Consider the following 57,671-nt stretch of genomic DNA (forward strand, 5'->3'; position numbering starts at 1 on the left):
GTATTTTTTTAAACTACATCAAGTTGTATGTGTAACATATCATATCGCTTAAAAAAGTGCAAAATACCTCCTGAAGCAACCCGTCCTAGATTAGAACGGGTTAGTTTTACGGAGATTATAAAATTAAATAGCTATATTGTCACTTTATATTACTTCATCTGGTGGTTGTGTCTTTCTCCAGCCATAAAACTGCATGATGTCTTTTGATCATATAAATCATTTCATTTCCCACCTTTCATGTTTTTTAATTAAGAAAATTAATATTGACGAATACGAATATAATTATCTACTTTTCTTCGGTTCTCTTCAAAGATTTTTTTCGCATTTTCATTATGAAGTGCTTTCTCAAGAGAGATCTCACGTTTTGTAATAGTTATCGTGAGAGCAAAAAAGTTTAATATCATTTATGATCACCTCCTTAAATTACCATAAAAAATAAAAAAAACCGTAGAGAGACTCCTCTACGGTGAAAAAAGGCACAAAAATACCGCAGGGGCACACTTCTCCCTGCGGTATGGGTATGCTAAATTACAAAAAACTTAAGCGATCCATTCCGATCTGGTCGAATGTGTGATTTTCATTTTTACTTTAGTTGTGGCTAACAATGACATCAATTTAACGATAACGATCATCTCATTCGACCTCCTTAAGAATTTTATGTTTACTTTGTAAGTATATCTATATTTAAGTTGTTTGTAAACATCTTTTACTAAGATTTCCTGATTATTGAAGCGAGAGCCGTTATTTCTCATCAGGGTCAACGTATTACTGTTTAACGAGCTATCGTAGGGCTTCCTGTTAACTAGCGTATTTGCTATAGAATACACCTTAGAGGAAATTTGCGAAAAAGGTAAGTCAGAGGATGTCGGTATTGCTATGAACGATAGCTATGATTGTGAGATTGTCGTAGTCAATTAGTATGAAGAGAGTACAACTATTCAAATAAAATTAAATGAGTTGTATAAATTACCGCAAAATAGAGTGGACTTCATAAAATATAGACGCCAAAGTAAAATCTTTAGTGTCTTTAAATTTTTGAAATTGTGAGTTTGTCTGGACTTTCTTGTCCATATACACATATACAACAGATATTATGGGCGTTGACGTATCCAAGCCCTCCTCCACGTCAAATAATTTTAGTTTACATAATATAAATACCTTGGTCACAACTTTCTAGTTATCGGAAGTTTCCTATAATTTATCGTTCAAAAGGGGATTATTCGTTTAAATAATGCTAATTATCGTTCAATGTAGATTTGTCCAATATTCATAAAAATTATTCAAAGAGTGATGAACATAGCTAGGTGTTTCAGAATCACAATATATGTTCTTTGAGGATCAAAATAATTAAAACCTATCATTCTACAAAAAACCAATTTAAAAAATTCAAAGTAAAAATTCGATGTTCAGGAATTTAATTAAAATCTAAGAATATGATAATGAGGTATTCAAAATAATGATGAAAATAGTACCCTCCAAGCTTTTACGGGAGTGTTAGGTAAAAATCAATGAACTGCAATGTATAATCTGAATTTTGTTAAGAGGAATAGAGAATCACTATTAAAGTAACTTGGATAATGTAGGTTTCTTAAATGCTAATGAAGGGAGTGATTATTTGGAAAACGACTGGGACAAAGCTATTGGCTCTCTTTCTAAAATTAAAGTATTTTCAAATCCAAATAACGATCCAGTAACCATAAGTGGTGAAGCTAATGATTTGAAGTGTATAGGTGTTGGGACAGATGCGGCTGTTTTTCAGTCTCTTTCTGCCCCAGCCTATGCATTTAAAATATATGCTAAGGACAAATTACACAAAGTAAAAGTTGAAGCAAATGTTTATCAATTATTAGAAGATTCACCTTTCTTTTCAACATGTTTTGCTTCATATGACGAATATCTTATTTTAGGCTATGAAGAAGGAACGACTCTCTTTGACTGCATTCTACAAGGTATTCACATTCCAGAACAGGTTGTAAATGAAGTGGAGGATGCAAGGGAATATGTTCGGAATAAGGGCCTCAACCCCCGTGATATCCATTTGAAAAATATTTTACTACAAAATGGAAGAGCAAAAATAATTGATGTCTCTGAATACACATTACAAGGTAATGATTTTCGATGGGAGCATTTAAAAAAAGGATATGAGCAATACTATCATTTAATAGATGGAAATTCTGTGCCGTTTTGGTTAGTAGAAACGATTCGAAAGTGGTATAACCAGCGGGGAAAGAATTCTTCATATGAGGAGTTTACAAAGAATATTTTAAAACTTCTGTTTAAAAATAATTGAACTAACCGGGGCTTTACTTCATCTATGGAGGAAAAACCTTTTCTACTTAAACAAACGAAGTGTAAAATGATAAGAACTTCGGGTCCAATTATTTTATATTCTTCTCCCTATCTATAATAAATTCTAATAACAATTTGATACTTTTAAAAAAATACATTATCAGGTAATTTTTATATAAAAAGTGTAAATCAAAAGTATTCCGCAATCGGGCGCTTTTCTGTAATGAGGAAAGCATCTTTCTTCATGAAAAGGGCCATATTGTTTAATTGTTAAACTGAATTCTATATATGGTAAAATTATATTATAGAGAAGGGTTTGCATGAATTTTTCTGGAGATACGGTAGATATGGTTGGATTGTTGTTTCAGTTAATACCTATATTGTTAGTAGCGTTACTATTAAGATGGGTTCAGATTATTTGGGTAAATATTGAAATCCAAATTGAACAAAACAAAGAAATCATCTCTTTACTCAAAAAATAGTAGAGAAAAGATAAGAGGAGATAAAAAGCAATGATTGAACAATGTAAATGTGATGAAACATATGATTTAAGAGTAGAAGCAGATATCGGGGCTGATGCTATATGGTGTAATAAATGCCTCTGTAACTTTGAAATATCATATGTTCCAATTTCCATCGAACTGCAATCGGAATTAACAAAATGGATATTAAAATATGGTGAGTGGATTGATTGGGCTAATGATGAAATAGTTCCTATTGGAATTGAACTTGAAGAAATACATAATCAACAAGGATTAAAGCTAACGGAAAAAGTAAGGAAGGAACTTGAAGGGAAATACAAAGTTTCATTTTCCCCTTCTACATTTGCAAAAAGGCATGCAAACAAAAAGAAGTAAACTGCTATTACATAAACAGGCGCATTACTTTTAAAAGGAATGCGTCTTTCTTCATCTAAAGGGCCAGATTGTTGAATTGCAAGCCATCCAAAACAGTTTTGGGGTTCAGTTCAACTTTGTTCAAAATGAGATTAATTATTAGCAGTAAAATCAATTAAAGTATAGCTTTTTTGATCAATTTTTATAAAACTAACAAAAATACTTGCAACACCTATTATAGGACTGTATAGTACTAATTATGACAAGGGTAAAATTAATGAATCAAAAACGTGTGATTGAAGTAGCTGCAACATTATTTTTAGAAAAAGGGTTTGCTTATACAAGCATGGATGAATTAGTTCGTGTAAGCAAAGTTTCAAAGTCTAATGTGTATTATCACTTCTCTAATAAGGAAGAATTGTTGGAAGGGGTCGTTGATTATTGGATAGAAATGTATCAATCTGCAATTGATGGCTTACTATCTCAAAACCAATTATTAGTTGAAGATCGTATCCAACTGTTTTTAAAGCAATTATCACAAGGAGTTCAGACGAGAGAATATAAGGGGAGCTGTCCATTTATTACGCTTTATATTCAAAGCCCTGCAAATGCCACAAAAGTAAAAGGAAAAATAGGTCTTTTTTTTGCAGGATTACAAACGAAAGTTTCTCTATTACTTAAACAAGGGATAGAGAATGGTGAATTTAGAAAGACAATTAATATTGACGAGGTTGCATCTCTTTTTATTACAAATCTTGAAGGAGCGCTATTTATTTCAGAAACACTGAAGGATGCAACTGTAATCATGAAAACAGCAGATCATTTTTTTAACTTGCTTCGATAAAAGAAGCATTTTTTTTACATCAAATTAGTACTGAATAGTACTAAAAGGGGGATTTATATGAGAACAGTATTTTTAACTGGTGGCACAGGTTTTATTGGAAAGCAATTAGTGAAGGAATTAGCCAAAGAGCATGTTACAATTCTTCTATTAGTGAGATCGAAAAGTAAAGCAACACGCATTTATCAAGAAAGAGGCATCTTAAAAGAGGCAGTTATGCACTTTATTGAAGGTGATTTGTCGAAAATAGACTTAGGTCTAAGTGCTGAAGATAAGGAGTTGGTATTGAAAACGGATGTGATTATTCACGCAGGTGGCCCCATGGATATTCAAGCGACAAGCAAAGAGGCAGCTTCCGTATTTTTGAATGGTGCCCAACATATTAGTGAATTCGCTAAAAATATTCATCGATTGAAGGGATTGCAACAATTTATTCATGTTGTAGGCTATATGAGTCCCTTTGATGATATAAATAGCAAGATTGCGATAGATGTGTTTAAAGAAGGAAACAATTTTTTGAAAATAAAAAATCCATATGAGAGAACAAAGTTTTTAGCAGATCTTTATATCCGTCAGCAGGCATCAACAGTAGGTTATCCGCTTTCAGTAATTAATCCACCAACTGTAGTTGGTAGTAGTAAAACAGGGAGTACGGAGCAAACAGGAGGCTTAGGCTTACTTGTGAAGAGTATGCGAAAGGGGCTCATGCCAGTGATCCCTGGAGGTAAGGAATATAGATTACCACTTATTGCAAACAATGAACTAGCAAAGTTTATTGTGCAGGTTTTCAGATTGGAGCAACCAACTATACAAACATATACACTTGTTGAAGATAAACAACATGATCAGAATATTTCAGAATTATTAGATGCTATGTCAGAAAGTATGAATATGACTGCACCTAAAATTTCTGCCCCATTGCCATTTATGAAAGCACTTATGAATAGTGGCGTAAGCAAAATAACCCAAATTCCTGCTGATGGGCTGAACTTTATTACAAATCGAACATTTTCAAATGGTTCAGCGAAAAAGATTATGGGAGAAGATTGGTTTAAGGAGACAAATGTAATGAAATTTTTCCCAGCCGTAATAGCTGATCTGGATTATCGCATGATGTATCAAAATGGCCAGCCCAGTCATTTATTTAAACGAACATTATGTAATAATACTACCATTTACCAATCACAAGGAGAGGGTAAACCGTTTATTTTATTACATGGTTTATTAAGTGATGGAGAGGATTTATTTCCTTTAGGGAAAGAGCTTCATGAAAAAACGGGTCGACCTGTATGGATCATGGACCTTCCAGGTTTGGGACGTTCTCCTTTTAAACGAGAGAAAAATCTTTTAAATATCTATTTGAATGTAGTGAAAAAGTTATTGGAGAAAGCTACTAACGGTGCCCATCTAATTGGCCATTCATTTGGTGCGTATATTCTTTTGGAAGCATTAGTACAAAAGTACATAGATAAGAAGTATACAATTACTTTACTTCAGCCACCTGTTGCTAAAAAAAATGCTAAATTGATAAATGTTCCTCAATTTTTGAACAAATGGACATTGAAATTGGCAACTACTAATTTGATAGAGCGTTATTTATTAAGTAATGGTTTATTTGAAAGTACGGAGAGCATCCCTGAACATTATATTGAAAAAATAAGTAACAGTTTTACTTCTCCTAGAATTTTAAATACCACGGTTCAGCTTAACAGTTTACTATTTAAAAACGTTCAAGGTGATTTCAATGAAGTAACAAAGTATAATCTTCGCATTATTTGGGGGGATTATGACAGAGGCTATTCTGCTCCTTCGCATCTTGGTAAGGTTGATTTTGTTCCATATGGTCATCATTTTCCTCTAAACCATCCGAGTGAAACGGCTAATTTGGTAATAAAAAATAGTAGTACTAGTAGATGAGAGTGTGGGATAAATAAAAAGTGGGTAGTAAGATCGTTATTGTAATTCTAATTTCTCTTCGTTTACTTTGAATAAAGTAGTATTGAATCTAATAATCAACAAAGATTAAAAAAACAGAACTAACAAGTATGGTTCTGTTTTTTTAATATGAATTTAATATCAAATTGAGAAAACACATAAGACACCAAAGTCTAAACAATTTTGTCATCAAAGTAAAGTATAAACTTTGATGTCCATGTACAGTAGTTAACCAAGCCCTCCTCCACGACAAATAATTTTAGTTTACATAATATAAATACCTGGGTCACAACAGAACTAATGGATTTAGAAACGATCTATGAACAACTACCAGTAGCATATGAAAACCTATTAAAAAATCCACACTATATTAATGAATTTAAGGATCAACTAATTCGTTTTACTTTTTAAAAAAAGGAGCACGCAATGTTATCGAATACAAGTCCTTATTCTAATAATGCTACACTTTTTTCTAATCCTTCAATTGAAGGTAAAAATGTAACATCACCGTTTCAAACAGCTGAAGTAAACCCTTATTCTTATCGTCAACAAGTCGGGTTTCAATCAGAAGGATTTACAATGCCGTCAACAAATATGAATTATCCTTATCAACCGCAATTAACAACTAATCATTTTCAGTCTAGCTATCCAAATCAATTGAACGGTTACGATTTTTCTAATAAATAATAACTACCCATTTACGGGTAGTTGCTTCCGTTTAAAAAATAAGGAATCAAAATATTCGAAAAGAATCAATTGCTTTCTTTTTCTGTTCAAACTTAACATGTGTATAGACTTGAGTTGATGTAATACTTTCATGGCCAAGTAATTCTTGCAGTGTTCGTAAATCAACGTTATCTTTACTTTGCTGTAACATCAATGTTGCAAAAGTATGCCGTAAGTGATGTAGCGAGAAGCGGGTAGGTGGAAGGCCTGCTTTTTTCAATACATCTTAAAAAATGACATGTAAACCCCGCGGATCTAATGCTTTACGATTTTTATTTAGAAAAACAGGTTCTGTTGGATAAATTTAATATGATCTTAAAGAAGCTTTATAGGATGCCAGAAGCGGCATTAAGTGTGGATGAAGGGGCAATATACGTTCTTTTTTCCCTTTTCCTTCTATTCGAATTGTTTCACTTACCAAATCAACTTGTTCCCAGGTCAATGAAACGAGCTCAGAACGCCTCAGACCTGTTGTTGCTAATAATTTAAACATTAGCTCATTCCGCATCGAAAAACGTGATTGGGAGCGCTCTAAATAGTCAAATAGCTGTTATAGATCCGTTAGTGTCATATAGACAGGAAGTTTATCATCGGTCTTTGGCGATTCAATCCCGTGCGTAAAATCATTAGCTGTGAATGATTTTAAGGAAGAAATTTTTCGGTTCACCGAACGAGGTTTTTGTTTTAATGATCCTAATAAATATTGGATAAAGCGACGTACTTGGGTCTATTCCATTGCTGCATGGAACACCCAGTTTGAAAAGTTCTTATCATTCGTAAGCAGGCCATATCGTTCCCAACGGTAAAGAGGCAAGTATTGGATGAACTTATCATAGATGAGTTTTGCTAGAACGGTAGGTCCCGCAATGCTTCTCTGAATGGCAGCTTGTGGGGCTTTCCCACGTTTCATTTGTGCTTTTTGTGTGGCATCCATTTTGCAGTGCTTGCACTCGTAGGTATGTTCAATATGCTGAATGCGCATCATTTTTGCCGGAATGAATTTTGCTTCTTCACGCGCAATAGTTGTACCGGCTTCGGTCATTGGGCCAAGGTAACAGTCGCATTGTGTATTGGTGGGATGATGGTGAATTTCTTCTATTTCAATCCCATCATGAAAAGAATCATTCCGTTTTTTTTGTAATTTACGCTTAACAGTTTAAGTAACCGTCGCTGAGCTATGTTCTTCTGTGTGCTCAGATTCGTTAAAAGACGGATCGTCATCGAATAAAGAGCCATGTCAGTCTGGCCCTTGATACTTTGATTTTTCCGATTTTGAACCATATAAAGCCTTGGTTAATTGGCGAACTTGTCCAGTCAATGCTTCGATTTGTCGATTTGACTGAGCTAATTGTTGCGCAAGTATTCGAATTAATCGTTAATTTTGATTTTCTCGATTAGGAACGTTCTTCAAATCATTCACCACATTTCCGTTCAGAATAAGTTATGGATGATTATACCAGGGAGTATAAAAGACACCTTTTGCAGATTTCGTTATCGCTTTTAGCTGCTGAAGCGGTAAACCTTCTAAAAGCCAGCGAAGTTCCTTTTGTGAAAGGTTACGTACTTCCTTTTCATCTTTTCTTTTGTTTTTTGATTGCTACCTCACTCTTAGGATTTTTGTTGCAATGTGTATTCTCTATCAATACCTTATTTTTCAGCCATATTTACAATAGAAAGACCTTATTTCTTTATTTCCAAACTATTGGGGTTGGCGAATTGACATAAATGATTTAGAAAATATTTGGAGAACTTTTTACGAATTGGAAAATCAAAAATAGAATCTCTCTACTAAGGATTTGGGCTTGCCTTTTATTTTGAATTAAAAAATAATATGTTAGATTTGTTTGTCACATTAGTGTAACAAACCGATATTACTCTAGGTATGGAGGTGTGTTACATGAAAAAAATTCTATCAATCATGTTAATTGCTGCAATATTAACAAGCGTTCTTACGGGATGTAAGAAAGAAAAAATTAATACAGGTATAGAGGGTAAACCACAAATAAATAATTTAGACTTTAACTTTAGTGTGGATCCTGAGACACTTGCGCTTGAGGTGGAATCCAATGGAATTACTGAGAAATTATCTGAACCATTGGGGAAAATGAAAGTTTCAAATTTAAAAGACAGTGGAGATAACATTAGCTGGAACTACGCAGAACAGGGAATTAAGGTTGATATCGAAAAAAAAGATAAGTATGTTGATGTAACCATAAAATCCAGCAAAGATGAAGACAACATGTTTGCATGGCCAAAAGTGAAAGGTGACGGATATATGCTCCCATTAAATCAAGGGAAGTATATTCCAAGCAATGATTCAATTTGGAAAAATTACTTAAGTGAAGAAAAAATGAAGGTAATTGAGGCTTTATCTATGCAATTTTTTGCAGTTGATAAAAGTGGGTATTCACTAGTATATATAATTAAAAACCCTTATAATAGTGAAATTGTTTATAATACAGAAAACGATATTGAGTTTACTTTTAATCATGAGTTTCCAACTATTAATAAAGAGAAGGAATATGGTTTCAGAATATATTTAACGGAAAAAAATCCAGTAGATGTTGCAAAGACCTATAAAAATTATTTGATTGAACAGGGGAACTTCAAAAGCTTGGCGGATAAGGCTAAAGAAAATAGTAATATTGAAAAGCTTTATGGAGCACCTCATGCTTATTTTTGGGACAGAACTGTGATTTCAGAAGAAAATATTAAATGGGCAAAGCTGAGAGACAGTTTTCCCGAAAAACTGAAATTATGGATTCAGAGGCTATTAACTACTAATGTTGAGGATGGATCAGAGCTTTCATCAGCTTTTGAAGATTTAAAAACCTTAGATTATGTAGATAAATACAATAAAAAAAGAATAATAAAAGCCTTAAGTGCCGTAATGCAACTAAAGGAATTCTATAATCCGGAAGTATTTACTGAAACAGATAAAGATACTCAGAGGCTGTTAAACAAAGGAATAGAAAAATTAAATCCCGTTGAATTAATTGACCTAAATAAGAGATTATTAAAAAGCATGCTTGGAGAAGTAGTTGACCCAATAAAGAAGTGGGCAGATGCTAATACTGTGGATGTGATAAAGGACATGAAGGATTCTGGGCTAGAAAATATGTGGATCGGCTTGGATGATTGGCAGGAAGGATTCATTAAACCAGAGTTAGTAAAAGAAGCAGAAGAATTCGGCTATCTATTTGGTACCTATGATTCATATCATTCAATCCATGAACCAGGTAAAGAGAAGTGGGAAACTGCTAAATTTAAGGACACTTCACTTTACGAGAATGCAACTGTAACAAATAAAAATGGAGAAAAGATTGAAGGATTCCAAGGTGCAGGTAGAAAGTTGAATCCGACGCTTGCAATGCCTAGTGTAAAAGAAAGAGTAACTTCGATTTTAAATACTGGCTTAGCATTTAACTCATGGTTTTTAGACACAGATGGTACTGGAGAAATCTTTGATGACTATTCGCCAGAACATATTACTACTGAAAAGGAAGATATCCAGGCTAGGATTAAGAGAATGGAGTATCTGCAAAAAGAATGGAATATGGTAGTAGGAACTGAGGGCGGAAATGATTTTGCTAGCAAATCTATTGCCTTTGCACATGGAATAGAAACGCCATCATTTTCTTGGATGGACGAGGATATGGCAAAAAACAAACAAAGTGAGTATTACGTAGGGAGATACTATTCGAGTAATGGTGGAGTTCCCGAAATGTTTTCTAAACAAATACCACTAAAGGATAAGTACAAGAAGTTATTTTTGGATTCAAACTACACGATCCCATTGTATAAGTTGGTTTACAACGATTCAGTGATCACAACTCATTGGTGGGGATGGGGAACCTTAAAATTTAAAGACGAAATAACAAATAGAATGTTGTATGAGATACTTTATAATGTTCCTCCTTTATATCATATAGATAAACACGAGTGGGAAAAACATAAAGAAACAATTGTAAGGCATTCAAAGGTATGGTCAAATTTTAGCAAAAAAGCAATAACGAAAGAAATGACAGATTTTAAAATAATTTCAGATGATAGACTCGTTCAAATGACTGAATATGGCGAAGCATTAAAAGTAGTCGCGAATTTTTCAGAAGATAAATTTAACTATCAAGGCAAGACAATACCAGGAAAATCAGTGTTAATTATTGATGGAAATAGCAATACTATCTATTCACCGGAAAAAAAAGCGTGAAATTCGCAATAGTGTAACTGCTAATAATTTTCCTTTAGATAATCTTCAGAGAGGCTAAATCTGAACGCTAAGGAATAGTTTACAAGAAGACATAGAAGTAGCTTATCCATTGTGGAGGTTCATTGAAAAAAGGATAAAAAAGTAATAATTACGTATGCTGCAGTTAGCGTAAAAATATTAGAAAAAAGGTGAAGTTTACGTATTAAAATGTACCCTATAAGATAGACACTTTCAAAAAGGTCATCTTATAGGGTATTTTTGTTTATGTTGTAGAAGAAACGAGGAATAAAGGGCTGTCGGGAACAAGGCTAGGCTTGTCGTATTACATGAACGTTCGCAGCAAAGTTGACGTATCCAAGCCCTCCTCCACGCCAAATAATTTTAGTTTACATAATATAAATTATAGGAAGTTATGTATCAATGAAAAGTATACTAATAATAGTGAGACAAAACAGCTAAAAAAGTTAATTTAACTAGTAATGTTGTTTTTTAAGTATAAAATATGGGAACGCCCGATTTGGATGTTCCCATTCTTAATATGAAATCTGCGTTTACCTGCCTAAGCTTTTTGCATTTTACTTAGGAATACTATTTGCCCAATATGGTATGCGTCATGTAATGCTAAACTCTTCATTTCAAGCACTAATGATCTTTCTCCAGGTATCTGTCGATACAAATCTTCTTGTTCTGCTTTTGCTAGTATTTTTTCTAGTTCATTATGAACATCATAATATTCTTGTTTTGTTTCCTTCCAATTTTCAAACGTCAAAATTGGTAATCGAAATGTAGATTCATTATTATCTGCCCGTGGTTCATTCGCTGGATCACCAAGAAATCGCGTCAGAAGTCTCTTTTTATAGAAAAGTAAATTACAAACTAATTCCCAAATGGAATTCATTGCTCCCTCAGTTGGTTTCCAAAATGCCTGTTCAAAAGTAATTTCCTCTAGCACTTTTTCAAGTGCTGGAAACCAATCTTCTTCATCTAAGCAGCTTGTCCATTGTTGTAACAAAAGTGTCTTTGCATCCATTGTTTGTTCCCTCCAGTTTAATCCCTTTAATACATAATCCACTTTGTCAAAATCATTTACGGCTAAATATTTAAACAACTTTCACCAACCATTTTCTTTTCTTATAATGCGTTCTTTCTTCTAAGCCCTTTAATGCGCGAAATGACCATAGTCTGCTATTTCAGCTGCAGTTAACCTTCAATTGGAGATTAAAGTTTAAGCCATTTTGACTTCTGATAAACCATATATATAAATACGTCCTCTTTTTTGCATATTTCAATTGATATATGAATTCATCACAATCTTGCCACGCTAATTTACTCACACACAGAACATACGTTCTATACCTAAAAAACAGCATTTATTCATTAATTATAGTGATAATTTTCTGTTGAGCATCTAGAGCTTCAGGGATTGGCATAACAACAAACACATGATTCATTTTCGGATAAACAAAGGTATTGTGTTCAATTTCCTGTTCTGTTAGCTCTTCATCAAGTCTTATTGCATCTGGATATAAACATTCGTGCGTTCCAATAAAATGAGTTATCTTTCCAAGTCCTTTAAAGTCAAGGTTTATTGGACTAATCAATGGATCTTTTAAATCTTTATCAGCTGCCCATAACTTAGTAATGACTACCATTCCTTCACTTGCTAACATCGGATCGATTTCTTCATATTCAGCTATAAGAGGATTTTCAAAAGTCAAATCAACACTTGCTGATAATAAAATAATGTCTTTCGGTTGAGGCAAATTGTTCATTTTTACAACATGGGCCAGGCCAAGTGCTATATTACCGCCTGCCGAATCTCCCATGATTGTTAATTGATTTGAATTTTCAGCAGTTGCAAGCATTTCTTTATACAGATTTAGAATTTTCGGGTACGTATCCTTATAGTTAAAATGAGGCACTTTAGGATAAATCGGAACAATTATTTTCGCATTCAAAGATTGCGCCATTTTATCCAAGAACAACCAATGGAAACTTAAAGGTTGCTCCGTCCAAGCACCACCGTGTAGATATAGAATAGCTTTTTGCTTCAAAGACTTTTCGTCATTTAATGTGAAAACCTGCATTCCCTCGAATACATGCTCCTTCACTTCACTTAAAAATGTAACATCCTCTCCAATAACATAAGGTTTAGTGTTTTCAGTACCTTTTTCCTTAACAAACTGTTCGGTGTTTGCAATACTAGAAAAACTCTCTTTATTACTTTCAGCAATTATCCATTTTTCGAATTGAATACTTTCTTCTGAACGTTCTCCGTTATAAATAGTTACACCCATCTTTTAGTTTTCTCCCCTTTAAATAAACATTTTTATTGGTTTCAAAACATAGAATAATGATTTGTAATAGCTGTGAATCTTAGAAGTTTTTCAACAGTTTTACAAATTATCAATCTTCATTATACATTATTATCCTTTTTTAACTAAATATAAAAAGTCCAAAACTATTTCTCCATTTTTAAGACAAATAGTTTTGGACTTTTAATTTTTACATATGCTTTCTACTTATTTGTTTAAAGGCTAGTAGAACCCTCTTAAGAGTGATTCAACAATTTCGAAGTAAGTTGAACGACAAGAAGTTTGCAACGTCTAGAGAACGCTATATGTCGCTTTAGGACGTTGCAAACAACTAATTCAGCTTATTTTGTTATACGTGTACCTGCTTTTCCGTCTAATGCAGTTACTGCTTGATCGATTGAACAAATGATAGACTCTTTCCCTAATTTCGCAAATTCTATAGCTGCTTGCATTTTTGGTAACATACTACCTGCTGGGAATTGTCCTTCTGCAACATACTGCTCAGCTTCTGCTACAGTAATATGGCTTAATTTTTGCTCATTTTCTTTCCCAAAATTAATATAGACATTTGGTACATCTGTTAGCATCATGAAAACATCCGCATTCACTTGTTGTGCAAGCTTTAATCCTGAACGATCTTTATCAATTACTGCTTCAATACCTTGTAATTGACCACTGTCTTCACGATAAACAGGTATTCCACCACCACCAGATGAAATAACAATTGTTTCATCAATTAAACGTTTAATTTCATCTATACCATGAATCACTTTAGGTTCTGGTGAAGGCACAACGCGTCTGTATCCCCGACCTGCATCTTCTGCCATCGTAAAGCCTTGTCTTTCTAGACGCTGCGCATCTTCTTCCGAGAAAAATACACCGATTGGTTTAGTCGGATTTTTAAACGCTTGATCGTCCTTGTCCACTTCTACCATCGTTAGCAATGTCACCACATTTGTAGCAATGTCTCGTTCTTTCATATGGTTTTTTAAAGCTGTCTCCATCATATAACCAATGAACCCCTGTGATTCTGCGTTACAAACATGGATTGGTAGTGGTTCAACAACATTTTTAGCAGCTTCGTTTTGAGCAATAATATTTCCCACTTGCGGACCATTGCCGTGTGTAATGACAATTTTATGCCCCGCTTCTCGAATTTCCACCATATGGCCTGTTGCCGACACTACGTTTTTGAATTGATTTTCATAAGTTGCTTCTTGTTTTGGCTGTAAAATGGCATTACCGCCCAAAGCAATAACTACACTTTTCCCCATTTCTTTCACTCCTTAGTTAATGACATGTAAATGCCATATAACGTATCCATCCCGGATGATGAACCTACATTTATAAGCCTTTTCATACTTTCTAAAGATGGATCATGCTGCAATGCTGTAATCTTCGAACTAAATAGACCATCTAAAGCACATGTTATAAAACGCTTACTAACAATGGTTGTTAACGGTTCCTTCATTAAAGCTTTTAACGTTTCTAGATGTTTATGTTCGATAAAATGATTGATAAAATGTCCGTACAAAATGCCGACCAGTATATCGTCACCAGTTGGTGTTAGGCCTTGTCCACGTCCAATGAAGTAACGAAGTGTCTCCTCAAGATTTTCAGATGGATCTTGTAATCGATTGATCAAGGACAACACACGTGCACGTTCAAAATCTGTTGAATCATAGGCTTTAAATGAAATGTCTTGAAAATTTTCTTTTAATTGAGTGATATTTGCATGTTCAAAATCCATATTTAAAGGGAGTGTTTTTGAATTCAACAACATGTCAAATCGGTTATGAGTAAGACGTTTATGACGAACTGTTAACGTATCTCCCACTTGAATATAAGTCTTTATCGTTTCTTTCGTTTGTGGATCAAGCAATATACCAAACGGAAATGTCCCATTTTCATCGGTACCAGCAAATATCAATTCACCATTTTGATCAACGATATTCAAACCTTTTTCAAATATACTGTGTACGGAAAAGGTATTACCTTCATTTAACAATGGAAGTGCGATTGACCCAACCGCACTTGCTTGTAAAATCATCCTTTAAAGCCTAGCTTTTCGGCATAAGCTGTAATAGCTTTTTCGAAACATTCGATTGGCGGATGGACTGTACCGGCACCAATTTGTCCGTAACCCGCAATTTTGTGGGCAATACCTGTGTTGATGACTGGAGTGATCCCTGTTTCAACAACTTTCCTAGCGTCGATGCCTAAACATGCGCCTTTGAAGTCCCAAGTTGGGATGACAAAGTTCGGATTTTCACTAATACAAATTTCAGTCATTTGATTACTCGTTTCAAGCGCATCATTAAATCCGCCCGTACCTACAAAGCGTGTAACTGCAGGAGCTGCAATCATTGCCATGCCGCCCACACCGATTGTTTCTGTAATCGCTGAATCGCCCATATCTGTGTTTGCATCTTCTGCTGAGTAACCAGTGAAATATAATCCTTGTGGCGTATTAACAGGAGCCGTAAACCATTCGTCTCCCATACCCGCAATACGTATACCAAAGTTTTCACCGTTTCGGCACATCGCAGTAACAACTGTACCGTGTTCGATCGTACGCGCTGCATCCATCATCGCCTTACCAGCCGCCATGGCAATGTTTAAGAAAAATTGGTCTGTGTCAGCTAAGAACTGGATTACTTCTGTACATTGTTCTTTTTCAACGTCTTCTAATGACGTAATGATTGGCGCTATTTCTTTTAAAAACGCAAGTGACGCAGCAATATTACGTTGGTGGAATTCATCACCCATGGCAATCGCTTTCGCAAACAATACGTTAACGTTCAAGCCTTCAGCCAATGTTCTTAATGCTTTACTTAACACTGGACCTAATACGTCTTTCATCCAGTGTAAACGGTTGATTACTTGCTCATTATAAGCGCCAAAGCGTAATACGGCTCCAATCCCTTCGTTCATTTGACAGTACGCCTCGTGACCACTCTCTTTGTTAACAACGACAAGGACTGGCATATTAGGTGATGTGATACCACCCATTGGCCCAACCGCATTCACATGGTGACATGGAATAAATGTTATCTGATCATTTTCAAGTAGATCACGTGCACCTTCCTCGTCTTTTGCCCATCCTTCAAAAAGGATTGCGCCAACGCAGGAACCTTGCATAGGATCTGTCATGTTTTCATATTTCATTGGAGGTCCAGCATGTAATAACACATACTCTTTTAATTCTGGAATAACAGACTTAGCAGGTACAACATCCGTTAAGAATGGTGCTGCTGCTATGATCTTTTGAATAACGGCTTCGTTTGCTTCATTGATTGTTCTGAAACCCATTAGATTGTACCTCCTTCATAATAGTTTAAGAATTGAAGTACTTTCATTAACTTCTCATCGCCACCAGCAATTGGACGCCAATTAAATTGAACACATTCCGAGCCACTGTTTTGAACAGCTTCCGTAAAGCTTTTTAGCCCAATATTGATCACACTTGGTTTCATATTGATGAACGACATCACTTTATCATCTACTGCTAAATTTTCTTTTGTATAGTCGAATTTTTGTACATCGACAATTGGTTGTTCCACTTTACCGCCTATAAGTTGGATAGCTGTGCGAACCATTTGGTCGTTTGTCTTACAAATAATTGCACCGCTCTCTTTTAAGATCTCCATTTGTTTCTCATAACCTTGGATGTCCTGTGCTGTACCAACAACTGTTGCAAGCACTGCAAGTTGACGACCATCTTGACGTGCACTGTCTAAAATACGTTTGATTGCTGGTGCTAGTTCACTGGCCATGTCTTCATGCCCACCGTTACCAATGACGTTATCAATCATAATGACCGCTGTTTCAGGATCGTTAACGGATTTTTCAAGCATTTCGATTCGTTTTTCAGGATCAATCATCGGGTGTGGTTTACCTTTTGTATAAACATCATCACCTAAATCGATAATTTCATGAGTGTTTGTTTTTAAAACATAGCTATCACTTTTCTCTTCAGTCATTGTATCTTTGAAAGCATCTCTCACTAGCATCGCTGCTTCAGATGCTAATGTACCGCCTGAATAATAACCTTTAATACCAACTTGTGATTCTTTTAATACAACGTTTACATCAGCTGTTGTCGGTTCGAAATTCGGTTTGTCCCCATTTGATAATTGGACAGCTACAACTGCTGCTTCTTCAAGTGTATAAGCATGATAGATGTTCTCTTCTTGATAGGAAGGTTTGTCACCTAAAAATAGCGTAACAACTGGTTTGTCAATATTTCTTAATAAGTTTAATACTTTGCGTTGTACTTCCTCTGCAGGTGGTTTGGAGATCACTGTAATTACTTTTACTTTCGGATCTTGATTTAACGCTTTGATGCTATCTAACATTGTAATCGCACCAACTTCCGTCGATAAATCACGTCCACCTGTACCAAGAGCGTTCGTAACACCTTTACCATAACGGTCAATAATTGTTGTCACTTCTTGGATCCCTGTACCTGATGCCCCGACAATACCGATGTCGCCTTCGTTTACGTTATTTGTAAAGGCAAGAGGTACGCCGTGAATAAGTGCAGTACCACAGTCTGGGCCCATCACTAATAATCCTTTTTCATGCGCTTTTTGTTTCAATTTCACTTCGTCTTCTTTCGAAACATTGTCGCTGAACATGAATACATGCAAGCCTTCGTTCAATGCGTTTTCCGCTTCCATCGCAGCATATTGACCAGGAATAGAAATTAACGCTAAGTTCGGATTGTTCGCAAGCTCCATTGCACGTTTCCAGTTATGTGCTTCTTGACCTTTAGATGTATTTTGTGAATCTGATTCACCTTTTAAAGCGATCTCTACTTCTTCTTTCACTTCGTCTACTTTTTGTTCTTGATCTGTATCTACAACGATGACAATATCATTTGGCTTAGCTTTTTCTAATTCATCCGTGCCTAAGCCAGAAGATTTAAAAATGTCTTTATTCGCTGGTGTTCCCATCATGATTGATACTTTGCTTACACCATCAATTGCAGATAACTTATTTGATAAAAGCATTAACACGATGGAGTCTTTATAAGTGTTTTCTTTTATAATTGTGTATAACATGATGATCCTCCAATTTATTATTCTGCAAATCTATTTTTTCCGTGATAACGATCGAAATGAACATCGTCTGACACAAGGTAGTTATAAATATCGTCTACGATTTCAATACCTTCTTTATCATATTTCGCACTTCTTAATTTACCGCGTTCACCTGGATAATAAATTTCTCCATATCCCTCTGCAGCTGGCTGCCCTTTTAATTCATCGAGCATCGTGGAAATTTGTCGTTTGAAAGCATCTAAATTTGTGAAATAGGCAGGATTAATAACAATATGAAGTTGACCTAAGTCACGCCCTTTTGTTAAGTCTTGATACATGGAAGACACATGCATACCATGAGGGACTCCTAGAAGACTACCGGATAATATATCTACCATCATCATCAAGCCATACCCTTTTGCACCCGAAATTGGCAGGAGTGCATGAACATCTCTAGCATTCGTAGTTGGTGCACCAGTTTCATCTACTGCCCATGTATCTGGAATAGATTCGTTTTTACTTCTTGCGTCTAAAATTTTGCCCCAAGCTTGGACAGTTGTCGCCATATCAAATGTAATGATGCGATCATCTGCAGATGGTGCACTAAATGCAATTGGGTTTGTACCAAAGTAAGGTTCAGTCCCCCCAAATGGCACGGCCATAGGATCTGATTGACACATACTAATAGCAACCATATCTTGTTCTGCTGCCATCTCAACAAAATAACCTAACGCACCACTATGTGAGATATTTTTCATACCAACAACGGCAACACCTGATTGTTTTGCCATGTCAATCGCTTTTTCCATTGCTTGTTTTGCCACTTGGTGACCTGGGCCATTATCTCCACCAAAAACAGCAGAGCATGGACCTGTTTGTTCAAATGTATAATTTGGATTTGCGGTAATACCGCCTTTTGCGATTCGTTCAGAATAGTATTCAACACGTACGGCACCATGTGAGTGAATACCTCTATGATCAGCGAATGTTAAAACATCTGAAACATCATGTGCCGCTCCTTCATTTAATCCCGCTTTTATAAACTTTTGTTTCATTAGATTAAATAGTTCTTCCTTCGATACACGCATCTTGTCAGCCCCTTTTCTTACATCACTAAAATATTTTGTCAGATTCTACATAAGTGAATTTCTTTTGTAACGGAGATACCTAATGAATCTTTCGATAGCTTCAAAGATTCATTAGGCCTCCTCTTTATAGGTCAATGTCTCGGTTTGCATCTTTAGAATAAATATATGAGAATGGTTCATCTAAACCAATTGCATAAGTTGCTTGTGGTACATAAGCGCCCATAAAGATATAATCCCCTTTATCAACTGGCCTCCATTCGTTATCTAAGTTATACATTCCTCGGCCACTTAAAACGTACGCACCGTGTTCTTGAACATGTGTTTCAATGTAACCGTGTGAAGCACCTGGTTTGAATGAAAGAATATGAATGTTCATGTCATATCCGATCTCTTTTGGTAATAAATCTTGGATTAATACTTCTTTCATACCTTCATAAGCTTCTTGTTTAATGTCGTTCACATTACCTGTCACTACATCAGGTGTATGTCCTTTAAGTGGATGCCCTTTAAGTGGTTGATAACGTTTTTTATATAAAAATAAGCGGCTATCCTCACCGTTATTATTATTTTCAAAAGTTAACTGTAGGTGTGGCGGTACATATAAGTATCCACCTGCCGTTAATTCGTATTTTTCACCAGCTGCATAAGCGTTGATTGTGCCATTAATAACGTATACAAATGATTGAATACCTTCACCAGCGAAACCAGTTTTATTTCCACCTTCGTTTTTAACAGTCACTAAGTAATCTACGAATCTTGCGCCTAAACGTGGTGATCCTAAAATTGTTACGTCACAATCTTGAAAGCCAGGTACAACATTATTCACTAAGCCATCTGGTGTGATTAAAGCGTAATTATCTTTTTTAATGACAGAACGTGTTTCTAATAAACCTTCTCTGTATCCTTGATTAAGATTTAAGTAACCCATCAGTAAATCCGCTCCTTTTCAATGTTTATTCTTTATACGCTAGTTCATAAAGTACATCTGCTAATACTTCGATGCCTTTAACTAGGTCTTCTATCTTCGTCTCTTCTGTGATATTGTGACTAATTCCACCAATAGAAGGTACAAACAACATCGCCGTTGGAACATATTGCGCGAAGATTTGTGAGTCATGTCCTGCACCAGATGGCATCACTTTATATTGATCACCTACATTGTTTTTTGCTGCTTGTTCAATAATTCGAACGATTTTTTCATCCATCAATGTTGGTGCCTCATCCATCCATAAATTAATGTCGTAAGTCATGCTATTTGCTTCAGCGACTAGTTTAATTTTGTCTTCGATTTCTGCAGCAAAATCATTTAATAGTTGCTGATCAATATGACGACAATCTATTGAGAACGTAATTTCACCAGGAACTACATTTACTGTGTTTGGTACAAGTGTGACATGACCGAACGTTAACACAAGTGGTTCCCCAATTTCTCTAGCACGTTTTGTTAAATCAGTGACAATTTCACTATAGGCAACAACTGTATCACGACGTAATGACATTGGCGTTGTGCCTGCATGATTTGCTTCACCTTTTAAGTTGATCGTGAAGCGTTTTTGACCGACGATTCCATTAACAACACCGATTGTTTTGTTTTCCGTCTCTAACACCTTACCTTGTTCAATATGAATTTCAACAAATGCTTTGATGTCTTTGCGTACGTCAGTCGTATTACGATAATCAAAACCTGATTGACGCATCGCATCTTCGAACTTAATACCTTCAGCATCTTCAATTGTGTCAACATCTGATTTTTTAGCTAAGTTAAAGAAGTTTTTGCTACCCCAAAATGTATAAGGGAAACGACTACCTTCTTCTTCTGCAAGCGATAATACTTCTAATGAGCGCAATGGTTGACCATGCTTTTCTTTTAAATATTTCACAGCCACGAGTGCAGATAAGATACCGAATTGTCCATCTAGATGACCACCTTTAACTACTGTGTCGATATGTGATCCTGTTAAAATTGTTTCTTCCGGATATTTACTGCCAACAAGACGCCCAGATAAGTTACCGATGTCGTCGAATCGTGCATAGAAGCCTTCTTCTTTGAATGTTGTTTCCAACTCACGAACGGCATCATTCCATTCTTGAGAATATAAAAGACGTGTAATACCACCTTGTTCTAAACCGCCAAAGCTTGTGAATTTCTTATCTAACAACTCAAAAGTCGATTGAATATCCATACTGCTTTCACTCCTTCCTTCTACACTTTTATTATAGGGCCTTCCTTATAACCATTCATTGACACAACGAACAATAATGGAGGGTCCTTTTATGCACTTTAAACAAAAAAATTAGTAAGGAGCAAGTAGCCGTGAGGTAAAAAAGAATGCTGTTCGCTATCGATTATGTAAAGGGACTAAAAAGGCGTTTGAGCAGAGCAAATAATCGAGTTTATCTTTACGTAAAAACAAAAACCACATAGTAAATCTATGTAAAAACTTAGATTTACTATGTGGTATATTCATTATTTACGTCATTAGAGGATAAATGATAACCCGAGTGTCATGATACATACGAGAAGGAGCAAGCCTAAACTATATCGTATTGTATATTGAAAAATTTTTGACTCATTCCCGGTTTGATTAACGGCTGCCGCTGCAATCGCGATAGATTGTGGTGAAATCAATTTCGCTACGCTTCCACCAGCCGTATTCGCAGCCATTAGCAATGATGGTGAGATGCCAATCTGCGTTCCGGTAACTACCTGCAAGCTGCCAAATAATGCGTTATTATTCACAACAGATCCCGTGAGAAAAACACCGATCCATCCTAATACTGGACTAACAAATGGGAAAAATTCACCCGTTTTGGCAAGCGCCAGTCCTAGAGAAGTGCTAAGCCCAGAAAAGTCCGAAAGATTAGCAAAAGCCATTACAAGTACGATTGTAACAATTGGTAACCATAGTTCTTTAATCGTGTCACCTAATAAATGAACGGATTGTTTGATATTTAATGCTGGAAACAGGACACTTGTTAAAATGATGGCCAATAAAATCGCCGTTCCCGTAGCCGAAACAAAGTTAATATTTAAAATAGCTGGTATAGCATTTGCTTCTGTTACGATCGGTGGTGTACGCATGATTTGCTCATGTAATCCTGGCATTTTCAAAGCGACAGTCGTAAAATCAAGTGCACCACCATCTACAAATAATTGTTTAAATGCAGGCAAGCTCCAAACGGCAATAACACCTGTAAGTATATAAAATGGTGACCATGCTACCAAAATCTCTTTCATCGAATAGTTTTTTAATTTCCCTGTTAATTCTACCCCTGGTTCATGGTAAATCGTTTTCGGTTGCCACTTCCTTAAGAATAACGCTAAAGCAACCATACTAACTAAAGAAGGAATAATATTCGCAAGCTCCGGCCCGATCATAGTAATTGTCAGTAAATGAAGCACTGAATAGACACTACTAACGACTAAAATAGCTGGGAATATTTCTTTTATTCCCTTGATTCCATCTAAAATAAAAATGAGGAGAAAGGGTACGACAAATGATATTAAAGGTAATAGATAGGCTGTCATTCTTGACAGTTCTAACGTTTCCAACCCACCTACTTCAGCACCAGTAATGACAGGAATTCCAACTGTACCAAATGCGCCCGTAGAGGCATTGGCGATTAGACAAAGTCCGGCAGCTTTAATCGGATGAAAACCAAGCGTCACAAGTAAGGCTGCACAAATAGCGATTGGAACACCTAATCCGGCCGCTCCTTCCAAGAAAGCATTAAAACAAAAGCCAATGAGCAATAATTGCAGTCTTTGATCCTCGGTAATATTCGCTATACTACCACGTACGATTTCAAATTTTCCGGCTTGCACAGAAATTTTGTACAACCAAACAGCCATAATGACGATATAACCTATAGGCCACAGCGCTTTACCTGTTCCTAGAAGAATGGCCGCGAAAGCTTTGGCAATCGGCATATCGAAAATTCCGACTGAAATGATCATAGTAACCCCTAAAGTTAAAGCCGCTGCATAAATACCTTTTAACTTAAAGATTGTTAAACTAAGTAGAAATAGGAGTATAGGAAGAAAGGCTATGATGCCACTCACTATTTCGTTTCCAAGTGGATTGTATTGTTGATCCCACATCGTTGTCACTTCTTTCTAACGTAGTTATTTCTAACATGGTTTAGTTGAGTAAAAGTGAATTTCTTTGTTCGAGCTACTTTAGCATGCTATCCTTGTTGTAACCCGCTTTTCAAAAACAAAGCATTACATAGAATATTTTGACCTAGTTCAAGCATATGAATCTCCTTTACTATTTCGAAATAAAGGATTATACGTATAATAACCTTCAAAAATAGTATACAATCAGAGAGATAGCTTATCCTTGTAGCATCCTACATATTTAAATAATATTTTGGCTTTTTCTAACAAAGGTAGAGGAGATGATTCTTGTGACAACATTAAAAGAAATTATGTCTGTCCAACAATTTTCTGATTTAATATTGTTAAATGATGAGGGCGATTTAGAAAGAGAAGTAGAAATGGTTGATATTACGGAAACGCCTGACATTAAAAATTTCACAGCACCACATTCATTTATCGTCACGACGGGTATGTGTTATCAAGACGACCAATCCGGATTAATAGATCTCATACGAGAATTAAATGATATACAAGTTGCCGGCATAGGCGTTAAGTTATCGCGCTTTTTAGAAAAGATCGACGAGGAAGTATTAGAATATGCGAATGAGTTAAAATTCCCCATTATCAGAATCCCTGATAGTTGGAATCTTGGATCCATTACACACCATATATCATCCTATATATTGGATGAAGAAACTGAAAAATTATATTTCGCATTAGATATCCAACAAGAATTAAATACAATGCTTATGAGAGGTTTGAGCTTGGAAATGATGATTGAACGTATGAGCAGACTCCTCAGAGTCCCGGTGATGCTCTTAAATCCTTTCCATCAAATTAAATCGATGAGCCATCACTTCCACGAACACTCAGAGCAAGTTCAAAAAAATCTTAGTTACTTCAAAAGATGTGTTAATTCCAATCAAATTTCACCTAATAATAAAGCATCTTTCCAAGAAGAACATATTATATTTGAGGTTCCAGCATTTAAATATTTTCCATATTATTTGATGGTCTCAAATGTCAATACGCTTACGTATCCATTTAGTTTGCTTGCCATAGAACAAGCTGTCAATACACTCAGTCTTGCCATCTATAAAAATAGTAAAATCAAAGAAGCGGAACAACAAGATGTAAATCGATTTTTCGAAACTTTAATGTCTGAACATCCTGATAATCTTATTTCAGTCAAGCAGCACCCTGAGTTTTTAAAAAAGCATCTTATCCAACCATCTAATTTCTATCAAGTGATCGTTTGTGCAATTGATCAAGAAAGAGATGTGGAAAATAATATTTATTTGAATGAACGCTATCAGATGACCTTTGAATGGCTCACACATAAGTTGACGGACATTGATCCTTCTATCAGTGTCTATATGTCTCCAGGGAATCATCGGTTTACGATACTCTTACAAACGAAACATCAACATTATTTAGATTACTGCAAATATATCCAAAAAGAGTATCAAAAACTTTTTAATAGTACCCTTTCTTTCGGTATTGGGAATGAAGTCACTGAATTCTCACAGTTACCACTCTCTTATTTCGAAGCGAATGAAGCTTTTGATCATAAGTCTGAAAGTGGGAAAATAGAATTTATAGAACTCTATAAATCTAAAAGTGTGGAAGAATTATTACAACTCATTCCAGCCAATAAATTAAAGCCGTTTATCACATATACGCTAGGTTCATTAGCCTATCCGAAAACGACGAAGGAAAAAGAACTAAAACATACATTGAAAATTTATTTGGCGAACCATTGTGATCTTACAAAAACTTCAGAGGATATATTTATTCATCGGAATACGGTTAAATATCGGATTAAAAAATGTGAAGAGATATTAGGTCAACCTATCGAAGCACCTGACATTTCACTGGATTTACGATTAGCATTATTTGCATCAGAAAAAGTAAATTTTTAACCTAAAAAATCCCGCTAAAAAGCTGTTATGGATGCTTTATAGCGGGATTTTTTTCCTATTTTACCGCTACACTTGCTTCCCCACCTCAATTATGAGCATGAAAATATAGGAGCTCCTCTTCACCGCCGTTAGTTTAAGTGTAATTCATCATAAACTATTAGCAGGTTTAAAAGTCTTTTTAAATAAATGAACTGAGCGAAAAATAACGTTCAGTTCTTTTGGAAATATCCAATTTCATAAGTGTGCGATTATATTATTTTCGTACAGCTTCAAATGTAATGAGTTGGCTATCTTTTGATGGTTGCTTTTTGTAAGTATAATCGGCAGAACAAGTAATATCAGAAAAACCAACGTTTTCTAATATAAGTTTGAATTCTTCGATTCCGTACCATCTCATTGCAAACTTCTGTAATTCTGTGCTTACCAGCTTACCTTTTCTCCATTTCTCGTATTTTAAATAAGATAAGGTATATTGGTCGACCCAGTTGATTTCAATTGATTTGCTTTCTAATGAAATGCCTTCTTCGTTAGAAAGAGGAAAGGTTTCAGTAGTAATTTCTCCTGTACGCCAATTGCTTGGTAATTCCAAATCAACTATTATACGTCCTCCTGGCATTAGATGATTATAAAAGCATTTCAGAGCATCTTTAGCATCCATTAAATTGTCAATCAAGCAAAAGGAGCCTGTAGGTATAACGACAGCTTCATATTTTGATTCCAAAGAAAAACTACGTAAGTTACCTTCATATAGTTTCGGAGTTAAGCCTCTTTCTTTGCATCGTTTTCGACAAGAATTTAACATTTCTGTTGAATAGTCAATGCCATCAACAATAAATCCATTTTCAATTAAAGGAATTAGGAATCGGCCTGATCCGACAGCAGCTTCAAGTATCTTCCCTTTAGTCCCTTTTAATCTTTCAAGATAATATTCAATATCACCGTCAATTGAATACCCCACTGGTTTGGTAAAATCATATACTTCCGTACTTAATGCACCATAATAACTAAACATTCCATTTCCTCCGATATTATTTGCGAAAAATTTTAATTGAATTTTTAAAACTTCCGCACCTCAATTTTTATTATTTCTTTTTAATTGGTACATAAATTTCCATTACTGCATTTTCTAAACCATGACAACGTTCATCGTAAAATTCAAAGTCTACTTTTGCTTCGTCAAAAACATATTCACTGTCTTGAAACCATTCTTCAAAAATGTATTTCCATGTTGCCTTTACAACTTCTGATAATGGGTCTGCATTGTATGTTGCTGCTGTTGCAACATTGTCAACAGGAGGAGTTGTGAAAACTGCATATTCCGCTTTTGGAACATCAATTGTCATCATATCTGATGTTATCTTTGAATAATCATCAACAATAACGCCGAACAAATATTTGACATTACTTTCATCAGATGAAGATACACAAATCCCAACTTCGCCATGCTTTGGTGGATTCAATTGTTCATACATTTTGCTCTCTAAATTTTCACCAGTATAAGTATCCCAATATGCAGCTATATCTTTCGTATATCCATTCGAAAGATTGGTTTTGATTCCATAACCTGCAACCTTAAAAGCAGATTTTTTAGTAAAGGTAGGATTCATGTTATAACTTTCGATTTTTAACATATTTTTGCTTTTGCTCAAGCTATTGTTTCTAGTAATATAAACCGTCGGACTGTAACCAAATTCTTTCCGAAACGCTTTGGAAAATCCGCTTGCTGTTTTAAAACCATAATCAAAAGCAATGTCAATGATTTTTCTGTTTAATAGAAGTTCTTCTCTAGCTTGAATTAATCTTTTTTTACGAACATAATCCATAAGAGGTGTTCCTTGATACAAACTGAAAACTCTGCAAAAGTGGAAAACAGAATAACCGATATGTTCTGCAATCTCATTTGCGGTAAGTTCTTCCCTAATGTGCTTTTCAATATATGTAATACTACGCTTAATGTCATCATTATAATTCAATGTACCAACCTACCTTCTTCTGTATGGCGAATTCATTATAACAATTTGTAAAATGAGATGCTGTTCCGTTTTTGCTAAAAAACTGTTTACATTTTTTATTTGCTCTTTAAAATTTCAAGATACTACTTTAACCTAATAAAAAAAAGAATCTTTAGATAATGAAGAATCGCTCTTGTTCGTTCTATTCATAATAATATCCACTTTCTTATCCAGCCACCTTGTAAATCACTTAAACATGAAAAATTGTCCTATTCACAGCCTTCATTGTCAAAATAACACCGACTTTTATATAAGTCCAAGTTCAATAATTGAAAAAAGTAACACTACAAAAAGTAATTAACTTCTCTCTTTCAGATAATATTTCTAGTTTCCATCGTATTCTTCATACGCAAAGACTTTCTTATAAACTGTGCATCTTTGTTTCAAACTAACACCTAGAGAATTATTCAAAAATTTATCCATGCTGCGGTTGGTGATCCAGCCGAAAAACAAAGTCAAACCAATGATGTATAAAATACTGTATACAAACTAACTAGTAATTCAAATGAGAAGACAGTAGTGACAAGGATATGTTCCTTGTTACTACTGCCTAATTCAGTGGTTATATCGAACTCGGATTGCAGGGGTTGTACAATTCATGTTTTATATAAATCTAGAGCATTAGCTTGTAAGACCTCGATAAATTCCGCTGCCTTTAGACAGCAATTACAAAACTACCTATCAGCGGGAGATGTATTAAACCTCCACTGATAGGTAGCTTTACTTTATTCATTAGTTAGGGGATGGATTGTTTTCTTCTCTTTCAACATCACGACAATGAAGAATAAAATCGTTGCTGCTACAAGAAGTATTGCTGCAATATAGAATGCTAATACTTTCGAACCGGTGATATCACCAATATAACCAGTAAGAGTTGGCGCGATAACTGATGAAGTCATCCCAAAGAAGTTAAAGATACCTAGTGCTTTAGCCATGCTGTTGGAAGGTACTGAATCAGTTACATATGTGATTAAAACTGGATCAATGGCAAGTTTACCTAATAAACCATATAAAATTAGTGCTCCATAAAGGACAGCAGGGTTAGGTGCAAATACGGTTAAACTAATTGTTACGGCTGCACCAATTAACAAGAAGATAATTAATTTCTGACGCATATGTGCATTTTTATCAATATACTTAGAAAATATCAATGCACCAGGTACTGCTGTGACTGCAACTAAAGCAGCTACATATCCTACTGAACCTTGTTCGAATCCTTTTTCTGAGACAAGGAATGATGGTAACCACGTCACAATCATGTAATAACCATAACATGTTGCAAAATATACGAAATAAATAACTAATTTTTTTGACGAGAATAATTCTACGCCTTGAGATACTGTGTTTTGTGTTGTTTTCTTATCTTCGGATGTTTCATTTGTAGCTGTTTTTTTGTCTTGTTTAACAAACAACATAAACACAAATGTTACAGCTACTATTAAGACTGCTATAATATACAGCATGAAATTCCATTTAATTTCAAGACCACCTACTAATACAGATGAGCCTACTAGACCAATGACCATCCCTAATGCCGAACCACTGTTGATGATCGCATTAGAAAAACTTTTCTTATCTTTTGGCATATATTTAGCTGATAAGGAGAACGCTGCACCATAATATGAACCAGTCGAAAGACCTGCCATTAAGGCGCCTATATAAACTTGAGTAATTGTCGTGCTTGATCCAATGACGAATGCTGCTAATGCAAAAATGATAAACGCAGGGATTAATACTCGTTTTTGTCCAAATTTATCGACGAGTATTCCTGATGGAATTTGCATACCTGTATAGGCAAAGAAATAAATAGAAGCAATAAGTCCTACTTGTGTATCGCTAATATTACCAAGCGATTCTTGAATTTGTGGATATATTGGCGTAAGTATTGTACGATAAATCCAAATAACTACCCAACCTAAACACAATGCAAAAATGATTTTTTTGTAATAATTCGGGTCATGTTTAACTGTTTGTTCCATGGTTGACACTCCCATTTTTTTGTATTTACTGCAGTTACTACTGTTATTACTTAACTTGATTGTAGGTTACGAGTAGGTAAAAAACATTGTCCACTTTGAACAAAAATAAAAATTACTTTGCATATTTTAGACAAAAGGCAATTCTTAAAATAATTAATATTTCGTCTAAACAAATGAATACTCACTATACATTTTTGTTTGATCTTTCAGAGAGGCTTTCAAAATCAGTTGTTCATTGCCACCATTACACTTGGCTGACCGCTACTTCTATCTTCTCGGCATGGGAGGTGCACCCTATAGAGCGGCCATACTGAGCAGAAAAAAGCTGATTTCTAACCAGAAATCAGCTTTGGAAAAATAAAAACTCTATCAAACTACTTTTTTCATATTTTTTACATATCTCATCAAATAATTTGTTTTTAATGTTTATTTGTTATATTTTTCAAGAAACATCTTGACCTTTTCGAAAGTAACTTGAGTATTCAAATTACCTGGTGTTCCATCATAAATATGATCAGCATGTGGAAGAAGATAAAGCTCATGAGGAACGTTATTCTTTGAAAGTGCTGTATCTAAAATTTTAGCTTGTTCTATTGGAACAATACGATCGTCCATTCCTAAAAACGTAATAGTAGGTGGTGTGTGTTCTCCGATATAATTGATAGGAGAAAGTTTTTTAAAACGATCAGGGAATTGTGAAGGTGTGCCCCCTATATATTCTTTCATAACATTTTGCACATAGTCCGGACTAGGGCTACCCTGATAAAACTTTGTCATATCTGTCGGTCCGTAAATATTAATTACAGAATTAATAGGTGTCGGTGCAACATTAGTTGAAGCTGATAACTCTTCATTCCCCATACTATAAGCAGCTAGCATAGCTAGATTCCCTCCTGCGGATTGGCCCATTAAATTTATTTTGGTCGGGTCAATTTTGTAAGTATCCGCATGTTCCACTACCCATCCTATTGCTGATTTCACATCGCCGACCTCATCTTTCCATTCTGCATGAGGAGGCATACGATATTGTACATCAAAAACAGTATATCCTAACTCACTAAGATATTGGTTCCAATGGGGGGCACTATTCTTATCACCTTCAACCCAGCCACCACCATGTACATTTATAACAGCAGGATTAAGTGCAGTTTTTGAACTTGCATGGGCAGGCCACACATCAAGCTTTAACTCTATGCCATCTGTAGTTTTTTCATATACAACATCCTGTGTAAATGTAGACGATATTTTTGCATTGTTAAAAAAATGAGTGTTAAGTGAAACTGAAACATTCTCACTTTTAGCATAGTTCTCCATTTTTATAATTGGTTCTACATTTAAAAATATGTTTAGTAACAATAGTGGAATCAAAATAAATTGAGCGATTCTAGCTTTTTTCCATGTAGCAAGTATTAATAGCGCTATGTTGAAAACTGTCAGAATGACTAAAAACCATGGAGTGTACAATGCAAGTGTTCCAACAAGACCCATCATGCTAATTATACTCATTGTATAAGTAATGGGAAATGGATATATTACCATGACAGTAATAAGTATCATTACTACTGAAAGGGCTGTTAATAGCCACTGAATTATACCTTTAGGGCGCCAAGATGTTAACTGTCGTTTTGTTATCATTTCTTTAAATTCCTCCATAATAAATCAACTATCTCTTTTTGTAAAAAGACTATTTGACTCTAATCTACTGATTTATCCAGCGTATAATAATTGTTTCGACGATGGATAAACCTCGAAAAAATGGCTTTTATACTTTACTTTAATCACTTACTTTTGTCATTATAAAGAACAACTGAAAATATTTTTTATTGCATTCCTCTCTCCTTTAAATATAACTGACACTAAAAACAAATTAAAATGTTCATTATCCCCCCGATATGATACTTTCAGTCTTAGATTTCCGTTAAGACATTTTTATTTTCACACGAATTTTGACTACAATTTAATAATTAAAATGCACTCAATAGTGAAAATTTTGGTTTCTTATGTGATCATATAAAAATATTAAGCCTACAATTCAATACCTCATAAATGGAATTTGTAAACCTTAAAACTTAGTATTTTTAAACAAATTTTAAATAAACCTTTCCTTTTTTATTAGGAAGTACGATGAATGTTAATGAGGAATGAACGTTAGGGGTAAATTTAGGAAGGAAAAGAACTCATATGTTTTCAGCATTAAGGACCTATATATGTTCTCCGACTTTGGGTATTTCTTTTTTATTGATGATAAATACTCCTTCAATCAACCGAAACATCATAAAATCAGTACTCGACGAGTCAATACATAAACGGAAGAAGGACTTTTGAGACAAGTCATATAAGACGTCCAAAAAAGCTATAAGTAAGAAATCAATGTAGTATCAATGGATTAAACCCTTTTAATACATGGTTTTCTGCTTTATCGTTGTATACCCCTATTTTTCTATACTTGCAAATATAGAAACATAATAAAAAAGCTGCCAAAAGATCAGATTCGATCTGTTTTCTGGGCAGCCGTTCAAAATTCCATTGCTTACTGTGAAATCAAGTTTTGAAAAAGTATATAAATCGTGTTAATCTCTCTATTTTATCGATGAAAACTAGTTAACCAACAGACGTGAAAGTTAACTCTACACTATTAATGCGGAATAAAACCAATTGGTGTAGGACCCGCAATTCCTAACATAACAAAATCTTTATCAGAATTATTAGTCATACCGTGCTTTTCACCCGGACGTGCAACAACAACATCACCAGCTTTAATTTGCACCATTTCACCACATTCTGGATAAAAATCTGCTGTTCCTTCAATAACAATCCAAATATCATCCGCCTTCTTGTGCGAGTGGATGGGCAAATCTTGTCCTGGACGCATACACCAGACAGCTCCAACAGTATTAGGTGTTTCATAGAAAATATGTTTTGTCGCTTCTTCATCTCTAAACTCTTGAATATCTGGCCAATGGAAAATACGGTTTTTCAAATCATCTCTTGCTATTTTTTTTAATGTCATTGTATTTTCTCCTTGTTTCAAATTTCCAAACCCAAATGATTTAGCGTGTAACAGATAAAAAACTTATCGAATTTGTAAGTTAAGTATCAAGGAATTATCCTTTTATAATATTTTGAGGTTTACCCTCTAAAAAGGCAATTGTGTTATCGAATGCAATTCTAGCACGCAATTCCATCGCTTCATCAGTTAAGAAACCTACGTGTGGTGTTAAAATTACATTTTTAGCTTGTAATAGCTTATAGTCTCCAGGTATAGGCGGTTCCATATCAAATACGTCGATACCAGCTCCGGCAATTCGACCTTCGTTTAATGCATCCGCTAATGCATCATTATCAACAATCGGACCTCGTGCGCAGTTGATTAAAATAGCAGATTCCTTCATTAATTCTAATTTTTCTTTAGAGATTAATCCCTTCGTACTTGGTAATAACGGAATATGTAAGGACACAATATCAGATTGAGTTAATACATGATCTAATTCCATATACTCAATTCCTAAAGCCTCAGCTTCCGGATTTCTTCGGGATTGGTCTGCAGCCACTATTTTTGCGCCAAATGCTTTAAACAAATGAGCCGTCATCATGCCAATTTTACCTGTACCAATCAAACCAACAGTTTTACCTTTAATTTCACGACCTTGGAATGCTCCTGGGAAATTAACGCCACGAATCTCTTTATCCCCCTGAGTAATATGACGATACACATCTAATACTAAACCAATTGTTAATTCCGCAACTGCTTGATTTGCATATCCAGCTGCATTACATATCAAAATATCTTGGTTTTTAGCTTGAGCGATCCCTACATGATCAACACCTGTAAAGGCAACATTGATTAGTTTTACATTGTCATTTTGATCAATGACTTCTGTAGGATATGGATTATTGGCAATCATAATCACATCTGCACCTTCACTACGTCTTGCTAATTCTGCCAAATCCGTTGTTTTCTCGTTGTAATAAACAAATTCATGACCGCCCTGTTTAATTGGTTCCGCTAATTTTTCAATGATCGAATCCGAAACATTTAATGGTTCTAATAATTTAACTAACATGTCATCAATTCCCTCCTATTATTTTACAATACGTCTGTTGATTAACTAGGTACCATAGTTTAAAAATAGAAAGATCCACGTTAAAATCACATAAGAAGAGGTGAATGAAATTTCAGTTTTCACTTTGTACGTTTTGCACAAAAAACAAGGTATTTTCATTTTTAACACTTCTACTTTCTCATATTTTCTTATGGTATTCCTTAATGCAATTGTAGGATAGGAGCAATTAAATAACATTGTTCACTTTCAACAAAAATAGAAACAACATTACATGTTTTTGACAAAAGTAAATATGAAAATAACTAGGGAATTATGCTTTATCGATCTTATAAGTACTTTCTCTTTCTGCTTTCCGAGCGGTATTTTTATCTCTACATACAATAAAAAGCCCGTCTACCTCCAAGGTAAACGGACTGTTATAGCTAGTTTAAAGGCTGCTGTTGTAAATATTCCTAATTAAAAGTTGATATAATAACATAAACTATAGCCCTTTAATCTTATTTAACATGCAGAACTATTTACTATATAGATTTCTAATCTCATCTAAATATTTCGTAAAATTATTAATATATGAAGTAGGCGATACAACTTCAACGAATTTACCATAACTAAGGAGAGTATTATATCCTAATACATTATCATTAAGAGGATAGATTACAGAATACCACGTATCATCTACATTCTTAATGCTTTCTCTTCCTAGTAATTCAAAAAATTTATCAATAACTAATTTATTTACTAATAGAGTAACTGGTACTTTCTCTTTCTCCATCCATTCACCACCATTATAAGATAGTGGTCGATACTCTCTTTTTGAGAAGGTACCTACAATACTAAGGTTTGATATTCTTGCAAGTTTATAGATTTTGAATTGTTCTGTGGAATAACAATAAGCATCCATGTACCAGCTTCTGTCTTTATATACAACTCTATATGGCTCAGTGGTCTTTATTGATTCTTCACCTTTTGAATTTATATAGTTAAAACTAATTAATTCATTTTTTCGTATTATTGAAAGTAAATCCAAAACCAGTTTTCTTAGTTCCGTATTTCCTTTCGAAAGAGAGAGGTCTATTTCAAAATCTGGAGTTTCTCCAATTTTATTTAACTTTAATATTGCATTAAACGTCGAGTTATCATCTAGTACTTGTAACCTACTTTTCAAACTTGTTTCAATAGACATCAACTCCGATTTCGACATCGGAGGTTTATTTAATTCAACTGAATCCATCAAATATATACCACCATTTTTACCTTTTACACAATACAGTGGTAATCCAGACAATGTAAGGTCATCTATATCTCGCATAATTGTTCGTATGTTTACATTGTATTTTTCAGCCAATTCTTTAGCTGTTGTTTTTTTATGATCAATTAGGTAAGAAATTATTCCTAAATGCCTATCTATTTTCATAAAATCTCCCTCATAAATCCCTTTATTAATATGACATACAGTTGTCATATTGTCTTTGATAAGATTATAGCATAAACCAAAGGAAGTTCATGATTATGAAAATCAAAAGCAGAGAAACATTTAAATTAATTGGTAGAAGTATTGAGATACAAGGTCAAGGAGTAAATGATGAAAATTACTCAAAAGAAAAAACAAAATTCTATAAGGAATTGTTTAATCAGGGCATGATGAAAGAACTTATGCCTATCTCAACTGATAAAAAAGGTTATGCAGTTATTATTCCCATAGAAAACGGAATAAAATACTTTGCAGGTGTAGTATCTGATGATTATAAAGACGGATATGAAAATTTAGAAATATCTTCACAATCTTATGTAGTACTTGCTACACATGATGGGGTTTCAAGGCTCTTGTTTGATAAACTTGAAAATGAGTTTTTTTCAAATAAAGACGATGTTTCAAAATTTAACGGCGAGAAAATTCTGGAAGTTCTTATAAATGGAAACCCAATGAATGCTGAAGTTGAACTTTGGGTGCCAATTAAAAGTTAGATTTCGAGACTATACTTTTTTTGAAAAAACTGGTTAGATTTATCTAACCAGTTTTTAGGTTTATTTATTATATTGAATTTCAGTAAAATGTCATGTTAATAAAGGTAAGTCTCCATTATTGAAAATCGATATTTTTCGGAAGGCATATCGATTAGCTTGGCTGGTCTTCTTCTATTTGATGCTAATGGTCCATCAATAATCAATTTAGACTTTGCTTAGTTTGCATTTTTATCATCATTGCAGAAACTAATCCGATACTAAGTGTTGTAGCAAGAAGAATGAAGACTACTGTAAAGCTACCAATTTTCATAAAGTAAACAGATATAATGGGCGCAACACTTGTTCCAGCAAATAAAATAACCGTATACATAGAGACTGCAATGCCACCCATTTTCCAGCCTAATTGACTAACAAGTGTCACTAATGAAGGGACAGCAAGAGAAATCCCACTAACAAATATGATACTAATGATGGTTAATCCAATTATGTTTGAAGTAACGCTCATCATGATTAGTGCGATAATCGAAAGAGTCAAGGCAACTTTAAGTACAAACAACACATTGAATCGTTTTGCTAGTTTTCCTGCAAAAGGTGACATTATCATTCCTAAAATACCAAAAGATCGAATGTAAATTAGTTTCTGACTACTCATTCCGAAAGAAGCGCTCGTAAGATACTCACCCAAAATAATATACATACTGACAAAAGACATTAATAAAACGAATGCAATCATATAGCTGAATATTAAATTTCCATTGGTGAAAATAGTACCAATCTTTTTCATGGGTTCCCATATATTTTTGGTTTGGTTATGAGCCACCCCTTTTGGTATAAACCACGATACTAGAAAGGCAGTAAAAATATATACTATAGAAAGAACATAAAATATTACATGCCAATGAGTATGTTCACTAACATATCCGCTAAATACCTGACCTACAATTCCAGCTACAAGAAATCCTGTGCTTATAAAACCAACTGCTCCTACTTTTTTATCATTTGGAAATACCTCAAGAGTATATGCAAGTGCTACTGGTGAAAATGTAGCCGCCGCAAGTCCCTGTAACCCTCTTAGTAGTAGAATTAAAGAAAAATCAGTAACCATTCCTAGTAGCAACGTTATAATACTTAATGAAAAAAGTCCCATAACGATCACATTTTTTCGTCCATATTTTTCTGATATAGCTCCATAGAAAAAACACCCTGTAGCAAATCCAATTGAAAAAATACTTGAAGTGATGCCTGCTTTGGACAATGAAATATGAAAATAATCACTGAAAAGACTAATAAGAGGTATTGTTAAATATAAACTAGACATAACTACCATCCCTGACCAAGATAAAATAATAGTCATCAGAGAATAATTTACTTGGTTTCCTGTAATTGCTTTGTTCATACAATAAATCACCCTTTTTAATTTGATTAACTTATAGTTAGATAATCTAATTAAATGATTAAAAAAATTAAACTGCATCAACAAAGCTACAGTTTAACGTTCCACCTCAAGTTTTCTTTGTATAGATGTTAATAATTTATTAACCAGCTTCTCAAAGACTTTTCGTTCATCGGGTTCCAAATCAATCATGTTAGAAGCACAAGACGACCAATAAGTTGGCAAAATCTCAGCAACAAAAGTACGACCTTCATCTGTTAAACTCACATAAATTTTCCTACGATCTTCTTTACTATGATTCCGTACGACAAGATTTCTCTTTTCTAACCAATCTATCATGGAAGTTGCCGACGCCCTCGTAATCCCTAATCGTTCAGCTATAGCAGAAGGAGTCGCTCGTCTTTCACCATGAAGTGTAAGTAATATTAGTAAGTCTAATTTACTTTCTGTAATTCCGAAAGGAGCCAGTTCAATATCCATTTCATCTAAAACGTAGTCACTTAACCACAATAACATTAATCCTAATTTTGCATCTTCTTTATCCGTATTACCTGAAGAAGTCGTTTGAATCAGCTCGATATACGGCTCTAGGCCTAATACTGGTAAATCATCTTCATTAGTGAACATTTTTTTAAATTTTGTCATTTAATCACCTTTTAATTAGATTATCTAACTATCTACCATTCTAACTAAAAATCTAAATTGATGCAAGAAGTATTATTACCATAAATTTCTTTAATCTAAAGCAACACAACAAGCATTAATCTAGAACGATGCTTTCCTATATTTCATAGTTCTTGCTTTTTTCTGATTGAGGAATTTTTGCATAGCATCCAACACATGATCAGTGACACAAGCCCCACCCAACCCATTAATGAATACACCAACTTACAAAACAAAAAAGTACACCACTTATAAATAAGTGAAGTACTAATTATCCTATAGTGTACGACAAGATAAGTTACTGTTTTTATAACAAAAACAGTAACTTATCTTTAATATTACAAAGTAGTTGTCTTTTATTCTTTTTTTGTCAAAACCAACAGGTTCATTGTATAACTAATAACCAAAATGGCGTAGATAGTAAATATATGATCAATTTTTATAGAAGTGAGCTCTGATACAAGGTATTCGATTATAATCGACAAATATAAGATTAAGATCGTATGATATGCTGCCTTGTTTCGCAGTACTTTCGCCTTTTCATCGTCAGATTTGGACAAGTCAAGATATATGGTAGTAGTACCCAAACAAGGTTGATAATTATATGTTTTACGAGACGTAAAGCAAAAAAAGAAAGAACATATGAGTGAGTCTCCTCGTTCTTTCTTTTTTATCACTGAACACGTGCTGTATTGACTTCAGATTCTTCTATATTTACTTTGTACAATTATTGAATAAATTTAGGATCTACTATACCTAAGCCACCGCCTTCAATTTCAATCTTCACTTTTGAAATACCTTCTAAATTAACATTAACCTTTACCTTTTCTTTTATCGATCCACTATCATAAATCAATTTATTATCTGCATAAATTTTCATATAACCTACCCCGAAAGAGCCCGCCGATAACTTTTTAACTGGTGCTAAATACGTTTCGAATCCTTTGTAATTTCCATTTGCTAAGTATTCAACTGTATGATCTTGTACAGCCCCTCCACCATGATATCCACCAAGTTGATAGGATCGTTCAAACTTTTCTCCGGTACTGATTACAATAGAGCTTGGGTTATGGAAGAAGTGATCCTCATCACTCCCAATAGGTTTTACATCTTTTAAAGCGACGAATTTTGGAACATCACCAATATAAACGGACTTTGATTTTCCATCCCATGTCACTTTTTTCCCTAATGATTCAGCAACAAAACGCATTGGCACATAAGTAGTACCTTCATAAATAAAGCCAGATTGACCCGCTTGTGGTTTTTTTTCAACCTTATCAAAATAGTAATTGATTGTATCCTGAAATACGCTAATCTTTTTCAAATTGCTAGCCGCTTCCTTTGTTGAGAGGTATGTAAATGTTAATCCTCCTAATATAAAAAAGCCTAAATAACTTGTTACTATAAGTAATTTTTTCATATAGTCACTCCTTAATATAAATAGTTATATGTAATTATACCAAAAATTACATACTATATTCCGATATATTGTTCAAATATTGATCGTAGTGGAATTAGAAGTAATTGATTTAATTAAAAGGGAGTAATAGGTCTTTGTTCAATCCTACAATCTATTTATACAATTTTTATTACCCTTGTTTTAATCCCAAAAGCAGCAAGATTTATTTACGATAGGCACGTCTTTCAGCATATTCAACACATAGATAACATACCTTAATTTTTTCAGTTCTTTCATTCCGGTAATTTCTTAAATCAGCTGCTTTTCGTTTACAAAAATAACAAGCATTTTTAGGAGGTTTCGGAGTACTAGTTATTAATTAATATCGACTTCATTAAGGTTCTCCAATTCAAATATACTGTTTTAAATTTTAGTATAAATATTTCTTTTATTGTTAAATTACACCTTTTTAATTCCGTTTTTATTCTACCATATTCTTTAAGTGTTTTTAATCATACTCAATTAAATTCTAAACCTCAAAACATAGCATACTTAAATAACTGTCCGATTCTATTGCCATATACAAACCCCACATTCAAGGGGTTTGTATATGGCAATAAGACAGCTTTAATATTAATAAGTTCATGAAGAAATGTACTTAAACGAACGCAGGCATAAGTTTAACAAGACAAAACTTTTTAGACCCTCATTCGCATGTTTCGAAAGATGAGTTATCTTCGCATCAAGGGGAAAAATACTATTTTGTCTGATCATCTTAAAAGGCCTATTCCACACTTTTTAACGATTCAATCATATTGATTTTCGTAACTTTTCTTCTAAGAAGTAAATTAGAAACAATCGTCAGTAAGAATGCAAGCAATACAGAAACCAAAATGATTAAAATATTTAATTTATCAGGGATTTGCTGATGAGTACTTGATAGAGCCTTTACAATAATTTTATAAACATAACCACTGATTGGCAAAGCCACAATAACCGCGAATGAAGTTAATATGATGTTTTCCAAAAATATTAGTTTGTTTATTTTATTTTTTTGATAGCCTAGTACCTTAAGCGTTGCAAGCTCACTATTCCTTTCATAGATGTTTATGGAAGATATCGTATAGATAGCGCCAAAGGAAAGTATGATCGCACTTGTGATGAACATGATAAAAACAAAACTGTTTTGTTTCACAATGTATTGTGCTGATTTTTTCAAATCATTTTTATCAGCAATTGTATCTACATAACGATCTTGTTCAAAAAAGTTACGAACGTTCATAAGATCCGCCGCGCTATTTGCTTGAACTAAAAGCGAGGTTGGATTGTAGTCTATGTTAAAGCTCTTTAAGTACTCTGGTGTACTATAAAATGATGGATTCGAGTATTGTGTAGATATATTTAAAACTTTCATATCTACAGTAGTATTTTTAAGCTCTGGCGCTGTGAACTTTATTTTGATAAAATCCCCTTTTGAAATATGGTATTGATCCGCGTAAGATTTGGGTACAAGTAAACCGTTATTTTCTAAAGGGATGTTATCGTTCTTTTCATCAAAGAAATGAATGAGATTGTTATCTTCTTCAGTAACAATTAAAGTAGTATTTTCTTTTTCATTATCTTTGATGATTTCAATAGGAAAAGTCGATAAAAAATAACTTTCTTTCATACCAGGAGGTTGTTTTATCATATTAGGAGATGTACCGATCGTATAATCTACTTTTAGATCATACGTATAAACTTCTTCAATTTGATTAGCTACTTTTAGCAAGGATGCTTGAGTACCAAAAGCAGTAATCAGTAAAACCGTGCTAACAACAACACCAATTGAACTCGCTAAAGCCTTCTGTTTATTTAAAAATATATTTCTTAATATGAGTTTATTACTGTAGGAAATAGAACTCCAGAAGCCTGGAACTCTTTCTATCAATAGCTTTTTCATCTTCTTTGGCGGTTTAGGACGCATAGCTTGTGCTGCACGTTCTTTTAATATAGCTCTACCGCTTAAGTAACATGCTAGAACTCCAAAAGCACTTGAGAAAATAATCGGAGGAATGATTGAAAATAGAGAGAGTGAGAATTTAATGTCAGGTAAAGAATAGGCTCTCGCGCATGATGCCGTTACTAAAGGGATAAAAACAAAAGCGGCCATAACACAGCCAATGATTGAGCCTAGTATACTTGCAAGCACAGGGTATCCCATATAGTGAAGCATGATGTTGCTATTTTTCACACCTAAAGCCTTCATAATACCAACCTGAATTCTTTGAGAATCGATTGTCCTCGACATGACTAGAAAAAGGATAACCGCTTCAATCAAAAAGAGTACTAAAGGTATAACCTTACTCATTAAGTTATTATTATTTATCGTTTGATTGATTTTAGAATAATTCAAAGTCCGTTCCTTGTTTACTTGATCTAAATAACTAAGCTGTTTAGATTGTACCTCAATTGATTTGCCTAATTGTTCAATATCATACCCTTTTTTAGCATCAATGAGGACCTCATTATAATAAAAGCCATTTAAAATTTGAGGTAATGTCTCTTCGGCAATATAAGCTACCCCATAAGTTTTATGGTCTTGAATTTCGTTCTTTTTTGCATATTCTACATTCTCACCTAATCCACTAATTGTAAAATCAAAATTTTTGTCATTCGCCTTGATTGTGAATTGATCGCCAACACGATAATGATGTTCTTTTGCATAGTGAGAATCTAATAAAATCTCACCCTTGTTTAATGGGATATTCCCTTCAATGATAGTAGGCGTATTTATTTCATTGTTTTCAGGGATCGAATGAATTTTTAATGTAGTTTTGTAATCTTCAAAGGCTTGCGTTCCATCAAAGGTGTAACGTCCTTCAATTTTATGGATCCCTTCAATTTTACTCAAACGCGTCACATCATTTTTAGAAAGGTGACTGTAATACACATTTAAATCGCTTAAATGATGCTTTTGGAAGTAATCCTTCGTATAAGCACTTAGATTAGTGCTATACGTTACTAGTCCCGCATAGAAAAAAGCACCAACTGCGATAATAATTACTATGGCTAAAAATTGCCCCATAGATTGTTTGATGTCCCTCAATAATTTTAAAAACAATTTCATGTTTACCACTCAATCCCTTCAACACTTTGTTTTTCATTATTGATCGTGACGCTTTCGATGAATCCGCTTTTAACTTTAATAATTTTGTCTGCCATAGGAGCAATTGCTGAATTATGTGTGACCAAAACAACGCATTTCTTCGTTTCTCTGTTTAAATCTTGCAAAGTCTTTAATACGGACTTACCAGTTACATAATCTAAAGCGCCGGTTGGTTCATCACAAAGTAAAAGCAACGGATTTTTTGCAACCGCTCTAGCTATAGCAACTCTTTGCTGTTCGCCACCAGAAAGTTGTGAAGGGAAATTTTTGAGACGATTTTCTAATCCGACTTGATGTAAAATCTCCTTTGCATCCAGAGGGTGTTTACATACTTCAGTAGCAAATTCAACATTCTCGAGCGCGTTTAAATTCGGAATTAAGTTATAGAATTGAAAAACAAAACCAATTTTCTCACCACGATAGTCTGTTAACTTTTTGTCATTCAATCTTGTTATTTCTTGATTCCCAACAAATACTTGACCTGAGGTAGCCGTGTCCATACCACCAAGAATATTCAGAATCGTACTTTTACCCGCCCCACTTGCACCCAGTATAACGACAAATTCCCCTTCATAAATGGAAAAACCAACACCATCAAGAGCCTTGATTGGGACTTCTCCTATTTTGTATTCTTTCGTTACGTTTATAAATTCGATAAGCTTTTTCATTTATTTCATCCCTTCATATCGTTTTTGGTCAACGTCAAGTAACTCTAAAATAAACAACGATTGTCGTATATTTTAGAGTTACATTTTTTTACTTCACTTTTGTCGATACACGTTATCAAGAAGCCTTTGATCCTGGCAAAATAATAGAAATTTATATGCATTGCAAACGACTGTTTTTTGTAGCAGTTTCACCTGTATTGAACATGATGGTATTCCCTTCCTCACAGCTTCAAGATGTTTCCGTTGCGATTGCTGCTGCCATACCTCGGAATAAATTTTGCCTATAATCGACTGCCAGAAGGTATATCTTTCTAATAATATATAAGCTGGCTAAATTAAATATATACATGTTTGGAAAAAAATACATTTTAAAAAAACCATTAATCATTAATGAAGTTTTATTTATAGTAGACATAATAAAATTATCGATTAAAAAAATATAAATGCGAGCTACGAGAGATTGGGTACTATTTCACCTAGCATTTTGCTGCTCTAACTGTTCTTTCTTTAAATCGTCCATAAAAAAAGCCACTCCATTTGTGATTAGTTACGTCACACGAAGCGGTTGCCTTTTCATACACGAAGGAGATCGTTTTATTTTTCAGAAAAAATAGTCTATTCAGTTAATTACATGGTATACTTTTCCTTATTAAATAAGGAGGTACAAGTCCAATGGTAAAAAAATAAAAATGAGAAAATCTCAAATTATTTTATTTTTTAAAATACACATGTAGATTTTCTCTTTCATACAATGAATATGTAAAGTAGAGGAGAAATAACATGTTAAATAAATTAACTGACTACTCCCACAGCTAAAGCAGTAGGGTTCTTATATACTTAAGAGAAGCGTTACAAAGCTCTCCACAGATGGTATTGTCATGTCCTGTGTACAACATCTTTGATTTATCTTCTGTTCTATAAGACTTTCTTATTTACACAACCGATGTTGTGTTGGCAATAAGTTTTAACGAAGGCAGGTAGCTCTACCTACGGAGGAATATCCCTCACTTGATTTGTTTGATACCCATGCTAAGAGGGAATGTTTTCTTTACTTGTCTTAAGTCTTCTATATGTTGATTGTGTAACGCTAAAAAAGTAGTAAACGTTTTATTGCATAAGTCTTGATTAGTATTTTGTAAGTTTGGTTCACTATTCATCAGTAAAAACGCACTATATAAATCTCGTTGTACGAGATGACTGCCAATTTGACACCAACGTTGATGGAGTTTTTTCTTTTCATAACGATCTGTCACATGGTTATACTGACTGGCTCTAAAAGTGATCGTATTTACTTTCTGTATCGTTTGTTTTGTGTAACCTAACTTTTGATTGATAATTTCCACTAACATGGCCGGGGCATGATGCCCAATGCTTTTTCCAAAACGCTTTTTGGATTGGAATTTGCCTTGTATATTTGTTTTGGTTTCTTTTGTACGTCTTGCCAATCCTTTAAAATGCATGGTTTCGATGTACACTTCATCGCCGAGAGACAAGATTTTATTTGCCAACGCACCATGTGTTTCTTTGATGTAGGAAGCTTTCTTTCTATATAATTCTTTTAGTTGTTTTTTTGTTTTTTGATAGTTTTTACTAGATGTCCAACGGAGTTTGACGCCATGTTTTAAAGTATCATCCTTGTTGAAATTGTTAGGATTGGTACTTCTACGGCTTCTATCCAATTTGCGTAATAAACGTCTTTTTTGTTTCTCTAGTAAAGGTTCTTCTGGCGCAAGTTGTTGGATGAAAACGGTTTCTCCTGAAACAACCGCAATGGTAGAAGGACCAATGTCAATGCCTATTCGTTTTTGTTTTTGATAGGCATGCCGAAAGGCCCCTGTTGATGGAATTCTCTTTGCAGGAGGAATCCCATCCATCACAAGTTGTACGTAAAAAGTATGGTTGCCACGAATCATTTTTTTAACTAAACGACAATATTTAATAGTATGAAGAGCAAGGGATTCTTTTACAAACAAATCTTGTTTGCGAAAACGAACAGGAAGGGTTAATCCATTCCAATAGACCATATTCTCTTTAAATCGAATGCCTGCTTTATTCGATTTCCCTTCGACAGAACGAAGCATTCCGTAACGTTTAAAGTGTGCTTTGCTCCCTTTAAATAGAACATCTCGAGGCGATTTTCTGAGAAGTATTGCTATCTATATGTTTTTTATAGTTATGTTGATGCTTTTTAATATACGCATGCAGTTGATATTCACTTAATCCAAAAGATTGACGAATGTACTCTAATTCTTTTGCGGTCTGCTTCAATTCTTTTGAATCATTCAATTTTTTCGCTTTTTGGTAGCAACGTAATTGTTTTCGATAGTGTTTTGATTCTTGCATTAAAGTATATTGTTTTATTGCATTAGACAAAGTTGTGTTATAGAGTGTACGGACAATCTCAAAACGTTTTAATAGGATGTCCTTTTGCCATGTATCTAGAAGTAACTTGAGTTCTATAATAAAACAATCTTTCCTCCATTTCGTCATTACCCGCCACCCCTTTGTTTTTTGATTATTCACAATATATAATATAAACATATGTTCTATAAAGAAAAAAGCACTCCATTCCTCCCACCTCTGAAGAAGTGGGCTTCCTGAAGCTCACTTTTGTGAATGACCGTATTGTTCAATCCTATTAATTCAATAAATTAGTTGCCACTTCATCTAGTTGATGAGAGGGCTAAAAAATAACTCAGAAGTTCCTTCGAACTCCTGAGTTATTGTTTTTTATTTAGTTAAGGCCTTCATATCTGCCACGATCGTCTCAACTGGTACATCTGTAGTACCGTCATAATCCTTCACGACCATACCATCGGCATCCACTAAGTAGTAACTTGACATATGTACGACTTGGTCAGAATTCGGGTCGTTCTTTACTAATGAATTAAACGATTTCCTCGCAAACTGTTCAATATACTTTTGTTCATAGCCAGTTAATAGCTGCCATTTGCTTGCATCGGGCACTGAATACGTTTTCAAATAATTCGTTAAAACTTCTGGCTTATCAACCTCAGGATCAACACTAAAAGCTACAATTTGATAGTCTTCCAGACCTTTATCTTTAAGCGCCTTTTGAACCTCTGTCATGTTATACGTCATTGGTGGACAAATAGTATTACAATTAGTAAAGATGAACATCGCTAACCATGGCTTACCTTTTAAGTCATTTAGGCTAACCTTTTCATTATTTTGGTTTGTTACCGAAAAATCCTGTACTTCTACTTTCATTTCTGGTTCAAATTTATAGCTTCCACAAGCAGCAAGTATGCTACTTAATGTTAGTATCAATACGAGCATGACACTTTTCTTTTTCATTTATTTGCTCACTTCCCTTCCATTTACCATCGTAGTTAATTGTATAAATTAAAGTTGCTTAATACAAGATATGAGCTTATCATTTCACATTTTATATCCATTCTATGTATGTTATACAATTTTAGTATATTTAACCTCCTTTGCATTCCAGATAATTCACACTTTTTTTAAAAATTTTTCAAAGCTGTTTTTTACTATTTTGGTTATTTCCCAAGAGTTAAAACGTTTGTTATATAACAACATTTCATTACTTTCTATGCCCCTCCTCATCTGATGATGGAATAATAAACCACTTAAAAATTCTCTTTCACACTCAAATTTTCTACCACATTCAAAATTATCATTATTAAACTATTATAGGAATATTATTCTTATAGACAACACCATTCTCTTTCATGCGGTTTTTTTCTACTAAACCCTTATTATTTCTATGTTATTTCCGTATTCTAGAAATGATTAAAAATTATAAAAACTCAAAATTTAGTATTGCATTATAAGAATATACCCCATAAAATAAGTGAATATAACGGCGAATAGAAAAGAAATATGTCGTCTAAAACAGAAATATATCACTTTAGGGGGAATAATAATGGCAAATGTTTCTGAACACAAAAATATAGAATCAATTGATTATAATGCAATTGAAGCTATGGAATCGTTCAACAAGTTCGTAAAAAAGAAGAATACCTTCCTTTTCTCGATCACAGCAATTTTTTTATTACTTTATATTTTATTGCCTATCCTTGCTTTCCAACCTGTACTACAACAAAAATTCATCGGAAATATTACGGGAGTTTGGGTTTATTCAGCTGGATTATTCATTATGACAATTGTTCTTTGTACAGTATATGTAAAAAAAGCAGCTTCATTCGATAAGGCTGCCGCAGCAGTACTAGCTGAGTATCAGGCGAAAGGTGGAAAATAAATGAACTTAGTATCCGTTGGTTTCTTCTTAGCAATCGTTGGTTTAACACTAGTAGTAACATATATCGCAGCGAAGCGGACGTCTTCTGCATCTGATTTCTATACAGCTGGTGGAGGTCTTAAAGGTTGGCAAAACGGCTTTGCGATCGCTGGTGACTATTTATCAGCTGCTGCATTTCTAGGGGTGTCCGGAGCGATTGCATTAACTGGTTTCGATGGTTTCTTCTTCTCCGTAGGCTATGTAGTGGCTAACTTAGTTCTTCTTTATGTAATTGCAGAACCTATGCGTAACTTAGGTCGATATACTTTAGCAGATATGCTTACTGCCCGCTTTAATGAAAAACGCATTCGTGGCGTTGCGGCGTCTGGAACAATTATTATCGTCATTCTTTATATGATTGCACAATTAGTAGGTGCAGGTGCTCTTATTAAACTATTATTTGGTATTGAGTACTGGATTGCAGTTTTAATCGTAGGTGTCATGATGACTACTTATGTTTTATTCGGTGGAATGACAGCTACTTCTTGGGTCCAAATTATTAAAGCTAGCCTTCTTTTATTCGGGACAGGCGTATTAGCTACATTAGTATTAATTAAGTTTGATTTCTCTCTACTGAAAATGTTTGATACGATTGCCACAGATCATGGTGAGAAATTCCTTGTTCCAGGGATTAAATATACAAGTACAATCGATTCCGTTTCAATGATGATGGCACTTGTATTAGGGACATCTGGGTTACCACATATTTTAATGCGCTTCTTTACAGTGAAAGATGCTAAAACTGCGCGTTCTTCTATTTCATGGACAACTTGGATTACAGCTATTTTCTTCTCACTAACTATTTTCTTAGGCTTTGGTGCATTAAATTTTGTAGGGATCGATAAAATTCTTGCTGAAAGTAAAGCTGGTAACACTGCAGCCCCTCTACTTGCTAATTATTTGGGCGGTGATGTGTTAATGGCATTTATCGGTGCAGTAGCATTCGCAACAATTTTAGCGGTAGTTTCGGGCTTAGTTTTAACAGGAGCTTCTGCCATCTCTCACGATATTTATGGTGAAATCATTAAAGGTGGTAAATTAACAGAAAAGCAACAAGTTGTAGCAGCTCGTACTGGCTCTATTTCTATTGCTATTGTATCTATTATCCTTGCGTTATTTGCGCAAAACCTGAATGTATCATTTTTAGTATCCTTTGCATTTTGTATCGGTGCTTCAGCAAACTTACCAGTTATTCTTTACACAATTTACTGGAAAAAATTCAACTCAACGGGTGCAATAGCAGCGATGGTTACTGGTTTAGTATCTTGTTTAGTGTTAGGTGCTATGGGGCCAAATGTATGGAGTCCTGTTGAAGGTACAGCCATTTTTGTTGGTAATCCTCTCGTTCCATTAGCCGTTCCAGCGGTTATTACGATTCCGCTTGGCTTTATCGCAGGCTATTTAGGGTCCGTTCTTTCTTCTAGTAAAGTACCACAGGAAGAAGCAGAACGTATTTACAAGGAAATTCGCGTTAAAGCAAACACTGGTGTATCGGTTTCTGATATCTCTCACTGACCCATTCCTAACATCCAAATTATTGAAAAAATATCTATCAATCATCCTATCCATATTAATAAAAAAACTCGATTTTTCATCGAGTTTTTTTATGTTTTCTTTCGAAATATTTCCCAATTTACTTATCTAGCAATACTATTCTCTTTCAAAAAAAATGAGAAAAAAAATGATTTTCACTAATTAAACAGTGTTTATTTTTCAAAAAAAACCATTTCTTTTTCTAATTTTTTTCCATATTCCTCGCTCGGAAATCTAGAATTGACCTACCTCTGTATATTTATCAGAATTTTCTAAAACCCCTTTATTTCTTAGCTTTGTTACGTATATTCTCTTTCGAGACTTTTTTTCACGAAAATTATTTTTTCATAATTTTTCTGAAATGTATTGCAATTTTGTGAACTCTCTCATAAAATGAAGATGTGAATTCACTAATCTAGCAAAATCAAGTCTTTAAGCAGTAAAAATAAACACAAAATGGGGAATGTTAATGGGGAACAATAAAGCTAGCAAAAGTGTCGTGATTGACTATGACGCGATTGCAAATCAAGAATCATTTAAAGCGCTTGTTCGAAGGAAGAATTCATTTCTTTGGTTAATGACCGCGATCTTCTTAGCAGCATATATGTTGCTACCGGTTCTGACTTCGTACACGAAAATACTACACCAAAAGGCATTTGGGGAAATCACTTGGGTGTGGGTTTATTCAGCAGGACTTTTCATCATGACTTGGTCATTTTGTCATTTATATGTAGCAAAAGCGAATAGCTTTGATAAAGAAGCAAAGGCAATTATTGCTGAGTACGAGAATGGAGGTGGCAGCCGATGAATAACGGGATGAGTTTAACAGCCATATTCTTCTTCGTATCCATTGTAGGTTTAACATTAGTTATTACATGGTGGGCATCAAAACGAACTTCATCTGCAAGTGATTTCTACACTGCAGGCGGAGGGTTAACAGGCTGGCAAAATGGACTAGCCATCGCAGGTGACTACTTATCAGCAGCATCTTTCTTAGGAATCGCCGGTGCAGTTGCATTATTTGGATTTGATGGATTCTTCTTCTCTATCGGTTATTTAGTAGCTTACTTAGTGGTTCTATACATCGTCGCTGAGCCATTACGTAATCTTGGTAAATTCACATTAGCTGACATGATAACAGCACGTTTTGATAGCGCTAAAGTTCGTGCTACAGCAGCTTTAAGCACTATTACAATTGTATTATTCTACATGATTGCACAACTAGTTGGTGCAGGAGCACTTATTCAATTACTTTTAGGAATTGATTATTGGATTGCAGTTTTAATCGTTGGTTTTATGATGACGACATACGTACTATTCGGTGGTATGACTGCAACATCTTGGGTACAAATTATTAAGGCTTGTCTTTTAATGTTAGGTACAGTTATTATTTCATTCCTAGTATTAAAAGAATTCGGCTTTAGCATTGCAACGATGTTCAAAGAAATGGGAACTGCAACTGATAGCGGTGCAGCTTATTTGAATCCAGGTCTTAAATATACAAATGGTATTGATACTATTTCAATGTTAATCGCTTTAGTATTAGGTACAGCTGGTCTTCCACATATCCTAATGCGCTTCTTTACAGTAAAAGATGCGAAAACAGCTCGTTCATCAGTTATCTGGGCTACTTGGATTGTAGGTATCTTCTACATTCTTACAATCTTCTTAGGCTTCGGTGCAGCTAAATTCGTTGGTAAAGAAGATATTATTGCTGCAAACGCTGCTGGTAACATGGCGGCTCCACTTCTTGCGGAAGCACTTGGTGGCGACATTCTATTCTCATTCGTATGTGCGGTAGCATTCGCAACAATCTTAGCGGTAGTAGCTGGTCTTGTACTTTCTGGCGCATCTGCCCTATCACATGATATTTACGGTCAAATTATTAAAAAGGGCAAAATTACAGAAAAAGAGCAAGTACTTGCAGCTCGTATCGGTTCCATCACAATCGCTGTTATTTCAATCCTTTTAGCACTTGGTGCACAAACATTAAACGTAGCATTCTTAGTATCACTAGCATTCTGTATTGCAGGTTCAGCTAACTTACCTGTAATCATCTATACGATCTACTGGAAACGCTTTAATACAGCTGGTGCTATAACGGCAATGTTAACAGGTCTAATCTCTGCTTTAGCTCTTGTTGCTGTTTCACCAAATATTTGGAATCCAGTTGAAGGAAAAGCAATTTTCGTAGGTGATCCGTTAATTATGTTAACGAACCCAGCAATCATCTCTGTTCCACTTGGCTTCCTAGGCGGCTTCATCGGAACAATGCTTTCTAAGGAAAAAGATGATAAGAAATATCGTGAAGTCGATGTTAAAGCGAACACGGGTATTTCTGTGCAGGACGTATCTCACTAATAATACGACAACCGCCTCGTAAGTTAACACTTACGAGGTTTTACTTTTTCTTCCTTATTAGGTACTATATTTACAAACGACAGTTGGGGGTAAGAAAACATGACAAACTCAAATGCAAAAAAGAAACGTATGCATGTAAAGCGCACTAAAGGGAAGGACGTTGAAAAAAATCGTCAAACTTCCTCTTTCAGTACACATGAGCGTGTAACGAAAACGAAAAAAGAAAGCATTGAACAAAATTTTACAAAGCACAAAAAACACAACCACATTGAGGATTGTTAGTGGTTGTGTTTTGCTTGTAATGAGACATTTTGATGTTTAGAACTAATAAGTTTTGGAATAAAGTACAACGGATATAGTAATAGAAAAAGGTTTGGTATCCACCACGTAAGATCAAAATCAAGTTTTATTGTCCAAAAAGCAATCGCCTGTAATCCAGAACAACTTGTAAGTGTTAAAAATACTAAGGCAAAAGCTCTCCACTTTTCATTTTTTATTTTAAATAGACAGAGACTAATAAAACCAGTAACTGAAAATCAATTATGCCTCGCATAATTGCGTCTGGAATCGGCTTTGTGCTTGAACAAAGAACTCCTTTCCGATTCCGTGACATCCGCCGGAGGCTTTAACTTCTTTCAGCGGGTGTCCAAACACCCGCTGAAAGAAGTTAAAATATCTAGCGGGAAAAACGACCAATTCCATATTACTAATAATTCATTTTGATAATCCTTATATAAATACTCTTCTGGAATCAAATGAAAAAAAGTGACAAGCCAATACAGTATAAAAAAGAAGTCTGTACATAAAAATAGTATTTTTAAAGTTTTACTCATTTACAGCCCCCATTTAATTTTCTTCATGAACGTTACCATTAAGAATACCAAGCATAAGAATGTCCACCATTTCCTGCATAGTATCCTGAAGTGAAATCATATTTCTGCGTTTGAATGCATGATCCATCAATCTATAAAGCCCACCAATATCGACTTCTATAAATATCTCTTTATTAAATGAACGTATTTGATTTGCGACAATCCCTTCATCAATTAACGAAATAATGCCTGTCCATTGTTCTTGAATAAATTGATCAACTGTTTCCCATTGCTTTGGATAATAGCGTTGAAGCTCCTCTAAATACTGGAGCTGAGCAAATGTAAAATCAGCTGGAATTAATACAAGACATTTCTGTAGTTTTTCTAGAAGATTTAACGATGAATCATGCAGTATTTCATTTTCTTTCAACTTCAATTCATGGATTGTAAGATCAATCATGTCGTTGAGTAATTCTTCCTTTGATGGATAGTAACTATACAATGTTTTCGTGCTCATACCTAGTTGCTTTGCCAAATCCCCCATCGTAAATCGGAATCCTTTTCGTTCAGCTTCACTTATTGATTCTTTTAAAATTCTATCTTTCAACACGATCACCTGCTCTCTGGAAAATGAAAAAAGTTAGTTTAGAATGAAAATATTGTCAATTTAATGCTTCCACTTCGCTCAGCTATAGCGATTCGGGCGCTTTTACCGCGTTCAACTCTATCGAAAATTTGAAAAAACACAGCTGCTCTTTAAAAGAACAGCTGTGTTTTTTGTTATAAATTATAAAATATTGTCGTATTTCTTGTAATGATACGCGCCGCTTCCTCTGTTGTAAGCCCCTTTACCGAAGCAATAACCTCCATGGAATGATCCATCATCCATGGGGATGTTTGTCTATTGTTAAAAGTACCTTCGAATGGCCAAGGTCCATCTGTTTCTACCATCATTAGCTCGATTGGGTATTTTTTGATTAGATCTTGAATTTCAGTCTCATACGTACAATCAGGCGTCACAGAAATGAAATACCCATTATGAATCATCCGTTCAATCTCTTCCTCATCGCCTTTAAACCAATGAAAATGCGCTTTCTTTACATGATGTTTTTCTAGCAGGTCACAAACAATGGCAGCATCCTCATAAACAGCATGTAACACAATCGGTTTGTTTAATTCCTTTGCCAATACAATAAACCGTTCTAGCAACACCTCATACGCACGATCATCAATAGCCTTCTCCTGCCTCAAATAATAAGGCAACCCTACCTCGCCAATTGCCACCATGTCATGAGCGTGTTGACGTATCCAATCGAATAATGCCTCTTCCTCCGCATTACTAGGTAACGGTTGTTCAGGATGAAAGCCAAACGCCGCCTTTACTTTAGAATAGGCTTTCGACAGCTTCAACGTCTTTTCACATGACGGTAGATTCATGCTTACGGCAATGACATGTTCCGCTTCTTCTAGCAAAGGAGGTATGTCGTTTTTTTTATACTGATCTAAATGAATATGTGCATCAATCAACATTCGCCTCATCCTTTTCTTCTTTTAAATACGAGAATAATTGTTGCTTCAACGCCGTAAATGAAGCGGAATGGCGGATTTCTTCTTGTCGTGGCCTTGCAAAAGGTACGATTATTTCCTTTTTCATCGTCGCTGGTCGTTTTGTGAGTACAATAATACGATCAGCTAAAAACAGAGCTTCCTCAATATTATGTGTAACGAACAATATAGATTTTCTATATTTCTCCCAAATCGATAATAGCCACGCCTGCATTTCAAGCCTTGTAAACTCATCCAGTGCAGAAAATGGTTCATCTAAACATAAAATAGGTTTATTACTGACAATTGCACGAATAAACGATACCCGTTGTTGCATACCACCCGACAGTTCATTAGGAAATGCATTTACAAATGCTGCGAGCCCCACTTTATGTAACCATTCCTTCGCAACGTTGACATTAGGTTTTCCATGGAGCTCCTCAACCATCGTGACGTTTTCTATGATCGTCCGCCACGGTAATAAACATGGCTGCTGAGGCATATAGCCAATCGTTCCTCTTTTTTTCTGGATATCTGTGCCGTTTAATAAAATAGCACCTTTATCAATAGAAGAAACACCACCAATTAATTGAAAAAGTGTACTTTTCCCACTGCCAGACGGACCGATAATCGCCACAAATTCCCCGTCCTTCACCTCAAAAGATAAATTACGGATAACTGGAAGGGAATCAAAGGATTTATCAATGTTTTGAATGCTTAGCATAGTTTCCTCTCCCCTTCACAACAAGTTTTTCTAGTAATCGAATAGCACTAAATAATAATAAACTTAAAAATACGATGGCAAAAATCGCTACAAATACACGATCCGTTCGAAATGAAGATTGTGCCAATGTCATATAAACGCCAATCCCCATTTTCGCTCCTAACCATTCCGCAATAACAGCCCCCATAACGCTATAGGTAGCAGCAATCTTTATGCCTGAAAAAATTGCTGGATACGCATAAGGCCATTCTAACTTCCAAAAGGTTTGGGCTTTCGTTGCACCGATCATCTCAAAATAATGCTTTAGCTCAGGCGAAGTTTGACGAAAGCCGTCCATTGCCGAAATAACAATAGGGAAAAAGCACACGAGACAAATAATAATGAGCTTTGGCAATAAACCGAAGCCAAACCAAATGATTAATAATGGTGCTAGGACAAGTACCGGGACATTTTGCGACATAATGAGAATAGGATAAAATAGCTCCCTTATAAACGTAAAACGATGTAATAGCACCGCAACTGTTAGCCCACATAATATCCCGATAGCAAGACCAAGAAGTGCTAATTGGATCGTAGCTAAAGCATGCGGCACAAACATCTCATACGATTGAAAGCCCTCTTTCAAAATGGCACTCGGTGCAGGCAAAAGCCAATGTGGAATATCAGCAAAACGGACAATTAGTTCCCATATGAATAAGAGGAAGGCGATAAAAATTATCGTCCTTCCTTGTTTAACAGCCTGCTTCATCCCTTGTATTTCTCCGTTAGCGTATCCATTGTAATACCGGATGGCTGATATAAAATTTTCACTTGCGTAATGACATTGATTGCGCCAAGCTCGATCATCTTGGCATTCATTTTTTCAATAATTTGCAGCAAAGTCGTAAGCTCGCCTTCCATTGTCGTTTCTAATGGATGAACTTCATATTTCACCCCTGAAGTGTCGATCACTGCAATCGCTGCATCGACAAACGGGATCACATCTTCATATGTTTCAGTTTTCGGGATAATTTGTACACTTATTAAAGAGTTTGCCATATTACTTTGTCTCCTTTTTCGGTAAAAAGTCGTTTGTAAATGCTTGTTTTGCGTTAAATTCGCCCTCTAAAACTTTGTTATCGGCCATCCATTTCGCGTAGTTTTCCCAGACAGCTAATTTTTGCTCGCCCCATTGTGCAGCGTCGTCTTGATACTTATCTGCTAGCCATTCCTGACTTTTATGCACAAGGTTCTTATCTAAATCAGGTACCGCTTCTAGTAAACTATCAGCTGCCTCATTAGGGTGTTTTATTACATATTCATAGCCCTTTGCTGCAGCAGCGACAAAAGCTTTTACCGTCTCAGGATTATCCTGAATCATTTTTTCATTTGTAGCAAGCACAGGTGTGTAATAATCTAATTGCTCACTATAATCTGTTAAATAAAGCATGTTCAGCTTTTCGCCGCGAAGTTCTGCTTCAATACCTGTCCATGCATAATAAATCCACGCAAAATCAATATCTTTTTTCATCATAGTGAAGAAATCTAAATCGCCTGCATTGACGATATCTAACTTATTAATATCCGCATTTTTTGTTTGCATAAGTGATTGTAGTACAGCCTTTTCAAGCGGTGCACCCCAGCCACCGTAAGTTTTCCCTTCAAAATCCTTTGGTGACGTAATGCCTTTTGATGCGGTAGATGCGAAACCCGAAGTATTATGTTGTATAATCGCTGCAATCGATACTAATGGTACATCCTGCACACGCGCCTGTGTAATTCCTTCCTGATAGCTTACGCCAAACTGAGCCTTTCCTGATGCTACAAGCTGATCTGCACCCGTTTCGCCAGGTAATAAAATATCAACATCTAAACCTTGTTCCTTAAAGTAGCCAAGTTTTTCAGCTACATATAAACCTGTATGATTTGTGTTCGGTGTCCAATCAAGAACTACCGATACTTTTGTTAATCCTTTAGCATCCTTTTTAGCCTCTTTTTCGCTACAGCCCACTAATGTAAAAAGTGCAACCATTAGGACCAATAACCATTTTTTCATGCTGAATCCTCCAAGTAAGTAGTGTGAAAGTGTTCATAAATGAATGTCTTTACCAGAGGGAAACAAAAGTCTGAAAACATAAAAAACGCCTAGGATTCCTCCCAGACGTTTTACAATCAGTATCAAAAATTTTCTTTTTTGAATAGATGTTCCCTACGCTGGTACGAGCCAAATCAGGTTCAAAGGGTCAGCGTCTATCGGACACAATCTCAGCTGGCAACTACCAGCCCCCCTACATTCTTTCCATATGAACTTTTCGATGATTATTATACCCATATCAATCCGGAAATGACAAGGGTCTGTTTACAGATAGTGATGAATTATTATTAAGCTGCCTCATTTCTAATCATCTAACTGCTATGGCCCTTCATTGAGGTATTTCTGTTATAACTAGGTATAAAATTCAAAAAATTCTTTAAACACATTGACAATGGAAACATATTACAATAGAATTTGATTGACCAATCAATCATTTATTTTGGAAGGAGTATCTAAAATGGAAACTAAACTTACTAATGATGAGAAAAAGAAAAGAAAAAGATCTACTATCTTAAACGCTGCCATTAAATTATACAGTGATACTGGTTTTGCGGAGACAAAAGTTGCCGACATATCAAAAGAAGCTGGTGTTAGTTTTGGTACCGTATTTACGTATTTTGATTCAAAAGAAGCGCTTTATGAATCAGCTATTTTGGAGCCATTGAAGGAAATCAAACCTTATTTTATTGAAATAGGAGAACACTTTAAAGGTGAGCCTCTTGAAGTTGTGAAGGAAATGATAGATTGTCATGTACAACTTTTTTCAATGAAAAGTGAATACTTACGTCTCATTCAGCAGGTTCTTGCAAGACCTGATCGTTTCCCAAAACTTTTTAAAGAACTAGATGATTTCGTAAAAGTATTTATAAACAGTATTTATCCGGTTATTGAAGAAGGTCAAAGGCTTGGTTACTTTTATGAAGAATCACCTTCATTAATTGCTGAATCGTACTTATCCATCTTAAACGGAATGCGTTTAACATTTATTGATGAATATACAAACGTGATGCGGAAGGATATATCGAGACAAGCTCTAAGATTATTTGGGCCTATCAAAAATAACTAAGCCTTCTCCCCCTTTGCCCAGCCAGGACCTGTAGACAATATAGTATTAAATAGGAGTGATTATATGAAATTGAGAGATATCCATCCCAACATCAAACTTCGCCTAGTCATGCAATTTCTAGGCGGTCTTATTTCTATGGCTGTTATCCCTTTTCTGGCTATTTATTTTACTCAAAATATCGGAGCTACTAAAACGGCTATTATTCTTATAATAATTGTCATTAGTGGGGTCCTTGGAGGGTTTATCGGAGGGCATATTTCAGATAAAATTGGGCGAAAAAAAATAATGATTTATTCTGAGATTGGACTATTACTTTCGTATCTGTTTATAGCACTTTGTAATTCCCCTTGGTTTAACCTTCCTTATACTTCTGCAGCATTCTTCATCATTAATATGTTTTGTGGAGGCATGTTTCAGCCAGCTGCACAAGCTATGATGATTGATGTTACTAATTCTGAATCGAGAAAGCTCGTATTTACAATTAGCTACTGGTTAGGGAATTTATCAACTGCAATTGGTGGAATCGTTGGGGCATTTCTTTTTAAAAACTACTTATTTGAATTATTTATTGGGATCTCACTAGTCACTTTGTTATCTGTTTTTATGACTGTATTTTTCATCACAGAAACTTATTCACCAGAGCCTTCACCTAAGTCTTCTCATCATAAGAAAAA

48 protein-coding genes, 3 pseudogenes and 1 riboswitch (1 of these 52 only partly in view) are annotated in these 57,671 nt (G+C 34.8%); of the genes and pseudogenes, 16 read left to right on the top strand and 35 right to left on the bottom strand.

Annotated elements, in window-relative coordinates:
• Window positions 1-257 precede the first annotated feature (257 nt).
• Window positions 258-404: a YrzI family small protein gene (locus AC3WSK_RS06810; RefSeq protein WP_427483668.1), complete on the bottom strand. Its 147-nt coding sequence runs from the start codon at window positions 402-404 to the stop codon at window positions 258-260.
• Window positions 405-1,615: 1,211 nt separating this feature from the next.
• On the opposite strand from AC3WSK_RS06810, the gene AC3WSK_RS06815 reads away from it, so the two are divergent.
• From AC3WSK_RS06815 to AC3WSK_RS06840, 6 genes are all read left to right on the top strand, one after another.
• A complete protein-coding gene (locus tag AC3WSK_RS06815; protein ID WP_079562641.1) occupies window positions 1,616-2,290 on the top strand; it encodes a serine/threonine protein kinase in 675 nt (224 codons plus the stop codon).
• A gap of 319 nt (window positions 2,291-2,609) precedes the next feature.
• Window positions 2,610-2,771, top strand: a complete 162-nt coding sequence (locus AC3WSK_RS06820; RefSeq protein WP_170939005.1) for a hypothetical protein — start codon at window positions 2,610-2,612, stop codon at window positions 2,769-2,771.
• A 30-nt stretch (window positions 2,772-2,801) separates the two neighbouring features.
• Window positions 2,802-3,146 carry an immunity protein CdiI family protein gene (locus AC3WSK_RS06825; protein ID WP_079562620.1) on the top strand — a complete coding sequence of 115 codons (345 nt, stop codon included), beginning with the start codon at window positions 2,802-2,804 and terminating at the stop codon, window positions 3,144-3,146.
• 256 nt (window positions 3,147-3,402) lie between these two features.
• Entirely contained in the window at window positions 3,403-3,969 is a 567-nt protein-coding gene (locus tag AC3WSK_RS06830; protein ID WP_079562621.1) for a TetR/AcrR family transcriptional regulator, read from the top strand.
• Window positions 3,970-4,026: 57 nt separating this feature from the next.
• On the top strand, window positions 4,027-5,883 hold the full coding sequence (locus AC3WSK_RS06835) for an alpha/beta fold hydrolase (protein ID WP_492413249.1): 1,857 nt from the start codon (window positions 4,027-4,029) through the stop codon (window positions 5,881-5,883).
• 444 nt (window positions 5,884-6,327) lie between these two features.
• Complete coding sequence (locus AC3WSK_RS06840) at window positions 6,328-6,588, top strand: hypothetical protein (protein WP_079562623.1); 261 nt, start codon at window positions 6,328-6,330, stop codon at window positions 6,586-6,588.
• Window positions 6,589-6,634: 46 nt separating this feature from the next.
• Here the strand turns inward: AC3WSK_RS06840 and AC3WSK_RS06845 are convergent.
• Window positions 6,635-7,162, bottom strand: a pseudogene (locus AC3WSK_RS06845) (tyrosine-type recombinase/integrase); the annotation flags it as partial.
• A 201-nt stretch (window positions 7,163-7,363) separates the two neighbouring features.
• A pseudogene (locus tag AC3WSK_RS06850) lies at window positions 7,364-7,996 on the bottom strand (IS66 family transposase zinc-finger binding domain-containing protein); the annotation flags it as partial.
• 528 nt (window positions 7,997-8,524) lie between these two features.
• Here AC3WSK_RS06850 and AC3WSK_RS06855 point away from each other — a divergent pair.
• Complete coding sequence (locus AC3WSK_RS06855) at window positions 8,525-10,837, top strand: glycoside hydrolase (RefSeq protein WP_079562624.1); 2,313 nt, start codon at window positions 8,525-8,527, stop codon at window positions 10,835-10,837.
• 559 nt (window positions 10,838-11,396) lie between these two features.
• Here the strand turns inward: AC3WSK_RS06855 and AC3WSK_RS06860 are convergent.
• The 10 genes from AC3WSK_RS06860 to AC3WSK_RS06905 form a co-directional block, all read right to left on the bottom strand.
• Window positions 11,397-11,867 carry a DinB family protein gene (locus tag AC3WSK_RS06860; RefSeq protein WP_492534996.1) on the bottom strand — a complete coding sequence of 157 codons (471 nt, stop codon included), beginning with the start codon at window positions 11,865-11,867 and terminating at the stop codon, window positions 11,397-11,399.
• 340 nt (window positions 11,868-12,207) lie between these two features.
• On the bottom strand, window positions 12,208-13,134 hold the full coding sequence (locus AC3WSK_RS06865; protein ID WP_427483665.1) for an alpha/beta hydrolase fold domain-containing protein: 927 nt from the start codon (window positions 13,132-13,134) through the stop codon (window positions 12,208-12,210).
• A gap of 359 nt (window positions 13,135-13,493) precedes the next feature.
• Entirely contained in the window at window positions 13,494-14,426 is a 933-nt protein-coding gene (gene arcC, locus AC3WSK_RS06870; protein WP_079561844.1) for a carbamate kinase, read from the bottom strand.
• Window positions 14,427-14,431: 5 nt separating this feature from the next.
• Window positions 14,432-15,202 carry an oxamate carbamoyltransferase subunit AllH family protein gene (locus tag AC3WSK_RS06875; RefSeq protein WP_427483664.1) on the bottom strand — a complete coding sequence of 257 codons (771 nt, stop codon included), beginning with the start codon at window positions 15,200-15,202 and terminating at the stop codon, window positions 14,432-14,434.
• Window positions 15,199-16,464 carry a YlbE family protein gene (locus AC3WSK_RS06880; protein WP_079561846.1) on the bottom strand — a complete coding sequence of 422 codons (1,266 nt, stop codon included), beginning with the start codon at window positions 16,462-16,464 and terminating at the stop codon, window positions 15,199-15,201. Before AC3WSK_RS06880 ends, AC3WSK_RS06875 begins: the two co-directional genes overlap by 4 nt.
• Window positions 16,464-18,218: an acyl-CoA synthetase FdrA gene (locus AC3WSK_RS06885; protein WP_492413255.1), complete on the bottom strand. Its 1,755-nt coding sequence runs from the start codon at window positions 18,216-18,218 to the stop codon at window positions 16,464-16,466. Before AC3WSK_RS06885 ends, AC3WSK_RS06880 begins: the two co-directional genes overlap by 1 nt.
• 17 nt (window positions 18,219-18,235) lie before the next feature.
• Entirely contained in the window at window positions 18,236-19,285 is a 1,050-nt protein-coding gene (gene allD / locus AC3WSK_RS06890; protein ID WP_079561848.1) for an ureidoglycolate dehydrogenase, read from the bottom strand.
• A gap of 124 nt (window positions 19,286-19,409) precedes the next feature.
• Complete coding sequence (allE, locus tag AC3WSK_RS06895) at window positions 19,410-20,213, bottom strand: (S)-ureidoglycine aminohydrolase (protein ID WP_492413257.1); 804 nt, start codon at window positions 20,211-20,213, stop codon at window positions 19,410-19,412.
• 25 nt (window positions 20,214-20,238) lie between these two features.
• Window positions 20,239-21,468, bottom strand: coding sequence for an allantoate deiminase (gene allC / locus AC3WSK_RS06900; protein ID WP_492413259.1), 1,230 nt, complete (start codon window positions 21,466-21,468; stop codon window positions 20,239-20,241).
• Window positions 21,469-21,764: 296 nt separating this feature from the next.
• On the bottom strand, window positions 21,765-23,387 hold the full coding sequence (locus tag AC3WSK_RS06905) for a lactate permease LctP family transporter (protein ID WP_079561851.1): 1,623 nt from the start codon (window positions 23,385-23,387) through the stop codon (window positions 21,765-21,767).
• A 308-nt stretch (window positions 23,388-23,695) separates the two neighbouring features.
• Here AC3WSK_RS06905 and AC3WSK_RS06910 point away from each other — a divergent pair, with 308 nt between their 5' ends.
• Window positions 23,696-25,309, top strand: coding sequence for a PucR family transcriptional regulator (locus AC3WSK_RS06910; protein ID WP_079561852.1), 1,614 nt, complete (start codon window positions 23,696-23,698; stop codon window positions 25,307-25,309).
• 253 nt (window positions 25,310-25,562) lie between these two features.
• Here AC3WSK_RS06910 and AC3WSK_RS06915 read toward each other — a convergent pair whose 3' ends face one another.
• The 7 genes from AC3WSK_RS06915 to AC3WSK_RS06945 all read right to left on the bottom strand — a co-directional run bounded on the left by AC3WSK_RS06915 (window position 25,563) and on the right by AC3WSK_RS06945 (window position 34,778).
• Window positions 25,563-26,321: a class I SAM-dependent methyltransferase gene (locus AC3WSK_RS06915; RefSeq protein WP_079561853.1), complete on the bottom strand. Its 759-nt coding sequence runs from the start codon at window positions 26,319-26,321 to the stop codon at window positions 25,563-25,565.
• 70 nt (window positions 26,322-26,391) lie between these two features.
• Entirely contained in the window at window positions 26,392-27,282 is an 891-nt protein-coding gene (locus AC3WSK_RS06920; RefSeq protein ID WP_492413262.1) for an AraC family transcriptional regulator, read from the bottom strand.
• Between the two features lie 764 nt (window positions 27,283-28,046).
• Window positions 28,047-29,300, bottom strand: a complete 1,254-nt coding sequence (locus tag AC3WSK_RS06925; RefSeq protein WP_079561855.1) for an MFS transporter — start codon at window positions 29,298-29,300, stop codon at window positions 28,047-28,049.
• A 426-nt stretch (window positions 29,301-29,726) separates the two neighbouring features.
• Window positions 29,727-30,935: an alpha/beta hydrolase fold domain-containing protein gene (locus AC3WSK_RS06930; protein ID WP_492413265.1), complete on the bottom strand. Its 1,209-nt coding sequence runs from the start codon at window positions 30,933-30,935 to the stop codon at window positions 29,727-29,729.
• A 1,000-nt stretch (window positions 30,936-31,935) separates the two neighbouring features.
• Window positions 31,936-32,310 carry a cupin domain-containing protein gene (locus AC3WSK_RS06935; protein ID WP_079561857.1) on the bottom strand — a complete coding sequence of 125 codons (375 nt, stop codon included), beginning with the start codon at window positions 32,308-32,310 and terminating at the stop codon, window positions 31,936-31,938.
• Between the two features lie 94 nt (window positions 32,311-32,404).
• On the bottom strand, window positions 32,405-33,364 hold the full coding sequence (locus AC3WSK_RS06940) for a 2-hydroxyacid dehydrogenase (RefSeq protein WP_427483659.1): 960 nt from the start codon (window positions 33,362-33,364) through the stop codon (window positions 32,405-32,407).
• Between the two features lie 514 nt (window positions 33,365-33,878).
• On the bottom strand, window positions 33,879-34,778 hold the full coding sequence (locus tag AC3WSK_RS06945) for a helix-turn-helix transcriptional regulator (RefSeq protein ID WP_427483658.1): 900 nt from the start codon (window positions 34,776-34,778) through the stop codon (window positions 33,879-33,881).
• Between the two features lie 95 nt (window positions 34,779-34,873).
• Between AC3WSK_RS06945 and AC3WSK_RS06950 the strand changes: the two genes are divergently transcribed.
• Window positions 34,874-35,329 (top strand): effector binding domain-containing protein, encoded by a 456-nt coding sequence (locus AC3WSK_RS06950; RefSeq protein ID WP_492413268.1) that lies wholly within the window; start codon window positions 34,874-34,876, stop codon window positions 35,327-35,329.
• 199 nt (window positions 35,330-35,528) lie between these two features.
• Here AC3WSK_RS06950 and AC3WSK_RS06955 read toward each other — a convergent pair whose 3' ends face one another.
• The 8 genes from AC3WSK_RS06955 to AC3WSK_RS06990 all read right to left on the bottom strand — a co-directional run bounded on the left by AC3WSK_RS06955 (window position 35,529) and on the right by AC3WSK_RS06990 (window position 45,918).
• Window positions 35,529-36,725 (bottom strand): MFS transporter, encoded by a 1,197-nt coding sequence (locus AC3WSK_RS06955; protein WP_492413270.1) that lies wholly within the window; start codon window positions 36,723-36,725, stop codon window positions 35,529-35,531.
• Window positions 36,726-36,818: 93 nt separating this feature from the next.
• Window positions 36,819-37,367: a MarR family winged helix-turn-helix transcriptional regulator gene (locus tag AC3WSK_RS06960; protein WP_079561862.1), complete on the bottom strand. Its 549-nt coding sequence runs from the start codon at window positions 37,365-37,367 to the stop codon at window positions 36,819-36,821.
• A gap of 745 nt (window positions 37,368-38,112) precedes the next feature.
• Entirely contained in the window at window positions 38,113-38,805 is a 693-nt protein-coding gene (locus tag AC3WSK_RS06965; RefSeq protein ID WP_492413272.1) for a stalk domain-containing protein, read from the bottom strand.
• Window positions 38,806-39,568: 763 nt separating this feature from the next.
• Window positions 39,569-41,893, bottom strand: a complete 2,325-nt coding sequence (locus tag AC3WSK_RS06970) for an ABC transporter permease (RefSeq protein ID WP_492413274.1) — start codon at window positions 41,891-41,893, stop codon at window positions 39,569-39,571.
• 2 nt (window positions 41,894-41,895) lie between these two features.
• Window positions 41,896-42,600 (bottom strand): ABC transporter ATP-binding protein, encoded by a 705-nt coding sequence (locus AC3WSK_RS06975; protein WP_079561865.1) that lies wholly within the window; start codon window positions 42,598-42,600, stop codon window positions 41,896-41,898.
• 1,004 nt (window positions 42,601-43,604) lie between these two features.
• Window positions 43,605-44,681, bottom strand: a complete 1,077-nt coding sequence (locus AC3WSK_RS06980; RefSeq protein WP_492413276.1) for a transposase — start codon at window positions 44,679-44,681, stop codon at window positions 43,605-43,607.
• A 31-nt stretch (window positions 44,682-44,712) separates the two neighbouring features.
• Window positions 44,713-45,090 carry a hypothetical protein gene (locus tag AC3WSK_RS06985; RefSeq protein ID WP_240518293.1) on the bottom strand — a complete coding sequence of 126 codons (378 nt, stop codon included), beginning with the start codon at window positions 45,088-45,090 and terminating at the stop codon, window positions 44,713-44,715.
• A gap of 240 nt (window positions 45,091-45,330) precedes the next feature.
• Window positions 45,331-45,918, bottom strand: a complete 588-nt coding sequence (locus tag AC3WSK_RS06990) for an SCO family protein (protein WP_492413278.1) — start codon at window positions 45,916-45,918, stop codon at window positions 45,331-45,333.
• A gap of 589 nt (window positions 45,919-46,507) precedes the next feature.
• On the opposite strand from AC3WSK_RS06990, the gene AC3WSK_RS06995 reads away from it, so the two are divergent.
• The 5 genes from AC3WSK_RS06995 to brfA all read left to right on the top strand — a co-directional run bounded on the left by AC3WSK_RS06995 (window position 46,508) and on the right by brfA (window position 51,058).
• Entirely contained in the window at window positions 46,508-46,843 is a 336-nt protein-coding gene (locus AC3WSK_RS06995; protein ID WP_079561867.1) for a DUF485 domain-containing protein, read from the top strand.
• The gene (locus tag AC3WSK_RS07000) at window positions 46,844-48,397 is read left to right on the top strand and encodes a solute symporter family protein (protein ID WP_079561868.1); all 1,554 of its coding nucleotides are present in this window, start codon (window positions 46,844-46,846) and stop codon (window positions 48,395-48,397) included.
• Window positions 48,398-48,884: 487 nt separating this feature from the next.
• Complete coding sequence (locus AC3WSK_RS07005) at window positions 48,885-49,223, top strand: DUF485 domain-containing protein (protein ID WP_079561869.1); 339 nt, start codon at window positions 48,885-48,887, stop codon at window positions 49,221-49,223.
• Window positions 49,224-49,231: 8 nt separating this feature from the next.
• The gene (locus AC3WSK_RS07010; protein ID WP_079561962.1) at window positions 49,232-50,776 is read left to right on the top strand and encodes a solute symporter family protein; all 1,545 of its coding nucleotides are present in this window, start codon (window positions 49,232-49,234) and stop codon (window positions 50,774-50,776) included.
• A gap of 99 nt (window positions 50,777-50,875) precedes the next feature.
• Entirely contained in the window at window positions 50,876-51,058 is a 183-nt protein-coding gene (brfA, locus tag AC3WSK_RS07015) for a ribosome rescue factor BrfA (protein ID WP_079561870.1), read from the top strand.
• Here the strand turns inward: brfA and AC3WSK_RS07020 are convergent.
• From AC3WSK_RS07020 to AC3WSK_RS07050, 7 genes and pseudogenes are all read right to left on the bottom strand, one after another.
• Window positions 51,055-51,609 (bottom strand): annotated as a pseudogene (locus tag AC3WSK_RS07020) (DUF5360 family protein). The gene brfA and the pseudogene AC3WSK_RS07020 sit on opposite strands and share 4 nt — an antisense overlap.
• A 13-nt stretch (window positions 51,610-51,622) precedes the next feature.
• Window positions 51,623-52,195, bottom strand: coding sequence for a TetR/AcrR family transcriptional regulator (locus AC3WSK_RS07025; RefSeq protein WP_427483651.1), 573 nt, complete (start codon window positions 52,193-52,195; stop codon window positions 51,623-51,625).
• 173 nt (window positions 52,196-52,368) lie between these two features.
• Complete coding sequence (locus AC3WSK_RS07030; RefSeq protein ID WP_492413282.1) at window positions 52,369-53,118, bottom strand: TatD family hydrolase; 750 nt, start codon at window positions 53,116-53,118, stop codon at window positions 52,369-52,371.
• Window positions 53,108-53,857, bottom strand: coding sequence for an ABC transporter ATP-binding protein (locus AC3WSK_RS07035; protein WP_427483649.1), 750 nt, complete (start codon window positions 53,855-53,857; stop codon window positions 53,108-53,110). Before AC3WSK_RS07035 ends, AC3WSK_RS07030 begins: the two co-directional genes overlap by 11 nt.
• A complete protein-coding gene (locus tag AC3WSK_RS07040) occupies window positions 53,835-54,605 on the bottom strand; it encodes an ABC transporter permease (RefSeq protein ID WP_427483648.1) in 771 nt (256 codons plus the stop codon). Before AC3WSK_RS07040 ends, AC3WSK_RS07035 begins: the two co-directional genes overlap by 23 nt.
• Complete coding sequence (locus tag AC3WSK_RS07045) at window positions 54,602-54,895, bottom strand: thiamine-binding protein (RefSeq protein WP_427483647.1); 294 nt, start codon at window positions 54,893-54,895, stop codon at window positions 54,602-54,604. The genes AC3WSK_RS07040 and AC3WSK_RS07045 overlap by 4 nt, the downstream gene beginning before the upstream one ends.
• A gap of 1 nt (window position 54,896) precedes the next feature.
• Window positions 54,897-55,892 carry an ABC transporter substrate-binding protein gene (locus tag AC3WSK_RS07050; RefSeq protein WP_492413285.1) on the bottom strand — a complete coding sequence of 332 codons (996 nt, stop codon included), beginning with the start codon at window positions 55,890-55,892 and terminating at the stop codon, window positions 54,897-54,899.
• 133 nt (window positions 55,893-56,025) lie between these two features.
• A riboswitch (TPP riboswitch) is annotated at window positions 56,026-56,136 on the bottom strand.
• Window positions 56,137-56,388: 252 nt separating this feature from the next.
• Here AC3WSK_RS07050 and AC3WSK_RS07055 point away from each other — a divergent pair.
• Together AC3WSK_RS07055 and AC3WSK_RS07060 are read left to right on the top strand one after the other, a co-directional pair.
• Complete coding sequence (locus tag AC3WSK_RS07055) at window positions 56,389-56,997, top strand: TetR/AcrR family transcriptional regulator (protein ID WP_492413287.1); 609 nt, start codon at window positions 56,389-56,391, stop codon at window positions 56,995-56,997.
• A 63-nt stretch (window positions 56,998-57,060) separates the two neighbouring features.
• Window positions 57,061-57,671, top strand: the 5' end (the start) of a protein-coding gene (locus AC3WSK_RS07060; protein ID WP_427483644.1) for an MFS transporter. The gene runs 676 nt beyond the window's last position; the window shows 611 of its 1,287 coding nt (coding positions 1-611); its start codon is at window positions 57,061-57,063; its stop codon lies beyond the right edge, outside the window.

This window comes from Lysinibacillus sp. EB271-A1-10B (genome assembly GCF_058791335.1).

Coding starts and splice junctions, on each gene's coding strand:
- AC3WSK_RS06885 (WP_492413255.1), bottom strand. CDS start 18,218: ATGTTATACACAATTATAAAAGAAAACACTTATAAAGACTCCATCGTG.
- arcC (WP_079561844.1), bottom strand. CDS start 14,426: ATGGGGAAAAGTGTAGTTATTGCTTTGGGCGGTAATGCCATTTTACAG.
- allD (WP_079561848.1), bottom strand. CDS start 19,285: ATGCGTGTATCGAAGGAAGAACTATTTAATCTAATGAAACAAAAGTTT.
- AC3WSK_RS06975 (WP_079561865.1), bottom strand. CDS start 42,600: ATGAAAAAGCTTATCGAATTTATAAACGTAACGAAAGAATACAAAATA.
- AC3WSK_RS07000 (WP_079561868.1), top strand. CDS start 46,844: ATGAACTTAGTATCCGTTGGTTTCTTCTTAGCAATCGTTGGTTTAACA.
- AC3WSK_RS06915 (WP_079561853.1), bottom strand. CDS start 26,321: ATGTTTAGTTATTATGGTGCATTAAGTACGGAAGTATATGATTTTACC.
- AC3WSK_RS06965 (WP_492413272.1), bottom strand. CDS start 38,805: ATGAAAAAATTACTTATAGTAACAAGTTATTTAGGCTTTTTTATATTA.
- AC3WSK_RS06865 (WP_427483665.1), bottom strand. CDS start 13,134: ATGGGTGTAACTATTTATAACGGAGAACGTTCAGAAGAAAGTATTCAA.
- AC3WSK_RS07050 (WP_492413285.1), bottom strand. CDS start 55,892: ATGAAAAAATGGTTATTGGTCCTAATGGTTGCACTTTTTACATTAGTG.
- AC3WSK_RS07045 (WP_427483647.1), bottom strand. CDS start 54,895: ATGGCAAACTCTTTAATAAGTGTACAAATTATCCCGAAAACTGAAACA.
- AC3WSK_RS06940 (WP_427483659.1), bottom strand. CDS start 33,364: ATGTTAGTTAAATTATTAGAACCATTAAATGTTTCGGATTCGATCATT.
- AC3WSK_RS06905 (WP_079561851.1), bottom strand. CDS start 23,387: ATGTGGGATCAACAATACAATCCACTTGGAAACGAAATAGTGAGTGGC.
- AC3WSK_RS06955 (WP_492413270.1), bottom strand. CDS start 36,725: ATGAACAAAGCAATTACAGGAAACCAAGTAAATTATTCTCTGATGACT.
- AC3WSK_RS06930 (WP_492413265.1), bottom strand. CDS start 30,935: ATGATAACAAAACGACAGTTAACATCTTGGCGCCCTAAAGGTATAATT.
- AC3WSK_RS06925 (WP_079561855.1), bottom strand. CDS start 29,300: ATGGAACAAACAGTTAAACATGACCCGAATTATTACAAAAAAATCATT.
- AC3WSK_RS06880 (WP_079561846.1), bottom strand. CDS start 16,464: ATGGGTTTCAGAACAATCAATGAAGCAAACGAAGCCGTTATTCAAAAG.
- AC3WSK_RS06855 (WP_079562624.1), top strand. CDS start 8,525: ATGAAAAAAATTCTATCAATCATGTTAATTGCTGCAATATTAACAAGC.
- AC3WSK_RS07010 (WP_079561962.1), top strand. CDS start 49,232: ATGAGTTTAACAGCCATATTCTTCTTCGTATCCATTGTAGGTTTAACA.
- AC3WSK_RS06985 (WP_240518293.1), bottom strand. CDS start 45,090: ATGACGAAATGGAGGAAAGATTGTTTTATTATAGAACTCAAGTTACTT.
- AC3WSK_RS06820 (WP_170939005.1), top strand. CDS start 2,610: ATGAATTTTTCTGGAGATACGGTAGATATGGTTGGATTGTTGTTTCAG.
- AC3WSK_RS06875 (WP_427483664.1), bottom strand. CDS start 15,202: ATGATTTTACAAGCAAGTGCGGTTGGGTCAATCGCACTTCCATTGTTA.
- AC3WSK_RS07040 (WP_427483648.1), bottom strand. CDS start 54,605: ATGAAGCAGGCTGTTAAACAAGGAAGGACGATAATTTTTATCGCCTTC.
- AC3WSK_RS06840 (WP_079562623.1), top strand. CDS start 6,328: ATGTTATCGAATACAAGTCCTTATTCTAATAATGCTACACTTTTTTCT.
- AC3WSK_RS06830 (WP_079562621.1), top strand. CDS start 3,403: ATGAATCAAAAACGTGTGATTGAAGTAGCTGCAACATTATTTTTAGAA.
- AC3WSK_RS06995 (WP_079561867.1), top strand. CDS start 46,508: ATGGCAAATGTTTCTGAACACAAAAATATAGAATCAATTGATTATAAT.
- AC3WSK_RS06960 (WP_079561862.1), bottom strand. CDS start 37,367: ATGACAAAATTTAAAAAAATGTTCACTAATGAAGATGATTTACCAGTA.
- brfA (WP_079561870.1), top strand. CDS start 50,876: ATGACAAACTCAAATGCAAAAAAGAAACGTATGCATGTAAAGCGCACT.
- AC3WSK_RS06825 (WP_079562620.1), top strand. CDS start 2,802: ATGATTGAACAATGTAAATGTGATGAAACATATGATTTAAGAGTAGAA.
- AC3WSK_RS06990 (WP_492413278.1), bottom strand. CDS start 45,918: ATGAAAAAGAAAAGTGTCATGCTCGTATTGATACTAACATTAAGTAGC.
- AC3WSK_RS07035 (WP_427483649.1), bottom strand. CDS start 53,857: ATGCTAAGCATTCAAAACATTGATAAATCCTTTGATTCCCTTCCAGTT.
- AC3WSK_RS06970 (WP_492413274.1), bottom strand. CDS start 41,893: ATGAAATTGTTTTTAAAATTATTGAGGGACATCAAACAATCTATGGGG.
- AC3WSK_RS07030 (WP_492413282.1), bottom strand. CDS start 53,118: ATGTTGATTGATGCACATATTCATTTAGATCAGTATAAAAAAAACGAC.
- AC3WSK_RS06945 (WP_427483658.1), bottom strand. CDS start 34,778: ATGAAAATAGATAGGCATTTAGGAATAATTTCTTACCTAATTGATCAT.
- AC3WSK_RS07005 (WP_079561869.1), top strand. CDS start 48,885: ATGGGGAACAATAAAGCTAGCAAAAGTGTCGTGATTGACTATGACGCG.
- AC3WSK_RS06935 (WP_079561857.1), bottom strand. CDS start 32,310: ATGACATTAAAAAAAATAGCAAGAGATGATTTGAAAAACCGTATTTTC.
- AC3WSK_RS07055 (WP_492413287.1), top strand. CDS start 56,389: ATGGAAACTAAACTTACTAATGATGAGAAAAAGAAAAGAAAAAGATCT.
- AC3WSK_RS06835 (WP_492413249.1), top strand. CDS start 4,027: ATGAGAACAGTATTTTTAACTGGTGGCACAGGTTTTATTGGAAAGCAA.
- AC3WSK_RS06980 (WP_492413276.1), bottom strand. CDS start 44,681: ATGCTTCGTTCTGTCGAAGGGAAATCGAATAAAGCAGGCATTCGATTT.
- allE (WP_492413257.1), bottom strand. CDS start 20,213: ATGGGTTACTTAAATCTTAATCAAGGATACAGAGAAGGTTTATTAGAA.
- AC3WSK_RS06950 (WP_492413268.1), top strand. CDS start 34,874: ATGAAAATCAAAAGCAGAGAAACATTTAAATTAATTGGTAGAAGTATT.
- allC (WP_492413259.1), bottom strand. CDS start 21,468: ATGGATATTCAATCGACTTTTGAGTTGTTAGATAAGAAATTCACAAGC.
- AC3WSK_RS06810 (WP_427483668.1), bottom strand. CDS start 404: ATGATATTAAACTTTTTTGCTCTCACGATAACTATTACAAAACGTGAG.
- AC3WSK_RS06860 (WP_492534996.1), bottom strand. CDS start 11,867: ATGGATGCAAAGACACTTTTGTTACAACAATGGACAAGCTGCTTAGAT.